The organism is Vibrio sp. 1402 (assembly GCF_033340275.1).
Genome location: NZ_JAWOWE010000002.1, coordinates 57,672 through 115,342 on the forward strand (window position 1 = coordinate 57,672; position 57,671 = coordinate 115,342).

General features: G+C 43.9%; 49 protein-coding genes and 1 riboswitch (2 of these 50 cut by a window edge). Of the genes, 23 read left to right on the forward strand and 26 right to left on the reverse strand.

All coding sequences use genetic code 11. The annotated features are described in order from the left end of the window. On the reverse strand, positions 1-639 hold the beginning of the coding sequence (gene pflB, locus R7044_RS03725; protein ID WP_005378442.1) for a formate C-acetyltransferase. 1,638 nt of this gene lie to the left of the window's left edge; the window shows 639 of its 2,277 coding nt (coding positions 1-639); its start codon is at positions 637-639; its stop codon lies beyond the left edge, outside the window. A gap of 303 nt (positions 640-942) precedes the next feature. After that, positions 943-2,490, reverse strand: a complete 1,548-nt coding sequence (locus R7044_RS03730; RefSeq protein ID WP_005378441.1) for a DUF3360 family protein — start codon at positions 2,488-2,490, stop codon at positions 943-945. Positions 2,491-2,943: 453 nt separating this feature from the next. Between R7044_RS03730 and R7044_RS03735 the strand changes: the two genes are divergently transcribed. The 6 genes from R7044_RS03735 to R7044_RS03760 all read left to right on the forward strand — a co-directional run bounded on the left by R7044_RS03735 (position 2,944) and on the right by R7044_RS03760 (position 10,689). After that, positions 2,944-4,419, forward strand: coding sequence for a 54K polar flagellar sheath protein A (locus R7044_RS03735; RefSeq protein WP_225455361.1), 1,476 nt, complete (start codon positions 2,944-2,946; stop codon positions 4,417-4,419). A gap of 264 nt (positions 4,420-4,683) precedes the next feature. Further along, positions 4,684-5,454 (forward strand): ABC transporter ATP-binding protein, encoded by a 771-nt coding sequence (locus R7044_RS03740; RefSeq protein ID WP_213871535.1) that lies wholly within the window; start codon positions 4,684-4,686, stop codon positions 5,452-5,454. A gap of 83 nt (positions 5,455-5,537) precedes the next feature. Continuing rightward, positions 5,538-6,308 (forward strand): ABC transporter substrate-binding protein, encoded by a 771-nt coding sequence (locus tag R7044_RS03745; RefSeq protein WP_005378437.1) that lies wholly within the window; start codon positions 5,538-5,540, stop codon positions 6,306-6,308. An 81-nt stretch (positions 6,309-6,389) separates the two neighbouring features. Continuing rightward, entirely contained in the window at positions 6,390-7,130 is a 741-nt protein-coding gene (locus tag R7044_RS03750) for an ABC transporter permease (RefSeq protein ID WP_005378436.1), read from the forward strand. 3 nt (positions 7,131-7,133) lie between these two features. After that, on the forward strand, positions 7,134-7,811 hold the full coding sequence (locus R7044_RS03755; RefSeq protein ID WP_005378435.1) for an ABC transporter permease: 678 nt from the start codon (positions 7,134-7,136) through the stop codon (positions 7,809-7,811). A 154-nt stretch (positions 7,812-7,965) separates the two neighbouring features. After that, the gene (locus R7044_RS03760) at positions 7,966-10,689 is read left to right on the forward strand and encodes an ImpA family metalloprotease (RefSeq protein WP_205390778.1); all 2,724 of its coding nucleotides are present in this window, start codon (positions 7,966-7,968) and stop codon (positions 10,687-10,689) included. 92 nt (positions 10,690-10,781) lie between these two features. Here the strand turns inward: R7044_RS03760 and xthA are convergent, their stop codons facing one another. The 5 genes from xthA to dinG form a co-directional block, all read right to left on the reverse strand. Beyond that, the gene (gene xthA / locus R7044_RS03765; RefSeq protein ID WP_005378433.1) at positions 10,782-11,588 is read right to left on the reverse strand and encodes an exodeoxyribonuclease III; all 807 of its coding nucleotides are present in this window, start codon (positions 11,586-11,588) and stop codon (positions 10,782-10,784) included. Between the two features lie 95 nt (positions 11,589-11,683). Next, positions 11,684-11,848 carry a pleiotropic regulatory protein RsmS gene (gene rsmS, locus R7044_RS03770; protein ID WP_005378432.1) on the reverse strand — a complete coding sequence of 55 codons (165 nt, stop codon included), beginning with the start codon at positions 11,846-11,848 and terminating at the stop codon, positions 11,684-11,686. After that, a complete protein-coding gene (locus R7044_RS03775; protein WP_033905048.1) occupies positions 11,848-12,393 on the reverse strand; it encodes a primosomal replication protein in 546 nt (181 codons plus the stop codon). Before R7044_RS03775 ends, rsmS begins: the two co-directional genes overlap by 1 nt. After that, the gene (locus R7044_RS03780; protein ID WP_005387866.1) at positions 12,390-13,175 is read right to left on the reverse strand and encodes a sulfite exporter TauE/SafE family protein; all 786 of its coding nucleotides are present in this window, start codon (positions 13,173-13,175) and stop codon (positions 12,390-12,392) included. Before R7044_RS03780 ends, R7044_RS03775 begins: the two co-directional genes overlap by 4 nt. A 14-nt stretch (positions 13,176-13,189) precedes the next feature. Further along, positions 13,190-15,265 (reverse strand): ATP-dependent DNA helicase DinG, encoded by a 2,076-nt coding sequence (gene dinG, locus R7044_RS03785; protein ID WP_136976023.1) that lies wholly within the window; start codon positions 15,263-15,265, stop codon positions 13,190-13,192. 515 nt (positions 15,266-15,780) lie between these two features. Between dinG and R7044_RS03790 the strand changes: the two genes are divergently transcribed. Both R7044_RS03790 and R7044_RS03795 read left to right on the forward strand, forming a co-directional pair. Next, positions 15,781-16,860: a porin gene (locus tag R7044_RS03790; RefSeq protein ID WP_005378424.1), complete on the forward strand. Its 1,080-nt coding sequence runs from the start codon at positions 15,781-15,783 to the stop codon at positions 16,858-16,860. Positions 16,861-16,936: 76 nt separating this feature from the next. Beyond that, entirely contained in the window at positions 16,937-17,614 is a 678-nt protein-coding gene (locus R7044_RS03795) for a DUF2057 family protein (RefSeq protein ID WP_017634732.1), read from the forward strand. An 85-nt stretch (positions 17,615-17,699) separates the two neighbouring features. Here R7044_RS03795 and R7044_RS03800 read toward each other — a convergent pair whose 3' ends face one another. Further along, positions 17,700-18,401 (reverse strand): pseudouridine synthase, encoded by a 702-nt coding sequence (locus R7044_RS03800; protein WP_005387874.1) that lies wholly within the window; start codon positions 18,399-18,401, stop codon positions 17,700-17,702. 310 nt (positions 18,402-18,711) lie between these two features. Here R7044_RS03800 and R7044_RS03805 point away from each other — a divergent pair, with 310 nt between their 5' ends. Continuing rightward, a complete protein-coding gene (locus R7044_RS03805) occupies positions 18,712-20,937 on the forward strand; it encodes an NADP-dependent isocitrate dehydrogenase (protein WP_005378404.1) in 2,226 nt (741 codons plus the stop codon). Between the two features lie 183 nt (positions 20,938-21,120). Here the strand turns inward: R7044_RS03805 and cspD are convergent, their stop codons facing one another. Further along, the gene (gene cspD, locus R7044_RS03810; protein WP_005378407.1) at positions 21,121-21,339 is read right to left on the reverse strand and encodes a cold shock domain-containing protein CspD; all 219 of its coding nucleotides are present in this window, start codon (positions 21,337-21,339) and stop codon (positions 21,121-21,123) included. Positions 21,340-22,043: 704 nt separating this feature from the next. Between cspD and clpS the strand changes: the two genes are divergently transcribed. Both clpS and clpA read left to right on the forward strand, forming a co-directional pair. Next, entirely contained in the window at positions 22,044-22,364 is a 321-nt protein-coding gene (gene clpS, locus R7044_RS03815) for an ATP-dependent Clp protease adapter ClpS (protein ID WP_005378419.1), read from the forward strand. 50 nt (positions 22,365-22,414) lie between these two features. Continuing rightward, a complete protein-coding gene (gene clpA, locus R7044_RS03820) occupies positions 22,415-24,682 on the forward strand; it encodes an ATP-dependent Clp protease ATP-binding subunit ClpA (RefSeq protein ID WP_005387879.1) in 2,268 nt (755 codons plus the stop codon). 133 nt (positions 24,683-24,815) lie between these two features. Here the strand turns inward: clpA and infA are convergent, their stop codons facing one another. The 3 genes from infA to aat all read right to left on the reverse strand — a co-directional run bounded on the left by infA (position 24,816) and on the right by aat (position 26,521). Then, entirely contained in the window at positions 24,816-25,034 is a 219-nt protein-coding gene (gene infA, locus R7044_RS03825; RefSeq protein WP_001040192.1) for a translation initiation factor IF-1, read from the reverse strand. An 81-nt stretch (positions 25,035-25,115) separates the two neighbouring features. Further along, positions 25,116-25,817, reverse strand: coding sequence for an arginyltransferase (locus tag R7044_RS03830; protein WP_005378346.1), 702 nt, complete (start codon positions 25,815-25,817; stop codon positions 25,116-25,118). Beyond that, on the reverse strand, positions 25,814-26,521 hold the full coding sequence (gene aat, locus R7044_RS03835; protein WP_005387881.1) for a leucyl/phenylalanyl-tRNA--protein transferase: 708 nt from the start codon (positions 26,519-26,521) through the stop codon (positions 25,814-25,816). Before aat ends, R7044_RS03830 begins: the two co-directional genes overlap by 4 nt. Before the next feature lie 39 nt (positions 26,522-26,560). Between aat and R7044_RS03840 the strand changes: the two genes are divergently transcribed. Together R7044_RS03840 and aroA are read left to right on the forward strand one after the other, a co-directional pair. Next, positions 26,561-27,037: a glycine zipper 2TM domain-containing protein gene (locus R7044_RS03840; protein WP_005378348.1), complete on the forward strand. Its 477-nt coding sequence runs from the start codon at positions 26,561-26,563 to the stop codon at positions 27,035-27,037. Positions 27,038-27,326: 289 nt separating this feature from the next. After that, a complete protein-coding gene (aroA, locus tag R7044_RS03845; protein WP_005387883.1) occupies positions 27,327-28,607 on the forward strand; it encodes a 3-phosphoshikimate 1-carboxyvinyltransferase in 1,281 nt (426 codons plus the stop codon). A 63-nt stretch (positions 28,608-28,670) separates the two neighbouring features. Here the strand turns inward: aroA and R7044_RS03850 are convergent, their stop codons facing one another. Continuing rightward, on the reverse strand, positions 28,671-28,919 hold the full coding sequence (locus R7044_RS03850; RefSeq protein ID WP_005387884.1) for a YciN family protein: 249 nt from the start codon (positions 28,917-28,919) through the stop codon (positions 28,671-28,673). A 434-nt stretch (positions 28,920-29,353) separates the two neighbouring features. Here R7044_RS03850 and topA point away from each other — a divergent pair, with 434 nt between their 5' ends. The 4 genes from topA (at position 29,354) to R7044_RS03870 (ending at position 36,170) form a co-directional block, all read left to right on the forward strand. Further along, positions 29,354-31,984 (forward strand): type I DNA topoisomerase, encoded by a 2,631-nt coding sequence (gene topA, locus R7044_RS03855; RefSeq protein ID WP_005378351.1) that lies wholly within the window; start codon positions 29,354-29,356, stop codon positions 31,982-31,984. A 608-nt stretch (positions 31,985-32,592) separates the two neighbouring features. After that, positions 32,593-33,810 carry a glucose-1-phosphate adenylyltransferase gene (glgC, locus tag R7044_RS03860; RefSeq protein WP_017634726.1) on the forward strand — a complete coding sequence of 406 codons (1,218 nt, stop codon included), beginning with the start codon at positions 32,593-32,595 and terminating at the stop codon, positions 33,808-33,810. Continuing rightward, positions 33,800-35,257, forward strand: a complete 1,458-nt coding sequence (glgA, locus tag R7044_RS03865; protein WP_225455362.1) for a glycogen synthase GlgA — start codon at positions 33,800-33,802, stop codon at positions 35,255-35,257. The genes glgC and glgA overlap by 11 nt, the downstream gene beginning before the upstream one ends. A gap of 109 nt (positions 35,258-35,366) precedes the next feature. After that, on the forward strand, positions 35,367-36,170 hold the full coding sequence (locus tag R7044_RS03870; RefSeq protein WP_017820032.1) for an alpha/beta fold hydrolase: 804 nt from the start codon (positions 35,367-35,369) through the stop codon (positions 36,168-36,170). 31 nt (positions 36,171-36,201) lie between these two features. On the opposite strand, the gene R7044_RS03875 is transcribed toward R7044_RS03870, so the two are convergent. The 5 genes from R7044_RS03875 to torD form a co-directional block, all read right to left on the reverse strand. Further along, positions 36,202-36,522, reverse strand: a complete 321-nt coding sequence (locus R7044_RS03875; RefSeq protein WP_017820033.1) for a DUF2007 domain-containing protein — start codon at positions 36,520-36,522, stop codon at positions 36,202-36,204. A 20-nt stretch (positions 36,523-36,542) separates the two neighbouring features. Continuing rightward, positions 36,543-37,229: a TVP38/TMEM64 family protein gene (locus tag R7044_RS03880; protein WP_005378366.1), complete on the reverse strand. Its 687-nt coding sequence runs from the start codon at positions 37,227-37,229 to the stop codon at positions 36,543-36,545. Between the two features lie 114 nt (positions 37,230-37,343). Continuing rightward, positions 37,344-37,934 (reverse strand): TfoX/Sxy family DNA transformation protein, encoded by a 591-nt coding sequence (locus R7044_RS03885; RefSeq protein WP_005378367.1) that lies wholly within the window; start codon positions 37,932-37,934, stop codon positions 37,344-37,346. 116 nt (positions 37,935-38,050) lie between these two features. Next, positions 38,051-38,140: riboswitch (cyclic di-GMP riboswitch) on the reverse strand. Between the two features lie 287 nt (positions 38,141-38,427). After that, positions 38,428-39,432 carry an HTH-type transcriptional repressor PurR gene (gene purR / locus R7044_RS03890; protein ID WP_005378368.1) on the reverse strand — a complete coding sequence of 335 codons (1,005 nt, stop codon included), beginning with the start codon at positions 39,430-39,432 and terminating at the stop codon, positions 38,428-38,430. A 468-nt stretch (positions 39,433-39,900) separates the two neighbouring features. Then, on the reverse strand, positions 39,901-40,548 hold the full coding sequence (torD, locus tag R7044_RS03895) for a molecular chaperone TorD (protein WP_005378369.1): 648 nt from the start codon (positions 40,546-40,548) through the stop codon (positions 39,901-39,903). 266 nt (positions 40,549-40,814) lie between these two features. On the opposite strand from torD, the gene torR reads away from it, so the two are divergent. Continuing rightward, the gene (gene torR, locus R7044_RS03900; RefSeq protein WP_005378370.1) at positions 40,815-41,525 is read left to right on the forward strand and encodes a two-component system response regulator TorR; all 711 of its coding nucleotides are present in this window, start codon (positions 40,815-40,817) and stop codon (positions 41,523-41,525) included. Between the two features lie 72 nt (positions 41,526-41,597). On the opposite strand, the gene elyC is transcribed toward torR, so the two are convergent. Then, positions 41,598-42,383: an envelope biogenesis factor ElyC gene (gene elyC, locus R7044_RS03905; RefSeq protein ID WP_005387893.1), complete on the reverse strand. Its 786-nt coding sequence runs from the start codon at positions 42,381-42,383 to the stop codon at positions 41,598-41,600. Positions 42,384-42,497: 114 nt separating this feature from the next. Here elyC and cmoM point away from each other — a divergent pair, with 114 nt between their 5' ends. From cmoM to mukB, 4 genes are read left to right on the forward strand one after another with little or no spacing between them, the layout of a single operon-like run. After that, entirely contained in the window at positions 42,498-43,289 is a 792-nt protein-coding gene (gene cmoM / locus R7044_RS03910; RefSeq protein ID WP_225455421.1) for a tRNA uridine 5-oxyacetic acid(34) methyltransferase CmoM, read from the forward strand. Between the two features lie 2 nt (positions 43,290-43,291). Next, the gene (gene mukF / locus R7044_RS03915; protein WP_009707095.1) at positions 43,292-44,629 is read left to right on the forward strand and encodes a chromosome partition protein MukF; all 1,338 of its coding nucleotides are present in this window, start codon (positions 43,292-43,294) and stop codon (positions 44,627-44,629) included. Continuing rightward, the gene (mukE, locus tag R7044_RS03920) at positions 44,610-45,335 is read left to right on the forward strand and encodes a chromosome partition protein MukE (protein ID WP_005378379.1); all 726 of its coding nucleotides are present in this window, start codon (positions 44,610-44,612) and stop codon (positions 45,333-45,335) included. The genes mukF and mukE overlap by 20 nt, the downstream gene beginning before the upstream one ends. A 2-nt stretch (positions 45,336-45,337) precedes the next feature. Further along, positions 45,338-49,801, forward strand: coding sequence for a chromosome partition protein MukB (gene mukB / locus R7044_RS03925; protein WP_205391102.1), 4,464 nt, complete (start codon positions 45,338-45,340; stop codon positions 49,799-49,801). A gap of 143 nt (positions 49,802-49,944) precedes the next feature. On the opposite strand, the gene R7044_RS03930 is transcribed toward mukB, so the two are convergent. From R7044_RS03930 to R7044_RS03960, 7 genes are all read right to left on the reverse strand, one after another. Then, positions 49,945-50,097 (reverse strand): hypothetical protein, encoded by a 153-nt coding sequence (locus tag R7044_RS03930; RefSeq protein ID WP_005378381.1) that lies wholly within the window; start codon positions 50,095-50,097, stop codon positions 49,945-49,947. Between the two features lie 225 nt (positions 50,098-50,322). After that, positions 50,323-51,291: an alpha-L-glutamate ligase-like protein gene (locus R7044_RS03935; protein WP_005378387.1), complete on the reverse strand. Its 969-nt coding sequence runs from the start codon at positions 51,289-51,291 to the stop codon at positions 50,323-50,325. Between the two features lie 3 nt (positions 51,292-51,294). After that, on the reverse strand, positions 51,295-52,800 hold the full coding sequence (locus tag R7044_RS03940) for an inactive transglutaminase family protein (protein ID WP_005378389.1): 1,506 nt from the start codon (positions 52,798-52,800) through the stop codon (positions 51,295-51,297). Positions 52,801-52,811: 11 nt separating this feature from the next. Then, positions 52,812-53,558, reverse strand: a complete 747-nt coding sequence (locus tag R7044_RS03945) for an ATP-dependent zinc protease (RefSeq protein WP_005378391.1) — start codon at positions 53,556-53,558, stop codon at positions 52,812-52,814. Between the two features lie 276 nt (positions 53,559-53,834). Beyond that, the gene (gene cmoB, locus R7044_RS03950; protein WP_017820038.1) at positions 53,835-54,806 is read right to left on the reverse strand and encodes a tRNA 5-methoxyuridine(34)/uridine 5-oxyacetic acid(34) synthase CmoB; all 972 of its coding nucleotides are present in this window, start codon (positions 54,804-54,806) and stop codon (positions 53,835-53,837) included. A gap of 81 nt (positions 54,807-54,887) precedes the next feature. Continuing rightward, positions 54,888-55,625 (reverse strand): carboxy-S-adenosyl-L-methionine synthase CmoA, encoded by a 738-nt coding sequence (cmoA, locus tag R7044_RS03955; protein WP_017635063.1) that lies wholly within the window; start codon positions 55,623-55,625, stop codon positions 54,888-54,890. 93 nt (positions 55,626-55,718) lie between these two features. Further along, on the reverse strand, positions 55,719-56,552 hold the full coding sequence (locus tag R7044_RS03960) for a DUF72 domain-containing protein (protein WP_225455363.1): 834 nt from the start codon (positions 56,550-56,552) through the stop codon (positions 55,719-55,721). A 306-nt stretch (positions 56,553-56,858) separates the two neighbouring features. On the opposite strand from R7044_RS03960, the gene aspS reads away from it, so the two are divergent. Next, positions 56,859-57,671: the start of an aspartate--tRNA ligase gene (gene aspS, locus R7044_RS03965; protein ID WP_064353747.1), read on the forward strand. The gene runs 966 nt beyond the window's last position; the window shows 813 of its 1,779 coding nt (coding positions 1-813); the start codon lies at positions 56,859-56,861; its stop codon lies beyond the right edge, outside the window.

The window sequence follows — 57,671 nt, forward strand, 5'->3', positions numbered from 1 at the left end:
TTGTAGGTCTTCGCCGTTCTCAAAACGCTCTTGTAGAGAAGAGAACTGCGCGAATTTATCCTTCATTAGGAAGTCAATACCGTATAGAGCAACACGACGGTAGTCACCGATGATACGACCACGACCGTATGCATCTGGAAGACCAGTCAGTACGCCAGATTTACGACACGCCATGATTTGAGGAGTGTAGATATCGAAAACGCCTTGGTTGTGAGTTTTACGGTATTCTGTGTAGATTTTTTTAACTTGTGGGTCTAGCTCGCGGTCGTAGGCTTTGCATGAACCTTCAACCATGCGGATACCACCGTTAGGGATGATCGCACGTTTTAGAGGAGCGTCAGTTTGAAGACCTACGATAGTTTCTAGGTCTTTTTCGATGTAGCCTGCATCGTGAGCAGTGATGGTAGAGATAACTGAAGTATCAAAATCAACAGGAGCGTGAGTCGCGTTCTCTTGTTTGATGCCTTCCATTACCTTAGCCCAAAGCTTGTTAGTCGCTTCAGTACCTTCAGAAACTAGGAAAGATTCGTCGCCTTCGTACGGAGTGTAGTTCTTCTGAATGAAATCACGAACGTTTACTTCGTTTTGCCAGTCGCCTGCAGCAAAACCTTCCCAAGCTTTAGCAAATTGCTCTGCCATGACATACCTACCTTTTTAGTAGAAAAAAATACGTACTGCTTCGCCGTTGAGCCAGCTATCCCCAGATAAAAGAGGGGAACAGTACACTCTTATGAATAACAATATTTATAGTCTTAAATTTACGTATTCGATTTACAAAACTATAAATATTGTCACTAGTTTTAACGTTTCTCTTTTTAAGCAACAGTTAGAGGTTAAACTAAAATTTTTTTGCAAACCTTAAACTAAATCAATAAATCCTCAAAAATCTCGATAAAAATGGGGTAGCGACGAGCGCTACCCACAAATTTCTGGACTGCTAGCTTATAGCCAAGCTTGGATGCCATACTGGCCTTCAAGCATACCAACTGCAAGCATAGCAACTAAACAGATAACAAGTACGCTTACTGGGATCACAATCTTGTCTACAAATGATAGGCGAGACGCGCGCTCTTTATCTCCAATTAAACCGTTGTTATCTAAAAGCATAGTTAGTGCCCAAGCTAGAACTGGGTTAACAACGGCAGAACCAAAGATACAGATACCTGCTGCTTGTGAGTCTTTCGAGTCCTTCACCATCTGCATGCCAGCTTCAAGCAGTGGTAGAGATACACCAACGAGAAGAGCAACGCGCATAACTGGAGGCCATACTGCAACGTCCATAGGAAAACCAAGGATTGCAACAATAATACATAGAGAGCCTAGTAAGATGGCACCAGCAGGAATAGGGCGTTTCGCGATTGCAGCAGGGATCATGTAAGTCCCCCAAGATGATGTGATGTTACCACCACCCACTGCAGTACCGACCATTTGGCGAACGGAACACATTGTCATTGTGTCATCAACGTCCATCAGTACTTTTTCACTCTTACGTGGGTAGTTCATTTCTTGGAAGATACGGTGACCCAAGAAGTCAGGTGACCACATTGCTACCGCAAGAATGGCGAATGGTAGAGAAGCGATGAAGTGTTCCATATTAGGAAGACCAAGCATCCAACCTTCTTCTGTTGAACCCCACCAGTAGATTGGATTTAGGTTTGGAAGGCCTGTCTCGGTTACGAATTTAATATCGAAGCCTGCGCCAAGAGCAAGTGCGATTGCAAGCCCAGTGAAGGCACAAACAGGGATCGCTAGCCAGCGTTTGTTCACTTTAGCAAGGAACGCGTATAAGCCAATGGTAACCGCAAGAACAATTAGACCGATGTAACCCATGCTACCAGCGGCAACCGTATCGGATTGCAAACCAACAGCCCAAGCTTGAATAGAGTTAATTTGGCTCATGGTTCCGGTTAAACCTAAGAAAATAAGAAGGCCACCAGCCGTACCTTCAGAGGTGAGGTTAACCAGTTTTGACCCACCTTTTAAGAGGCTCAAAATCAAACCAAACACACCAATGAGAATTGCTAATGCAAGAGGGTGAGCACCAGCAAGAGCGATGGTACCAATAAGAGGGATCATTGGGCCGTGGTTGCCTGCTAGGTTGGCTTTAGGGTTAATAAAACCAGAGGCAAGTACACAGAAAAGAAGTGCAGGGATGAGCATTTCTACACGCGCAACTTCGATAGCAAAGTCCTTGCCTAAGTTTACGTGGTCCCATGCTGCAGTAAGACCTTCAGCCCAAGACATCATTACCGCAGAGTACATTGCGATAATACCGATAGTACCAGCAAGTGCTGGAACAAGGTCTTCAAGCTCAAAGCGGAAGTCACGACCTGGCAAGTTCAAGCCAAAACGACGTGGCTTCATAATTTGTAGTTCGTGGTCTAGGTAGTCTGAACGGCTTGCGAACTCAGATGCTGGACGATGAAGCTCACGGTAGCTCTTGGTCTCGATATCTGAATCAGAGTGCGTTTTGTTAACTGCGTCTGACATAGATTCCTCATATATTTAAAAGTTATGAATTCTTCATTCAATTGTGTTAGTCCGCATCCTGCGGCACGCTTATGCTAGCTATTATTAGATTTGTTACACGTCGACACTGTGCCTAAGCATAGCTAATAACTTATTGTGTTGAGGCACAAAAAAAGCCTCATCTTTTGGCAGGAGTCTAGCAAGATAGCCATTTAGGGTGATTGATTTAGATCACTTTAAGAATGGTTGTGAAATAAAACTACAGAAAGTTTCTGGCATGCGAATGAGATGCGGAGAACTTGTGTAATTTCATTACACAAGTTGCATAAAATTAGAACTTTTTGTCCTTTTGCACGAGATGCAGATTAAATGTCAATATTCACGATGATTATATAAAGCTGGCTTTATTCTTGCTTTGGACAGAGCAAAGACAATTTTTTGGCTAATCATTGCCGCTCAGTTTAGGAAAAAGACATGAAACAGCTTAAAGTACTGCCACTAGTGGCAATCATCTCAGGGTTAATGGTCGGTTGTGGCGGCGGTGGTGGCGGTGGCGGTGGTGCAGCGCCGAAAACTGCGTTTACTTTTGATTTTGCTATACCAGCAACAATGGCTGAAAGTGAAGCAACTACGAAAGGTTGTACTGTATATGACCACAAAACTGAGCTGAACGGCGATAAAACGGTTTTAACCTATAGTGCAGCGTCAAAAGAGCAAGTGACCAACTATGTTATCGGTTACTACTCTGATGCCGATGGCAAAAGATCCGGAGACATTATCAAACCTACCACTGATAACTTTAAGTTTTATCTTGAAGATATCCCTGACGGCGGCTTTGTAACGTTTCAAGCAATAGAATTTAACGGCAAAGAAGCTCGCGTAAACACGTTTTCAAAAGAGTTCTTGGAAGATAAGAAACTACGTAATGCTACTTTTGCACTAAACCGAGACTCTTTGAACAAATGCTTTACTGGCGGTAACTTAGCAAGCAATAAGTTTACTAACTTAGATTACCGAAATGCTGAATCAGGTGGCGGAGATTACAACTTTGTCTCGCAAACCGATATTTTCACGTCTCCGAACCCTGATATGTTGCCTACTGATGAACTGATGGGGCTTAAAGGTGAACCAACGGCACTGTTTCAGTATGAATCAGGTTCAAGCGACAAAGCGCTTTACCAGTATGGTATTGGTTCGTGGGGAACTGGTGAGATAGCCTTAGTTAGAGCGGATAATACGTCAAACATTTATTCGTCTTCTGACTATACTTACGACTCGCTCAACATTGGCTTTGTTACTAACGGCTTTGCATATGACGCGTTGAAGCTGGATAAAACGGCCGTTGAATATAATCGCCCTAGTGCAACGAATAAAGAAACTTGGGTATACATGGCGTTCTCAGAGAATCAAGTTAATGGTTGGGAGTCTCTACTTAACGAAACGATCTCTGACGGATGGGATATTGACGTTGATCCGAGTGCTTACTTAAATATTGATAACCTGCCGAACACAAAACCAAGTGTATCAACGCAAGGAAGTGCAGAGTCCGTGATTGATCTGGACATGGGCTTAACATCGTCTACTGAAGGCTTTACTCGTGTCGCTTACTTTGCAACTTCAGGCGACTACAGAGTCACACATCGCATTTTCACAACAAGTGATAGTGATTCTGTTGTTGTTCCAGAATTGCATTACTACAACTTCCCAACATCGGCCGTTAACGGTTTGAAAGTTTCAGCTTCGGACGATTTTAATCGCACTGCTTTGGTAGTGAATGAAGATAGTAATATTGATTCTAAAGTTTTCATGAGCTTCTTCTCCAATGGTGAAGCGTCAGAGCCTGAACTAGATGAAGACCTAGATGGCATCATTACTTCTGAAAAAGAAGGCTTAGAAAATGAAGTGACATTACGTACTTCAAACTCGTTGGTAGTCAGTCGTTTTAATTAATTCATTGCGACCTCGAATAGGTTTCAATTAACACTTTTGTAAATTTATTAAGCCCCTTTGAAAGGGGCTTTTTTATATTTAATATTCAACTTTTGAAGAATATGTTGCTATATATTGCATATTAATTTGTCTATCGTATCTTTCTATTCGAATTATTTAGGTTAATAATTTGTTGCAAGTTTCAAAGGGCGGTGCTAATTTGTTCCGAATTAGAGAGGGCGGAGTCCCTTAATTGCAGTGACAAAAACACAGGGAGTAGGGCGCATGAATGATGTACCAGCGCTAGATATAAAAGACCTGCACAAAACATTTGGACAAAATGAAGTTTTAAAAGGCATTTCACTTGCCGCGCACAAAGGAGATGTTATCTCCATTATTGGCTCTTCCGGCTCAGGTAAGAGTACCTTTCTCAGATGTATCAACTTGCTAGAAACGCCTACCGCGGGCGAAATTTGGGTAAATGGTGAATTAATCCAAATGAAGAACAGCAGAGCAGGTGAATCTGTTCCTGCTAATGAAAAGCAAGTCCAACGTATTCGCTCACGCCTGGCAATGGTTTTCCAAGGTTTCAACCTCTGGTCTCACCTAACCGTACTAGAAAACGTGATTGAGGCGCCTGTTCATGTCTTAGGCGTTCCAAAATCTCAAGCGATTGAAAACGCAGAAGTCTTGCTTAAGAAGGTAGGCTTGTATGAGCGTAAGGATTATTACCCTGGGCACTTATCTGGCGGCCAGCAGCAACGTGCAGCTATTGCCCGTGCGCTAGCAGTTGACCCAGAGGTGATGTTGTTTGACGAGCCAACTTCTGCGCTTGACCCAGAACTTGTAGGAGAAGTTCTGGGGGTAATGAGAGATTTGGCAGATGAAGGGCGAACTATGCTGGTGGTCACGCACGAAATGGCGTTTGCGCGTGACGTATCAAACCATGTGATGTTTTTACATCAAGGCTTAGTGGAAGAACAGGGAAATCCAGCTAAGCTATTTACAAACCCGGATTCAGAACGATTACAGCAGTTTATCTCATCCATTTACTAATATTTGTTAGGCGGCAGACTATTGCCTCCTAAGCCAACACAACAAACAAAACGAAATAAAATAGCAATCACAGGAGTATGGAAATGAAAAAGTGGTTATTAGCAGCAACGATTGCTGCAACGGCAGTATCAGGTGTTGCCCAAGCGAAAGAATGGAAAACAGTTCGCTTTGGTATCGAAGGTGCTTACCCTCCGTTTAGCTGGACAGAAACTGATGGCTCAATAAAAGGCTTTGACGTAGATATGGCAAATGCACTCTGTGAAGAGATGCAAGTGAAGTGCAAAATCGTCGCTCAAGATTGGGATGGTATTATCCCTTCTCTTCTTGCACGTAAGTACGATGCCATCATCGCAGCAATGTCTATCACTGAAGAGCGCAAGAAAAAAGTCGATTTCACTGGCAAGTACGCACAAATCCCAAATAAATTTATCGCTAAGAAAGGTGCGGGTCTAGATTTTGATAATCTTAAAGATGTCAAAATTGGCGTGCAACGTGCGACGACACATGACAAGTACTTAACTGACAACTACGGCGATGATGTTGAAATTGTGCGTTATGGCTCTTTTGATGAAGCGTATCTTGATCTAGAAAATGGTCGAATTGCTGCCGTTTTAGGTGATGCGTCTGCTCTAGAAGAGGGTGTGATCAACAAAGCAGGTGGCGAAGCTTATGAGTTTGTTGGACCATCGTTAACCGATCCAAAATGGTTTGGCGAAGGTATGGGTATCGCTGTTCGTAAACAAGACAAAGATCTGACGAAGAAACTCGACGCAGCAATTATTTCACTACGTGAGAAAGGTGTTTACCAAGAAATTGCTGGTAAATACTTTAACTACGATGTGTACGGTGAATAAACCGTAATTAAGCGACCGTTGGCTTGTTCCTAGAAGTAGTCAACGGTCGATTTTTTGAGTTTAGGGATTAGGAACTCACCTATGCTAGATTTACAAGGATACGAAGCTTCGATTTTGAAAGGAGCTTTAGTAACAATAGAAGTTGCAGTGCTTTCACTCATTCTCGCCATGGTCTTAGGCATGCTTGGCGCATTAGCTAAGTTAGCGCCTTACAAATGGGCAAGGGCGATTGCCACTCTTTACACCACCGTCATTCGCGGCATTCCAGATTTGGTTCTGATGATGCTAATTTTCTTTGGTGGACAAATACTTTTAAATAACAGCCTTTACTCCATCAACGAAACGCTCAACGAGTGGTTTGCCTCGAGTGATCCAAACCATGAATGGACGTCTTACTTACCTGATTATATTGATGTCAGCCCATTTATAGCTGGTGTACTCACGATTGGTTTTATCTTTGGCGCCTACATGGCGGAGACTTTTCGTGGAGCGATCATGGCGGTGGACAAGGGTGAATTAGAAGCGGCGAAAGCTTATGGGATGAGTTCTGCTTTATCGTTTAGAAGAATCTTACTTCCTCAGATGATTCGTCATGCATTACCTGGATTTGGTAATAACTGGTTAGTGTTACTTAAGACCACAGCGTTAGTTTCCATTATTGGTCTGGATGACATGGTGAGAATGAGCTCATTGGCAGCAGGTACAACGAAAATGCCGTTCACCTTTTACATGGCTGTCGCGCTCATCTTTCTATTTTTTACCAGCGTTTCGACCGGGCTACTCAAGCTTGTTGAGCGTAAGTTCAGTATTCATGCGAGGTAAGTTATGGACTTTTCTTTGATTATTGAAAGCTTTCCAACTTATCTTCAGGGACTTTGGACAACAGTTTGGTTAGTGGGATTAGCGTTGGTTATTGGCTTGTGTGTCTCTATCCCATTAGCCGTGGCACGCAATAGTACCAATTACGCTCTAAGCTTACCTTCTTGGGGATTCATTTACTTTTTCCGTGGAACGCCGCTATTGGTTCAGCTGTATTTGATTTACTACGGCATGGATCAGTTTTTCCCTGTGAAAGATACCTTGTGGGAGAACGCTTGGTTCTGTGCTTTGGTCGCTTTTATTCTGAATACATCGGCTTACACCGCAGAAATTATTCGTGGTGCGATTAATGGTTTGCCGAAAGGTGAGGTGGAAGCTGCGAAAGCCTATGGCATGAGTAAGTTTATGACATACAGACGTATTATCTTGCCGAGTGCATTGCGTCGAGCATTACCAGCTTATTCCAACGAGGTCATATTTATGCTGCACGGAAGTGCAGTCGCGGGCATCGTTACCATCATGGATTTAACTGGTGCTGCGCGTCTAGTTAACTCGCGCTACTATGCACCATTTGAGTCTTTCCTGACGGCGGGGCTGTTCTACATGGCACTGACGTTTATGATCTTGTGGTGTTTCAAAGTGGCAGAGAAGCGTTTCTTAGCTTATCTGCGTCCTTTAAGCTAATTATCAATAGAGGCAATAGCATCGGAGTGGGTGCTATTGCTTTTGATAATTTTGTTATCTTCATTCCTATTTTTTCAGTCGATGTAAAAGACTCTTTCTTATTATTCATCAACTTACATTAACATTCGGTAAACTCATTGTTTAGTAAGTAAAAATGAAAAAAACAATTCTATCGTTGGGCATTGCCGCCTTAGCCACAGGATGTGGTGGGGGAGAGGGAGAATCACAACCTAATGCTCAAGTAAAACCAACGCCAGCTCCAGTTCAACAAGCTCTTGAAACTGGTAATGCACTGCTCGTTTCTGACCCGAGCGAATTCATTCGTAAAAGTCGTCAGGTTGTAGAAGCTCACAAGATGCAGTCGAATACGATCAAATCTGCAATTGCGAAAAACCTTTCAGGTCTTTATTGGGATCCAACCCATGATGCCGCGATCTTGGCACCTCAGTATGGCTTCAACGACACCATCTTGATGACCAATAAGGCCATGGCAAGCGGTTACAAAGATCAAGCTCTGTCAATTGGCGTTGCCGGGGAAAAGTCTAATGGTCAACGTTACGCACTATTAGGTAGTAACCCATTTAGAACGGCACAACGTTTTCCCGACTCTTCCAACGCAGCGATGACGAAATGGTTAAGTAATCTGGTCACTTGGTTGTCGGGCGGAGTTACTTCAAACGTCGTCATCGCGCAAATGGACCAGTCTTATTACTTTCCGGATGAGCAAGCGACTCGGAATTGGCTGAAAGACAATGTTTCACAAGAGTTGGCGTTTAACGAGGCCAACCTATGCGATGGTTCGAAGCTACTTAGCTGCTTGCAAACCAATACTCCAAACTTATTGATCTTGTCACAGCATCTGCAATCTGGCGACACCAACCAACAAGTACTCGATGCTCTGGCATACGCTGAGCAAGCCCAAATTCCTGTTCTATACCTGCATTGGGATGGAGGACTAACTGAACTTGGCCGAGACATTTTGGAAAAATTCCATGTTGATTATGTGGGAGATAACTATTGGCGTAAGTTAGGCTTGGTTGATTGGGCGCCTTCATCACTCATGAACTTCGTGCCAGACTCTGTTGCTACGCAACAAGCGCTGTTGTCTCGTTTTGAATCTCAAAACTTCAATGTTGACTTGTCACAGTGTGAGGACAAATCTTGTCCTGACACTGCGAATATGGAAAGTCAATTTTATGCAGGGGCAAACAGTATTCGCCATCGGTTGAAAAAGCTTGATGAACAAAAAGTAGATTTGTTTAATCAAGACGGCTACCAATACGAAAAACTCATGGTATTGCTGGCTGATCATTATCGTCAAACGGTTGTCTTCCCAATGGACAAACAGTCAACCCAAACGACCGAATTCCTAAAGTCGTACTTTGCCGATTACGTGCAATACAACAGCCGAAGCGTAAACCCAAAACAACCAAATATGGGGAACTTCAGCCGTAGTGAGTTTAGCCCTGAAGTAAAGAGAATCAGCGCAACTATTAATATGGAATCAAAGCGTAATTTCCGCTCTGCTGGTGTGTATGCGCTTCCTGGGGAGACCTTTACGGTCACGCGCAATGACAGTAATGAAGTGACGACTAAAATTGTCATCAACAGTTTAAGAAGTGGCGCAACTCATGAGTTCAGCAAAGATGGATACACGCGACCAAAAATGCTGACTTCTTTCGCCTATGAGGTGAAGCCGGGTGAAACCATCACGCTGACTTCACCTTATGGCGGGCCTATCCAGGTTCACTTTAACAATAATGATGTGCCAGTAGCTCTAACATTTAGCCATGTAGCGCAACACCCTGTATGGAGAAGTGAAAAGGATAACGATGCGTTTATTCAGGAGCTTGAAGCGAATTTGTTCGATTGGGCTGAGCTGATCACTCCTGGGTTTGAAGTACACTCAAAGCGCGACAAAATGTTGGAGTCGGTCAACGATGAGATGTGGTCGACACCAGCTGAAATGGCGCTAGCGACAGAAGAGTATGTTCATAACTACCCACATGTCTTGGCTGGTTTCCAAGGGCCGGGGATCGATGAGGTTCCGGAAATTATCCAGTATGCCAAAAATCAAGGTTGGGAAATCGCCAATATTGATATGGTGAAGCATATGAACGCTGACCAAGCGACGTGTGGTTACGGCTGTTCTGGTAACCCATACGATGCTTACTGGTCATTCAGCCCACTCGGTCACGGTGATTTACATGAGCTTGGTCATGGCTTGGAAAAAGGTCGATTCCGATTTGCAGGCTGGGAAGGGCATTCAACGACCAATTACTACTCGTATTACAGTAAGTCTCGTTTCTTCCAGAATACGGGGAAAGTTTCAACTTGCCAAAGCTTGGATTTCAAAGGCCAGTTTGAATTATTGCAAGTTAGCCGAACTCAAGCGGATCCAAACGCATACATGGCTGCGCAAAATCAAACCAGTTGGAGTTGGGGCGCTCGTGTTTACATTCAAATGATGATGGCGGCGCAGCATGAAGGTGTGCTTAAAAATGGTTGGCATTTATTGGCGCGCTTGCACCTGATTGAACGTGAGTTTAACCGCTTAAAATCGGACGATGCGCTTTGGGATGAGAGACGATTGAGCATTGGTTTCGCCAACTACTCTCGGGAAGAAGCAAATAGCATCTCAAACAACGACTGGTTGCTTATTGCTCTGAGCTACATCTCTCAGCGAGACATGACGAGCTATTTAGATATGTGGGGCTTCTCGTTCACAGAAAAAGCGAAACAGCAGGTTGTGGCGCTGAATCTACCGCCGATGCCGCTCACTTACTTTGCAAGTAGTAATACAGGCTACTGTCTGAACGAATTTGCTCAAACACCGATAACTATTGATGGTCAAACGGTTTGGCCGCTGAATCAGTGATTAACTGGTAATTTGTATGAAAAGGGAGACAGAGTCTCCCTTTTTATTGGACTAAGCTTAGCGTTGAGTCTCGCTTATAGCTTTGCAATATATTACTTAAATGTTGACCAGATTGGTGCGTGATCTGAAGGCTTCTCGATACCACGAAGCTCATAGTCGATACCAGATTCAATACACTTTTCCGCTAGAGAAGGGGTTGCCAAAATGACATCAATTCGTAGGCCACGGTTATCATCAAAACCGCGAGAACGGTAGTCAAACCACGAAAATTGATCGTTCACCTCTGGGTATAGCTTACGGAAGGTGTCCACAAAGCCCCAGTCTAGTAAGGTTTTCAACCATTCGCGCTCTTCAGGTTGGAATGAACATTTACCTGTTTTTAGCCAACGTTTACGGTTTGGTTCGCCGATACCGATATCTGCATCAATAGGGCTGATGTTGATGTCACCCATAACAATCAATTGCTCGTCGTTATTGTGATGATCGTTTAGGTAGGTCATCAGATCTTTATAGAATTGGCGCTTGTATGGGAATTTGGTTTCGTGGCTGATGTTATCCCCTTGAGGGAAATAGCCGTTTAGCACAGTGACCTTTTCGCCGTTTTCATTTAAAAACGTTGCCATGATCATGCGCTTTTGATGTTCCTCGTTATCCGTCGGGAACCCTTTTTGTACGTGTAGAGGCTCTTGCTTACAAAGCATTGCTACGCCGTAATGTGCTTTTTGACCATGGAAATACACTTTGTAGCCCATGGCTTCGACAGCTTCAATCGGGAATGCTTCATCGTGAACTTTAATTTCCTGAAGACCAATCACATCAGGTTGGTGTTTGTCGATTAGCGCTTGGAGTTGGTGCAGTCGCGCACGTAGTCCATTGATGTTAAAGCTGATTACTTTCATTATTTATCCTTTTGGGGGCGTACTTTTTTATGAATAGTATCATTGTGTAAGAGCACTGAAAATGAGTCTCGGTGAAAGGATTGAAACGCTCTGAGCTACTTTGCTTTTAATTTGTTTTCTAAGTCGTTTTGCACGATCTTTAAAGCGTTAAGCGCAACTTCTGGATCTATCTCATTGCTCTCAAGCAAATAGATTAAATCGACAGCCAGTTTGATCTCTTCAGGTGCGTCATCTAAAGGCGAGGTTGGTTGATCAGCCATTATTGATGTTTTTCCCTATGTGTAATTTGGTTCTCTAGCTTAAGAAGTGCTGCTTCACAACGCGCTAAACGTTGCTCGGTTGCTAGTAATACTTTTTGAGCGTCGGCACGCATAAAACTCGGAGCGCTTTCGACAGCACGTTCTTTTTCTAACACCATCTCGCGCAAGCGTCTTGCCCACTCTTGGTGTTGAGCGAGTTCCTGATAAAGCACGTTGATAGGCTTGCGGAAATAGCTGCTATGTTTGATTTCATTCTTACGAATTTTAGTGGTAGAAATCTCGCGTTGAATTGCACCGATTTGCGCCACTAACCGTTCAGTGAGGTACTCAGCACGCAAAGCGGTGAGCTTACCTTCATTTTGCTCACGCACAATCGCATCCAGCGTGGCTTTTGCTTCTTTTACGCAAGGAGTAAGTAAGCGAGAGCGGCAACCAAATAAACGCTCATCAAAAAGCGGAACATGATGTTCGCCTCTTTGACGGTCAAGAACAGCGGCTTGCTTCGCCATTTGTTCTAGATTTTCCTGGAGTTGAGAAATGTTCATGACAAACCTACAAACCATGCGTCATAAGCCAATTTAATGGCTAGTATGCTGACGACAGTAACAAATACAGGACGAATGAATTTAGAACCAAATCTAATAGCGGAGTGCGCGCCAACAAAAGCACCAGCCATTAAACATACTCCCATTGTTAAGCCTAGCACCCAGTTGATGTGTCCGAGGAATGCAAAAGTGATCAAAGAGGTAAAGTTACTGGTAAAGTTCATTGCTTTTGCTAAGCCAGAGGCGAGCAAGATATTCAGTCGGTACAGCGCCATTGAACTTACTGTCCAAAAAGCCCCAGTTCCAGGCCCTGCGAGTCCGTCGTAGAATCCTATGGATAAGCCTTGCATGTACTGTTTTTTATGAAGTTTTGGGCAAGGCTCGGGTATTGGACTTTGATGAGCAGAGTGGGGTGTTTTATGAAAAACGGTATACAACGCTGCCGCCAAAATAACAAGCGGCAATCCTTTTTCCAGCCAATCCGTACTAATCGCATCTACAAATAGCGTACCTAATGTCGCTCCGACGAGTGTTGCCACGAATGCACGCCTCCAGCATTGAGGTTTGAATAGACGTTTTTTGTAGTACGTAAATGCTGCAGTAGAAGAAGCAAAGGTAGCGGCAAGTTTATTGGTGCCTAGTGCAATATGAGGCGGCAAGCCTAGCGAAAGTAGAGCAGGTACGGTAAGCATGCCACCACCACCAGCAACTGCATCAATAAATCCTGCGACAAAAGCGACAAGCGCCAACACCAACAGCATGGTTGGCTCAATCATTTCCATAAATGGTGATTCTTCTAATATTCTATTTTACGTTTAAATGGAGGTAGTGAGTCGATTAAGGCTTGTCCGTATCGCTTAGTGACTAGGCGTCGATCAAGAATCGTTACTCTACCAGAATCTCTCTCTTTACGCAGTAAGCGACCTACGCTCTGGATCAGCTTTTTGCTTGCGTCTGGTACAGTTATTTGCATAAACGGGTTTCCTCCTTTTTTCTCAATGTATTCGGAATGAGCCTGCTCAACAGGGGAGGTTGGAACGCCAAATGGAATTTTTGTAATCACCAAGTTTTCAAGTAATTCGCCAGGTAAGTCTAGCCCCTCAGAGAAACTGCCAGTACCAAATAAGACGCTGGTTTTATTTGATTCTATTAACTTTTTATGTTTTTTTAGAATTTCTTGACGTGAGCTTTCACCTTGAACTTGCAACGCCCAGCCTTTTTTTATGAACTCCGAAGAGAGTGCCTTCGCGACTTGGTTCATCTGCCAATAGGATGAGAATAATACTAAGTTGGCTTTCTTGTCTTCCAAGTACTTAGGCAATATCTCGATAAGATATTCAGTAAATTGAGGCGCTGGTGGTTCATATTTCATCGCAGGGATAAGCAATTCTGCCTGGTTTTGGTAATCGAATGGTGACGCAAGCGCTAAAAACTGAGTGCCTGATTCTGGTTTTCCATCAATACCAACCTGATGGCAAAAGTAATGGAAAGAGTTTAATGCACGCATCGTTGCGGAAACCAAAATGGCGCCAATACATCTGCTCCAAATCTGTTGGTCGAGTTGCCATCCAATTTCAAGTGGCGAAACACTCACAATGAAATCACCCTCGCGATCGGGGTGGGTTTCTAACCAGCGAGCTAAAGGCGCACCTTTTTCACGAGTTGGTTCAGCCATTAAATGCCATACTTGCGCTAGGTTTTCTAACCTTTGAATGTAGAAACCGAGCTCTGCAAGCGCTGGTTCAGCCAACCTTGTCGCAAGCTCCCCGTCTTTTACTCTTTCCGCAATAAGGTCGGCAATTTTTGCCACACTCTGATTTGCTTTTTTACTGAACTGTTTTAGTTCTTTGGATTGGCTCTCTAGCCACTCAGGTAGTTCACCGTGTTCGAAGCGGTAGATACCCTCTTCAAATTGAGCTGGGTCGAACTGTTTGGGCAATTGAGTCAGTGCCGGTATCAAGTTCTGAACCGCGTCTTGAAGGTCGTTGCGAAATCGAGCTACGCGTTTCTCGTCTGCGAGTGATGAAAACTTACTAATCGACTGATTCAACTTCTCAAGCCATGCTGCCGCGCCTTTTAAACTCGCAGATGCTGAAGCATGGTCACGAGCGACGTGAGGTAAGTGATGTGCCTCGTCGAAGACGTATATTGTATTTTCTGGCTCAGGTAAAATCACGCCGCCACCTAAATCTGCGTCTGCCATGACGAGAGAGTGGTTAGCAATGATGACATCGTTTTTATCCAACTCTGAGCGCGCTTTTTGGAATGGACAGCCGCGGTGGCCTGGTAAACTGTTATTGCAACTGTGTTTATCACTGACAATCAGTTGCCAAAGCTTATCATCGATGGTTTTAGGCCAAGAATCACGGTCACCGTCCCATTTCCCTTGCGCAAGAGAGCGATGCATTGTTTCCAACAGCTCTATATCTTTTTGCTTAGGTTTGGTTTCAAACATGGCTAACTGGCCACCATCAGCACCGCTAGCAGTGGCGAGCTTTTCAGCGCAACAATAGCGTTGACGGCCTTTTGCCAAAATAAAAGAAAACTCGCGGTCAGTAATCCGACGAAAAAGAGGGAGGTCTTTATTTATGAGCTGCTCTTGCAGAGCGACGGTCGCCGTTGAGATAACCACTTTTCTATTATTATGTACAGCCACGGGAATGGTCGCCATTAGATAGGAGAGCGATTTACCAATTCCAGTCCCTGCTTCTGCAACGAGTATTCGGTTAGATTTGTGATACTGACCGCACAGCGTTTTTGCAATCTCTGCAACAAGGTAGTTTTGTGCTCTTCTAGGCACAAAGTTATCAAGTTGATCTTGAAGGTTTTGATAGCTATTACGAATCGATTTTTGAATGTTACTGGTCAGCATACGGGCCTCAAATGCGTTGGAGGCGAATAGTAGCACACATCACTAGTTGTACAGTAGTTCACAAAACGGAATGCTTTTATAAGGAATATAGATCTCCTTCACAAAAAAATATTGAACCTTATCTTAATGAAATTAATTTCATTATATGAAAAATATAAAACTCCAACTTGGTCTGATTTGTGGGTTTTTATTCTTTTTTTTGTTTTTTTAAATTTACTTATTGGATTAAAAAACCATTTGTTAATAATTTTGTAAATTACAAATAATAATGGAGATTGGTTAGATGTTCGTCGAATAAATAAAGGTAAACTTATCAAGTTATTGTTTTATAATGGTATTTTGTTTTTTTTACATTGGTATTTAGAAAATTTGACAGCCAGAATAATCTTTTGCACTCTTAGCTCCAGATTTTGAGGAGGTGCTGTATAACGTTTTGTTAACGCTCTACCTCAAACATATAAAAAAAGGGAACCGGACAAGGATATCCCGAACTAAGAAAAGGCAGTGGATTAATTATGAAAAAAACTCTATTAGCACTAGCTGTAGTTGCGTCTGCAACTTCAGTGAACGCAGCTGAAGTATTCAAATCTGAAGAAGGTTCTGTAGATTTCTACGGTCAGCTACGTCCAACTCTTCTATTCACAGAAAAAACTGATCACACAGCAGAGCTAAACACTAGCTCTTCTCGTACTGGTGTGAACGCGGTTTACGTTGTTGACGAAAGCCTAAAAGTTCTGGGTGAAGTTGAAATCGGTGTTGCTCTAGGTGACAACTACGACGCAGGTGCTGATTCAAGCGAGCGTACAGATGACTCTGTATACGTACGTCGCCACATCATCGGTTTTGATATGGGTGATATGGGTACTCTTCGCTTCGGTAAAGAAGGTACTTGGGCTGATGACGTATACTTCGCAGATTACTCTTACTTCTTCGGTGGTAACGCAGCGGAAACTGCATACGGTCACGCTTGGAACAACGATTCTCAAATCAAATACGCTTACGAAAATGACGCGTTCTGGCTAAAAGCTGGTTACGCGCTAGGCGAAAAAGATTCTAACGAAGAAGTACTAGAAGTATTCGTTGGTAAATCTTTCAACGACCTATCTCTACACGCTGGTGTACTTACTGCGAACAACGACATCAACGTAACTAAAGAGAAAAAACTAGTTCTTAATGGTGTAGAGCAAACAGTTTCTCACACAGAGCGTACTGATAACGAAAACCTATCTTTTGAAGTAACTGCTGAGTACGCACTAAACGAGCACACTCTAGGTGCTACGTACTACTACAACGAAAACGAAGATAAGCTAGGTAAATCAACAGTTGATTCACACTACATCGTTGTAGCTGGTATGTTCGCTGTTGCTCCTAAAACAACTCTATACTCTGGTTACGAGTACCTAGCTCAGTCTACTGACGAAGCAGGTAAAGTAGACGCAGACTCTTCTTGGTTCTACGCTGGTGTTGAATACAAGTTCTCTAAATGGGCACGTGTATTCGCAGAAGCGGGTTACACTTTCGAAGGTACTGACTTCGACAACAAAGACACAGACGACGCAACTAACTTCGGTGTTGGTGCTCGTTTCTACTGGTAATCAATACCCAGTTTGATATTGTAAGACCCAGCTATATGCTGGGTCTTTTACTATGAAGATAAGGATGAAAAATTCTATGCAGTTATCATTAAAAGTGGCAATGGCACTGTCTATTTTTGCCAGTACAAACCTCTACGCTGCAACGACTTTAGTGGTTCCAGAAGACGTGAAGTTATTGGCCGTCAACATGGAGAAGCCAGATCTAGAAGGTGGTCTTTTTTCTAGTGAGAAGACAATCGAACTACCTGACGGAACGAATCAAATTGTCTTCAAATATCAACCTACATTCGAAATTAACGAAAACCTTAAGACGGTTTACAGTGATGTAATCGTTGCTAAATTTGATGCTGAAAACGAAAAGCTAACGTTTGAACTGCCAGAGTTTAAAACTCTTCGCCAAGCGCAAAACAACATCTCGCCTCTAGATTGGCAATTACTGGATACCAAAGGCCAACCTATTGCTTTGGTCGAAGATGTATTAGAGTCAGATGGTGTTCAAATTGGTCGTAATTACCCTCAAGAATCTCGCAACTACAATATTGCTGGCGGTATCGCGAGTGTTGCCGTTAGTTATGTAACTGTGAATCAGCATCAACAATCAGTAAGTGATATCGAGCCTCGAGTTGAGACTAGTGATACCCGTTCAACAGCCGCATCGAACGACAGCCCAATGGTTGATGTATTAAAGACGATGTACCAGAAAGCGTCTCCGGCGGAAAAAGAGGCCTTTAAAAACTGGCTTGCTGAGCAGTAATCCCTTAGTTCATTAGATAGGGCTTAACTGAAAAAGTATGAATCTAAAAAGCAGGCTTTAAGCCTGCTTTTATCTTTTCTGCTTGTTAGAGAGAGATTTCTCTCCATTCACCAGGCATTAGGTCGTTAAGGACGATATCACCCATCGAATGACGAATGAGGCGCAAAGTAGGGAAGCCAATGTGCGCAGTCATGCGACGCACCTGACGATTTCTTCCTTCAATAATGGTAATGGCTAACCAAGTTGTAGGGATATTTGCTCGAAAACGAACAGGAGGCGTTCTGTCCCAGACTTGTGGTTCTGGAATAACTTCAACTTCGGCTGGTAGAGTCATACCATCTTTTAGCTCTACTCCCTTTCTCAATTTTTCAAGATCTTGCTCCTGAGGAGCGCCATCAACTTGAACCCAATAAGTCTTCGGCGATTTTGACTTTGGCTGCGTTAGCTTCGCCTGCAAGATGCCATCGTTAGTGAGTACCATCAAACCTTCGCTGTCTCGGTCCAATCGGCCAGCCGCATAGACATTTTTGATTGGGATATAGTCCGCTAACGTTTTGCGACCATCGCCATCGGTAAATTGACTGAGCGTATCGTAAGGCTTATTGAAAATAATGACTTTACGATCTTTAGGGGCCACTTTTGGCTTTTGGCTTTTTGTTGGACGATTAGGGCGGCGGTCTTGTTGAGTACGAGTCTTCGAGCCATTGCGAGCTCCTGAGTGTTTAAAATGGCCCGTTTTAGACTGGTTACGACTGCGACCTTTTTCCTGACCTGTACGAGATGACATGTTAACTACCCTGCAAAAATGTAAATGAACTGTGTTTGAAAGTTTTAAGTTTTCTCATGATCGGATATGATTTGCGCGCCTAAAACTAACAAACGCGCACAGAATGATAGACTAATTCGTGTTATTTGTTTAATTATATCAGTGCACTCATGGATTCAGAGCTTAGAGCTTCAAACTACAACAAAGAGTGCGAACCGCATGTGGCGTTAGTGAGGAGACATGTACTCTAACGTGCAGCAATGCGTCAATTAAACCAACTCAGACGCTGAGTTGATCAGCCAACAAGTTGATTAAAAAATAGGGAAATTTCATGCCTACAGAAAAACCTACAATTATCTACACCATCACTGATGAAGCGCCGGCGCTAGCAACTTATTCATTACTACCAATCATTCAATCATTCACAGCATCGTCTGGCATCAATGTAGATACTCGTGATATTTCACTAGCAGGTCGAATTATCGCTAACTTCCCAGAGCATCTAAAAGAAGAACAGCGCATTGGCGATGCGTTGACTGAGCTTGGTGAACTAGCTCAAACTCCAGAAGCAAATATCATCAAGCTACCTAACATTTCAGCTTCAGTTCCTCAGCTTAAAGCGGCGATTAAAGAGCTTCAGGCGAAAGGTTACGATTTACCAAACTACCCAGAAGAGCCGAGCACGTACGAAGAGAAAGCGATTAAAGCGGCTTACGACAAAATCAAAGGTAGTGCGGTTAACCCAGTACTTCGTGAAGGTAACTCAGACCGTCGTGCTCCGACTTCGGTAAAGAACTACGCGAAGAAAAACCCACACTCAATGGGTGCATGGTCAGCAGAATCTAAGTCTCATGTTGCGAGCATGTCAGACAATGACTTCTTTGGTAGCGAAAAGTCTACAACTATCTCTGGTGCAACAGAGGTCAAAATCGAGTTTGTCGGTAATGATGGTACAGTTAAAGAGCTTAAGTCTGCGTTCCCATTACTAGATAAAGAAGTCATTGATACTTCCGTAATGAAGAAGAAGGCGTTGGTTGAATTTTTCGAGAAAGAGATTGCTGAAGCGAAAGCACAAGACGTGCTGCTGTCTCTTCATATGAAAGCGACGATGATGAAAGTTTCTGACCCTGTCATTTTCGGTCATGCAGTAAAAGTTTACTACAAAGACGTTTTCGATAAGTACGGTAAGCTGTTTGAAGAGCTAGGCGTTGATGTAAACAATGGCATCGGTGATGTTTACTCAAAAATTGAGTCTCTACCTGAAGCGCAAAAAGCAGAAATTGAAGCGGCCATTCAAGCGGTTTACCAAACTCAACCAGAACTTGCGATGGTTGATTCTGATCGTGGTATCACAAACTTACATGTACCAAGTGACATTATTGTAGATGCTTCTATGCCAGCAATGCTTCGCTCTTCGGGTCAAATGTGGGGACCAGATGGTAAACAAAAAGACACCAAAGCGATGATTCCAGATCGTAGCTACGCAGGTATTTACCAAGCGGTTATTGATTTCTGTAAAGAGCACGGCGCATTTGATCCAACCACTATGGGTAGCGTACCTAACGTTGGTCTAATGGCTCAGAAAGCTGAAGAGTATGGTTCTCACGACAAGACATTCATTCTAGACGCTGCGGGTACTGTTCGCGTTGTTGATGCTTCAGGTAACGTACTGTTAGAGCAAGCGGTTGAAGAAGGTGATATCTTCCGTATGTGTCAGGTTAAAGACGCACCAATCCAAGATTGGGTTAAACTAGCAGTGACTCGCGCACGTGCAACAGGTGTTCCAGCTGTATTCTGGCTAGATGAAAACCGCGCGCACGATGCTGAGCTCATCAAGAAAGTAAACGCCTACCTACCAGATCACGATACTGACGGTCTAGAGATTAAGATCCTATCTCCTGTTGAAGCTTGTAAGTACTCACTAGAGCGTATGAAAGCGGGCCTAGATACTATCTCTGTTACAGGTAATGTTCTTCGTGACTACCTAACAGACTTGTTCCCAATTCTAGAGTTAGGTACGTCTGCTAAGATGTTATCTATTGTTCCATTGATGAATGGTGGTGGTCTATTTGAAACAGGCGCTGGTGGTTCTGCTCCTAAGCACGTTCAACAAGTAGAAAAAGAGAATCACCTTCGTTGGGATTCTTTGGGCGAGTTCCTAGCGCTTGCAGCTTCGTTAGAGCATTTAAGTGTAGCGACAAACAATCCTAAGGCTCAGGTTCTAGCAGATACACTAGATAAAGCGACCGGTGAGTTTTTAGACACCAACAAATCTCCGTCACGCAAAGTGGGTGAGCTAGATAACCGTGGAAGCCACTTCTATCTTGCACTTTACTGGGCGAAAGCGCTTTCAGAGCAAACGGATGATGCGGATCTTGCTGCTGAATTTGCACCAATTGCAAAAGCGCTGTCAGAGCAGGAAGAAACGATCGTTGCTGAGCTAAATAATGCGCAAGGCGTGAAAGGTGAGCTAGGAGGTTACTACTTACTAGACGATGCATTGGTTTCTAAATTGATGCGTCCAAGCGAAACCTTTAACGCAATCATTAACAAGTAAGTTAGTGTAAAAACACGTCGTTTTCGGCGTGTTTCCTATCCTGTAAGTGCGTTGTAAGTGTTCCTTTTGTAACACGTGCTCTAAATAGTAAGAAACCCGCTATCTTGGCGGGTTTATTTTTCTCTTCAAAACATCAACGTGGCGTTTCGAGAGCAATATTTTTATATTTCGACAGCGCTCTAATTATTTGGCTTGGCCTTCAAGAGGCACGACGCTACTCGCGTGACAGCCTTTGGGACCTTTTTCAATCTCGTAAGAGACTTGTTGGCCTGCTTTCAGTGTACGATAACCGTCCATCTGGATAGTTGAGTAGTGGGCAAAGATATCTCCCTCTTCTTCATCTGAACAAATAAACCCAAATCCTTTGGCATTGTTAAACCACTTTACTGTACCTGTAGCCATGCTTTACATCCCTCATGCATTTTTTACTGATGTTGTTACTGCAACCAAGTTATACCTTTAACTTGGTACTACCATTGTCAGCGAATGCCAACAAACGTCAAATCAATGATAAGTCACATTCATCAAACCACTTAAAGAAGAGAAGTTTCAAAATGATGATTTATGCATCGACACTTTCCACTGTAGTCAATGAATTTCGACAGTCAATAGCAGTGAGCAACAAACAGAAACATAATTGAAAACAAATCACTTTTGAGATTAACAAATTTGCAAACAGTTTTTCGTATATACGCAGAAGTTTAGTCAATTTGCCTATGAAGTGGCTCATACTGAAAAAGCCATACTGTCCGTGTTGCTTATGGGAGAAGAATCCTCTGACTGAATAAAAAATGAAGTTTTCGTGATAATTACCGTATTCTCAATGAGGAAGTGTGATCCAGATAGAAGATGATGGGGTGGTTTGCAATAGTCCGAAAGCAATAAATAGAAAGTTCTTTTATAAGAAAAAATGTGTAACTTATCGACAAGCATCTTTTATTTGCGCCGTATCAAGACGTGCATTAGTCTCTATATTAGGTAGCAACTTTTATCGATCAAAGATCGAATTCGGTGCCATAACTCACTACACCGCGCTGCACGCTTGTGGTAGATTGTTTTTATAGGTCGAAAACATCAACCCTTTGATACGATATCTTTAGATTGCCATGAGTAAAAATTTTGAATGGGTCACTCCGGACTCTGATCTTCTGGAGCGAGAAAGTACGAAAGTCCAGCCACCTAAGCTGTACAATGTCGTACTCAATAATGATGACTATACACCTATGGATTTCGTCATAGAGGTGCTTGAGCGATTTTTCTCACATGATATTGATAAAGCAACTCAAATCATGCTTCAGGTCCACTATGAAGGAAAGGCAATTTGCGGCACATACAGCGCAGAAATTGCCGAAACAAAAGTAGCGCAAGTTACGATGTACGCAAGGGAAAATGAACATCCGCTACTTTGCACTATGGAGCAAGCGTAAACAAAGAAGACTTGCTCGAACAACCCCAGTTGTTTTTTCGGGAGGTACTTATGCTAAATAAAGAACTAGAGTCAAGCCTTAACGGTGCATTTGCTCGGGCGCGAGATAAACGCCACGAGTTTATGACTGTCGAACACCTCCTACTTGCATTGTTGGAAAATGATGCAGCTAAGGAAGCCCTTCTAGCTTGTAAGGCGGATCTTGACGCTTTACGCAACGAACTCGATATTTTCATCGATCAAACTACGCCTCTTATCCCAGATAGTGATGAGACGCGTGAAACGCAGCCGACTTTGAGTTTTCAACGTGTACTACAACGCGCCGTCTTTCATGTACAGTCGTCTGGTCGTAATGAAGTAACAGGCGCCAACGTGCTTGTTGCTATCTTCAGTGAACAAGAGTCGCATGCCGCTTACTTACTGAAGAAAAATGACATCTCCCGATTAGATATTGTTAATTTCATCTCCCACGGTATTACTAAAGCATCAGGTGCAGGTGAGGATTCATCATCAGACTCGTTTAGCTCAGAAAGTGTTGAAGAGCCTAATTCTGAAGAACGCCTAGAAAGCTTTGCGACGAATCTTAATCAAGTCGCTAAAGATGGAAACATCGACCCACTCATTGGACGTGATAAAGAGTTAGAGCGCACTATTCAGGTACTTTGTCGACGCCGCAAGAATAATCCACTACTAGTGGGTGAGGCAGGAGTTGGTAAAACAGCCATTGCGGAAGGTCTTGCATGGCGAATTGTCGAAGGGCAGGTCCCTGAGGTCATTCAAAACAGCGTGATTTATTCACTAGATATTGGCTCTTTGCTCGCTGGTACCAAATATCGCGGTGATTTTGAAAAGCGCTTCAAGGCGATTTTGAAACAACTTGAAAAAGAAGAAGATGCCATTTTGTTCATCGATGAAATACATACCATCATCGGTGCAGGCGCGGCATCTGGTGGTCAAGTCGATGCAGCAAATCTTATTAAGCCTCTTTTAAGTAGCGGTAAGTTGCGTTGTATTGGTTCGACGACATACCAAGAATACAGCAACATTTTCGAGAAAGAGCGTGCGTTGTCTCGCCGTTTCCAAAAGATAGACGTTGTAGAGCCTTCATTGGATGATACAACTAAAATCTTGATGGGTTTGAAGCCGAAGTACGAAGCTCACCATGAAGTACGTTATACCAATAAAGCACTGCGTGCCGCGGTAGAACTGTCGGCTAAATACATTAATGAACGCCATCTACCAGATAAGGCCATTGATGTCATTGATGAAGCTGGTGCGCGTAGTCGTCTTGCTCCTGCAAGCCGTCGTAAAAAAACGGTCGGAGTGGCTGATATCGAATCAATGGTTGCCAAAATGGCGCGAATTCCAGAGAAGTCGGTTTCTTCTTCAGATAAAGACATTTTGAAAAACTTAGATAGCAAAATGAAGATGTTGGTATTCGGTCAAGATAATGCGATTGATGCATTGTCCGAGGCGATCAAGCTGACACGTGCAGGTTTAGGTGTAGACAACAAACCTGTTGGTTCATTCTTGTTTGCAGGCCCAACAGGGGTTGGTAAAACAGAGGTGACGGTGCAGTTATCTAAGCTTCTAGGTATCGAGCTACTTCGTTTTGATATGTCTGAGTATGGTGAGCGTCACTCCGTAAGTCGCTTAATTGGTGCGCCTCCTGGTTATGTCGGTTATGACCAAGGTGGTTTGCTAACCGATGCTGTTATTAAGCACCCACACTCAGTCGTATTACTTGATGAGATTGAAAAAGCGCACCCTGATATCTTTAACCTGTTGTTGCAAGTCATGGATAACGGTACGCTAACGGACAACAATGGTCGCAAAGCAGACTTCCGTAATGTCATTCTTGTTATGACAACTAACGCAGGTGTGGCGGAAACCGAGAAGAAATCAATTGGTTTGATTCAACAAGACAACAGTCACGATGCAATGGCGGAAATTAAGAAGGTGTTTACTCCTGAGTTCCGTAACCGTCTTGATAACATCATCTGGTTTAACAGCCTTGATGAAAGCGTTATCCATCAAGTGGTTGATAAGTTCATTGTTGAACTGCAAGTGCAACTTGATGCGAGAGGCGTTTCAATGGAAGTATCGCAAGACGCTCGCCATTGGTTAGCACATAAAGGTTATGACAAAGCTATGGGGGCTCGCCCAATGGGGCGTGTTATCCAAGAACAGCTTAAGAAGCCTTTGGCTAACGAACTGTTGTTTGGATCTTTAGTTGACGGCGGTACAGTGAAAGTAACGCTGGTCAACGATACGCTTGAGTTTGAATACTTAAGTGAGAAAGAGACAGCGATGCATTAATCGTTAGTCGGTAACAAACGCAAAAGCGCACGAGAAGATCGTGCGCTTTTTTATCTGAACTAAATCGGAAAAAATTATGCAATAAAAAACGGAGCAGCTTGCTCCGTTTTTTATTGCATCCGAAAATCAGAGATTAACGAGCGCGGAAGACGATGCGGCCTTTTGACAGGTCGTATGGAGTCATCTCTACAGTTACTTTGTCACCCGTTAGGATACGGATGTAGTTCTTACGCATCTTGCCAGAGATGTGAGCAGTCACAACGTGACCGTTTTCAAGTTCAACACGGAACATAGTGTTTGGTAGAGTGTCAAGGACTGTGCCTTGCATCTCGATTACGTCTTCTTTAGCCATTTAATCCTCTTTAGAAATTAGGCAATATTAGCGGGCTATATTCTGCCGCTAAATAGTAATTATGTAAAGTTGAGGCGTATTCTACCCTCGCCAACGCTGATTTACTAGCCTTTGGTGGCGTTGAAAGCGTGTTTTGTAGCTCATTGCTGGGCACTCATCAATCTGATATCCCAAATATAGCCACTGTTGTTTGTTTTCTTGGCAGTATTTAATTTGATAAAGCACCGCTAATGTCCCAAGAGATAACTCGTAGTCAGGGTCAAAGAAAGTATAAAAAGCACTCGAGCATTGTGGCATCAAATCTGTCACTGCAATGGCAAGCAATTGATCTGATTCATCGTAAATGTGTAAAAACGACGTTGTCAGCCAGCTGGTTTGAGCAAATCGAGCAAACTCATCACGCTTTGGTGGGTACATAGTGCCGTTTTTATGCCGTTTGCAGATGTACCGACTGTAAAGCTCAAACCATTCCTCATCCATTTCAGGTTTCATTTCCCAGCGTAAAGACTGTGCTTTATTAAGCAGCCTCTTCTGACTTTTTGATAGTCTAACGTCTGGAATCGAGACTCGAATTGGCTGGCAAGCGGTGCAATGCTCGCAATGCGGTTTATATATGGTATCTCCGCTACGACGAAAACCGTTAGCCATGAGCAACTGGTAATTTTCTTCAGTATGCAGCCTTTCATCAAGCGCCACCGCAACCCGCTCTTGCCGTTCAGGCAAATAACTACAAGGGTGATTATTCGTCAACCCTATTCGAATATGTTGTATATCCGTACTCATACTGAATCCTGCAAAACTTGGGGCTGATAGGCATCAAATAGTGTTTGCTTTTCTCTTAAAGATAGTAGTTTTTGCATAAATTCGTCACGCTCAAGTTCAAATGCGCCAAGTGATGCCAAGTGAGAATTCATAACTTGGCAATCGATTAATTGACCTTGCTTTGACGCCAAATGGTTGCATAAGTACCACAATGCAATTTTGGATGCGTTATCTTTTAGACTAAACATCGACTCTCCGCAAAAAAGTTGGCCCACGCAAATGCCATATAGTCCGCCAATCAGGTTGTTGTCATGCCATACTTCTACAGAGTGACAGTGACCAAGTTTGGCTAACTCAATGTAGGAAGCTTGCATTTCCTCGTTGAGCCATGTTTCCTCTGCAGGGCGTGTTGAAGAACATAGTCTAATCACTTCTTCTGTCGCGAAATTGAGTGTTACTTTATAGTTATGTTTACGCTGAAATTTTTTGAGACTTTTAGATGGCTTAAACTGTAATGGGTCAAACACGGCGCGCGGAGAAGGGCTCCACCATAAAATAGGTTCACCAGGACCATACCAAGGGAAAATGCCTTGATAGTAACCATTGAGGATTCTCATGGGGTTTAAGTCACCACCAAAAGCCAGCAAACCATTGGGGTCGCTGAGTGCTTTATAGGGTGAGGGAAAGTTGAACGTTTCATCGAGTTCAGTTAAATAAATAGCCATAAGAAGTCGTTACCAACATTGGAGTCAGAGGAGTTTATGATGACCTGGTTAAGAAATATCGTAAAAGTATGGCTTGGGATCATACTGTTTTTACCACTTGTCGCCAACGCAGCCTATGAAAGAAATGTTGCCAAGCCAGTTAATGAAGTAGTTTACGGGAAGATTGACTCTGTCCGTTATATTACTCAACAAGAGGTTGTTCAATCGAAAAGTAACGGTTGGAAGACACTACTTGGTGCCACTATCGGTGGTTTAGTCGGTAATCAATTTGGTGGCGGTACGGGAAGAGAAGTCGCGACGGCAGTGGGTGCGCTTGCTGGTGCCGCAGTTGCTCAAAACCAAAGTAATTACCAATACACGGTTGAATATAAGTTAGTTGAGCTACTCATCAAAGTGAAGGGTGATAAGCTAATTAATGTCATCCAAGATGTTGATAAAAATATGTTATTTAGTCGAGGGGATGAAGTTCGTATTTTATATTTTGATGATGGAGTCAGGGTTGATATCACTTATTAACCCTAGGTTGTTTTAGTCTAACGAAGCCTAATCAGGCATGTACAGTCGGGCTGGCTTATAGTCAAATAAAGTCGAAATAGTTTGCTGTTTCGCCGTGCTTCTTTCGCTCTGATTTACATCGCTGGCAATGCCTTTAATTCTGTATCTTTAGGCTGCTTGAGGATATTCATAAATTAGCGCCGATTTACTCTGGTTTTGTCGTGTTTTTTTGGGTAGTCTGAATTCACGAAGAATTGTTTAGCCCTCATAAAAATCGTATGTTGAGGGCACAAAGGATTATCAACTTTTAATGGAAAGCCTAACGTTACAACCTATCAATAAAATTCAAGGGGAAGTGAACCTTCCTGGCTCTAAAAGCGTTTCTAATCGAGCTCTTTTACTTGCTGCTCTTGCTAAAGGCAGAACTCGCCTTACTAATCTCCTCGACAGTGATGATATTCGTCATATGCTGAATGCGCTGACTAAACTAGGCGTTCAATACCAACTTTCCGAAGATAAAACAGAATGTCTCGTTGAAGGCCTTGGGCGTCCGTTTTCTGTCTCAGAGCCGGTAGAGTTATTTCTCGGCAATGCTGGCACTGCGATGCGACCATTAGCTGCGGCTCTTTGTCTTGGAGAAGGGGAGTATGTACTGACGGGCGAACCTCGTATGAAAGAGCGTCCAATTGGTCACCTTGTCACGGCACTGAAAGATGCTGGTGCGAACGTTGAGTACATGGAAAACGAGAACTTTCCGCCTCTCAAAATAATTGGTACTGGCCTAAAAGCAGGTACAGTTTCTATCGATGGGTCCATTTCAAGTCAGTTCTTGACCGCTTTCTTAATGTCTGCGCCATTGGCTGAAGGTGAAATTCGCATCAACATCGAAGGCGATTTGGTTTCTAAGCCTTATATCGATATCACCCTGCATATCATGAAGCAGTTTGGAGTCGATGTGATCAACAATGACTATCAAGAGTTTGTGATCCCAGCCGGTCAGCAATACATCGCTCCAGGTGATTTCTTGGTTGAAGGTGACGCGTCTTCTGCTTCTTACTTCTTGGCGGCGGCAGCCATCAAAGGCGGAGAAGTTAAAGTCACGGGTATCGGTAAAAACAGCATTCAAGGTGATATTCAATTTGCTGATGCGCTTGAAAAAATGGGTGCAGAAATTGAATGGGGTGATGACTACGTAATTTCACGTGTTGGTCAATTGAAAGGCATCGATATGGATTACAACCATATCCCTGATGCTGCAATGACCATCGCGACAACAGCGCTATTTGCCGAAGGCACTACCGCTATTCGTAACGTTTATAACTGGCGTGTAAAAGAAACAGACCGTTTGTCAGCTATGGCGACTGAGTTACGTAAAGTCGGTGCGGAAGTGGAAGAAGGGGAAGACTACATCATCGTCAAACCTGTCTCTCAGTTAAAGCATGCTGCGATTGATACTTACGATGATCATCGAATGGCGATGTGTTTTTCGCTGGTGGCACTTAGTGATACGCCTGTGACGATTAACGATCCAAAGTGTACGTCGAAAACGTTCCCTGACTACTTCGACAAACTTAAGGCTTTGAGCTGCTAAATATTCTGACCTGAAACAGGAAAGCCAGAGTGAATAACACTCTGGCTTTTTTGTTTCCCAATACTATTTAACCAGCGTAAATTCCTTAGAAAGGTGATGCGCTAAGTATTTGAACATATTGAATACTGCAGTCGTATTTGAAGTTGGTAAACCTTTGTCATCAAGGAAGTATTCACCTTTAAAAACTAAAACACCTTCTTTTTCTTCTACACTTGTTGCTCGCATTCCCTCGATGTAATCATCGTGCTCTTGGATGATTTGGTTAGCGATCAAAAGAAGGTCGAACTCTTCGATAAACGTTCTATCAGACATATTCTTTCTACCATCCTATTCAGTTAAGAACGCTGAGTATACCTACAACTAAAATGGGTTTGCATGATTAATTCAGTCAATCGTTCAGTAAGACTAAACAGATCAATTTTTAGAGTATAAGCATGATGCGGAGGAAGATGGCAGAGCATTGAACCAAACTATTTTGTGATGGGTAACAAAATTTATTGCATTGGATTAGCGGATGCTAAGTTTGCCTGTTTAGATATGCCGCTCAATACCTTTCAGAACCCTGTCTCTTTGAAGTATAAAGACGATGAATTGTCAACCAATCGGATCTGAATTTCAAAAAAGCAGTTGATCTTCTTTTCATCTCGCACAATAGTAAAAAAAGAAGCAATGAAATAGAACATTATGCGGGTGGCCTTTAAACAAGGCTTCTACCCGCATTATTATGAAGGACGTTAGAGTCAGTTATGGGTAAATCACTCGTTATAGTGGAGTCACCAGCCAAGGCAAAGACGATAAATAAGTACCTTGGTAAAGACTTTATTGTTAAGTCTAGTGTTGGTCATGTGCGTGATCTGCCTACGGCCGGTCAAAGCACTGGTGAGAAAAAAGCCGCAGCCATCTCAACTAAAGGGATGAGTCCGGAAGAGAAAGCGCGCGTTAAAAAAGAGAAAGACCGCAAAGCGTTGATCAAAAAGATGGGGATTAACCCATATCATGACTGGGAAGCGAATTACCAAATCCTTCCAGGCAAAGAAAAAGTTGTCAACGAACTACAAAAACTCGCCAAAGACGCAGATTGCGTTTATCTCGCAACCGATTTGGACCGCGAAGGGGAAGCAATCGCATGGCACCTTCGTGAGATCATCGGTGGCGATGAAGAGCGATACAAACGTGTAGTTTTTAACGAAATTACGAAAAACGCGATCCAACAAGCTTTCCAGACACCTGGCGAGCTGAACATGGATGGTGTAAATGCCCAACAAGCACGTCGCTTCATGGACCGTGTCGTTGGTTTTATGGTTTCACCTTTACTTTGGAAAAAAGTAGCTCGTGGCTTATCTGCTGGTCGAGTGCAGTCTGTTGCGGTGAAATTGTTAGTTGAGCGTGAGCGTGAGATTAACGCGTTTGTACCAGAAGAATTCTGGGACATTCATGCGAATACGAAAACGAAAGACAAAGCGGACTTTAAACTGCTTGTTGCGCAGAAAGACGGTTCTGCGTTTAAGCCAGTTAATGAGGCAGAAACCAAAGCAGCGATGTCTGTACTTGAGAATGCAAGTTACGAAGTATGTAAGCGTGAAGACCGTCCTACAAAGAGCAAGCCTTCAGCACCTTACATCACCTCTACGCTTCAACAGGCAGCGAGTACACGTCTGGGCTACGGCGTGAAAAAGACCATGATGCTAGCTCAGCGCCTCTATGAGGCCGGTTACATCACTTACATGCGTACTGACTCGACTAACCTAAGTGCCGAGGCTGTGGACGCTGTACGTGACTTTATTGGTTCTGAGTTTGGTGATAAGTACCTGCCAGCGAAACCATTGACGTACGGTAGCAAAGAAGGGGCACAGGAAGCGCACGAAGCGATCCGTCCTTCAAATGTGGGTGTTAAGGCGGAAGACCTGCAAGGTGTCGATGCTGATGCGCACAAACTTTACGCTTTGATTTGGAATCAGTTTGTAGCGTGTCAAATGACGCCAGCAGAATACGATTCAACAACCATCAGTGTAAAAGCGGCAGAATACACGCTTAAAGCGAAAGGCCGTATCCTTAAATTTGACGGCTGGACTCGTGTACAGCGTCCAATGGGCAAAAACGAGGATACAATCCTTCCTGCGGTACAACTTGGCGATAAGCTAAGCTTAGAGTCACTTGACCCTAAACAGCACTTTACAAAGCCACCTGCGCGCTACACTGAAGCAGCACTGGTTAAAGAGCTGGAGAAACGAGGTATTGGTCGTCCGTCGACTTACGCATCGATCATTTCTACGATTCAAGATCGTGGCTACGTGAAAGTTGATCAGCGCCGTTTCTACGCTGAAAAAATGGGTGAAATTGTTACTGACCGCCTTGATGACAGCTTTAACGATTTGATGAACTACGACTTTACTGCGCGTATGGAACAGAAATTGGACCAAATCGCTGAAGGTGAAGTGAACTGGAAAGCTGTGTTAGACAACTTCTTTGCTGATTTTACTGGCGATCTTGAAAAAGCGGAGCTGGATGAGTCAGAAGGCGGTATGAAGTTAAACCACATCGTCATGACGGATATCGAGTGTCCGACGTGTAGCCGTCCAATGGGCATCCGTACTGCTTCGACAGGTGTGTTCTTAGGCTGTTCAGGTTACGCGTTACCACCAAAAGAGCGTTGTAAGACAACCATCAACTTGGGTGACGAAGAAGGTATTATTAACGTTCTAGAAGAAGACGTTGAAACCGCAGCTCTTCGTGCTAAAAAGCGTTGTCCGATCTGTGAAACAGCGATGGACGCATACCTGATTGATGACAAGCGTAAGATGCATGTTTGTGGTAATAACCCGAATTGTGAAGGCTACCTTGTTGAATACGGCGAGTTCAAAGTAAAAGGCTACGATGGTCCAGTTGTTGAGTGTGACAAATGTGGCTCTGATATGGTGCTTAAGAACGGTCGCTTTGGTAAATACATGGATTGTACGAGCGAAACGTGTAAGAACACTCGTAAGATTCTTAAGAATGGCGAAGTCGCGCCACCGAAAGAAGATCCTGTTCATTTCCCCGAGTTGCCATGTGAAAACTCAGATGCGTATTTCGTACTTCGTGATGGTGCTTCAGGTCTATTTATGGCGGCAAGCAACTTCCCGAAATCGCGCGAGACACGTGCTCCTTTGGTTGCTGAACTGGCACGTTTTGAAGAGCGTTTACCTGAGAAGTTCAAATACCTAGCGACCGCACCGCAAGAAGATCCTGATGGTCGTCCTGCAGTCGTACGCTTTAGTCGCAAAACAAAAGAGAACTACGTTCGTTCGGAAGAGAATGGCAAACCATCTGGTTGGACAGCGCTCTTTGTTGACGGTAAGTGGGAAGTCACTGATAAGCGTAAAAAAGCGAAAGCATAATAACGTACGATCTAAGTAATGTAAAAAGGCAGCGATATCGCTGCCTTTTTTGCGTTTTGTTTTTGCGTAAAGGCCACTGTGTTGTTCGTATAGATCTTTGCTGCTTTGACTGAGTTTTGCTGACGCGAGAAGATCCCAGCATCAATATTTCGTAGTCGCTGATGTATTTTTTATGTAAAAAATATTCGTTGTAACTTTCATTTTGCATTCACATATTTGTTATACATTGGGCTAAAAAATCGGTGGTGTAGTGAATCCGTTCGTAAATTGTTTTCACAATGTAATCGTTTGCTTTTCCATGTGTGATCTAGATATCGTCTTGAGTACGCAAGAGCTGTATGGTACACAGAATGGCGTATTAAAAATTGTAATTTAGAACCCGCTTAGATAATTTATTACAAAAATTAGTGCAACTGTGTGCATTGTTTGCGTCAAAAAATAAGGAAAGAGTGGACGTTGCATACTGGAAGTGCCGTAGCTTTTTTATCCGTGTTGTAAGAGTTCACAGAAACTCAGAGACGGTTGCTAAATGTATTCGCTTGACTCCCCGAGTATGACTCATTCAAGCGAGTACCAAATCCAAGCTATAACGATATGGAGAACAACAAATGGCTGGTGTTTTGGGAATGATTCTTGCTGGTGGTGAAGGCTCTCGTTTGAGACCTTTAACGGAATCTCGCAGTAAACCTTCGGTACCGTTTGGTGGTAGTTATCGATTGATCGATTTTGCTCTAAACAATTTTGTTAATGCGGATCTGATGCGCATTTACGTCCTAACCCAATTTAAATCTCAATCTTTATTCCATCACTTAAAAAAGGGGTGGAACATCAACGGCATTACAGACCGCTTTATCGATCCTATTCCCGCTCAAATGCGTACTGGTAAACGTTGGTACGAAGGGACGGCGGACGCGATCTATCAAAACCTGCGTTTTATGGAATTAGAGGAACCAGAGCAAGTTTGTATTTTTGGCTCTGACCATATCTATAAGATGGATATCAAACAAATGCTGAACTTCCACTCAGAAAAGCAGGCTTCTCTGACGGTATCTGCATTGCGCATGCCACTAAAAGAGGCGTCGCAATTTGGGGTTATCGAAGTGGATAGTGAAGGTCGTATGATTGGCTTTGAAGAAAAACCAGCAAATCCAAAGTCGATTCCTGGTGACCCTGATTACGCTTTAGTTTCAATGGGTAACTATGTTTTTGAAGCTCAGGTACTGTTCTCAGAGTTGGTCGAAGATGCGGATAATGAAGCTTCATCACATGATTTTGGAAAGGACATCATTCCAAAGATGTTCCCTAGAGGTGATGTGTTCGTGTATGACTTCAGTACCAACAAAATCAGTGGCGAAAAAGAAGAGGTGTACTGGCGTGATGTCGGAACTATTGATGCGTACTGGCAAGCGCATATGGATCTGCTAGAAAAAGATGCTCCATTTTCGCTGTACAACCGTAAATGGCCATTGCACACCTACTACCCACCATTGCCACCTGCGACATTTACCGACTCTGATAATGGTCGTGTGCAGATAATCGATAGTTTAGTGTGTAATGGCAGCTATGTTAGAGGCTCAAGAATCGAAAAGTCGGTGCTTGGTTTTCGCAGTAATATTGCTTCTGCTTGCGATATCAGCGAATGTATACTTCTTGGTGACGTAAAAATTGGCGAAGGCTGTGTTTTACGTCGTGTGATTGTCGACAAGGATGCCGATATTGCTCCTGGTACTCAGATTGGTGTGAATCTTCAAGAAGATAAAAAACACTTCCACGTGTCTGAGGAGGGCATTGTTGTTATTCCGAAAGGAGCTCGAGTTGGCTACTAACAACTTATCTATTCTGTTTGTAGCTTCTGAGGTTGAAGGCCTCATTAAAAGTGGTGGCTTGGCAGATGTTGCCAAGGCACTACCGGAAGCCCTTCAAAACCTACAGCAAGACGTAAGAATTACCATCCCTGCGTACAGCAGTATTGATAAACTCGCAGACGCAGAAGTTGTATTAGAAACAGAATTAACATCATGGCCGCATACGGAGTATCGAGTTTTGCGGCTCATGTTAGGTCAAAATCCTGTTTACCTGATTGATTGTCCGCCGTATTTCAATCGACCATCAATGTATGCGGAGAACAACCAAGCGTATACTGATAACGGCGAGCGCTTTGCGTTTTTTAGTGCAGCATGTCTCGACATGTTACCCAAGCTCGCCTTTCAACCTAATATCATACACGCGAACGATTGGCACACAGGTCTTGTTCCATTTTTGCTCAAGCACAGGTATGGCAATGATCCGTTTTTTGCTCATACTAAAAGCGTCATTTCAATTCACAATGCGGTCTTTAAAGGCGTATTTAGTTATGAAGACGTGCAGTGTTTGCCAGAGTTTCATTGTAGAAACGTTCCCGATGCTGCGGTGAGTGCAACGCATATTACGATGCTCAAAGCTGGTGTAATGAATGCAGATAAGATAAACGCGGTCAGCCCTACGTACGCAGAGGAACTCAAAACAGAGCTTGGCAGTCATGGAATGGCTTGGGAGTTTCAGCAACGCGCGCAGGACTTAGTTGGTATTTTGAACGGTTGTGATTACAGTGCTTGGAACCCGGAAACGGATACTTACTTGCCAGTTAATTACTGCGCCGACCAGCAAAGTATGTCGCAAGGGAAGAAAGCTTGTAAAAAAGCATTACAACAACGACTAAATTTGCCTGAAAAAAATGTAGCTATGTTCGGTATGGTTTGTCGGTTGACCCAGCAGAAAGGCGTTCATTACTTGTTGCCTGCTTTGGCCGATTTTTTGAAGCACGATGTTCAGCTAGTTGTCGTTGGGACCGGAGACCCTGTTCTTGCCGCTCAGCTACGAGAGGTTGCCGCGCAGTTTTCTAGCAAATTTGCCTTTGTAGAAGCGTATGACAATGAACTTGCGCATATCGTTGAAGCTGGTTCTGATTTCTTCTTGATGCCTTCTGAGTTTGAACCATGTGGTTTAAACCAAATCTATAGTATGGCTTACGGTACATTGCCGATAGTACGCGGTGTTGGTGGCTTAAAGGACAGCGTTAGCGATTATGATGTAAACCCATCTGAAGCAACGGGGTTTGTTTTTTTCGAACCGATACCGCAGGCATTGTTGTTAACGATGCTAAGGGCACTGTTGCTCTACGCTCAAAACGAGCCTGAAGTGAATAAAGTACAGTTGCACGCGATGCAACAAGACTTTTGCTGGCAAAAGGCCGCAGAATCTTATTTGCAGCTTTACCACTCAGCGTTAGTTTGACTTAAAATTGTAACGAAAGGCGCCGAATGAGGTGCCTTTATTATCTTGAGTAAGGGGAGTGTGGTAGGATGGCTTTTTACTCAATAGCACGATCTTTTTGATACTGAATATGACCCAGCCGCTACTTTTTCATAAAACTTATTTGCACCCTACTAGTAATGAGTGGGTTGTATTTGTGCACGGTGCTGGTGGTAGCTCTTCTATCTGGTTCAAGCAAATTAAAGCTTACAAGCAACACTTTAACTTATTGCTGATCGATTTAAGAGGTCATGGAAAGTCAAATCAGTTACTTAAAGAGCTCATTGCTAGCCGTTATACCTTTACGGAGGTTACCCAAGATATTTTGAAAGTATTGGACCATTTAAAGATCCAATCCGCTCATTTTGTCGGTATGTCGCTTGGTACTATTATTGTTCGAAACCTTGCTGAATTGTCATCAGAGCGCGTACGTTCGATGGTGCTCGGCGGTGCTGTCACAAGGCTTAACACTCGTTCTCAGATATTGGTGAAATTAGGTAATTTTTGTAAGCATATCCTGCCGTACATGTGGCTCTACAAACTGTTCGCTTATATTGTTATGCCTCAAAGAAGCCAACGAGAATCTCGCCACCTTTTTATTCGCGAAGCCAAGAAGCTTTGCCAAAAAGAATTTAAACGTTGGTTTATTCTTGCCGCTGATGTAAATCCGTTAATGAAATATTTTAAAGATCGAGAGTTACCCATTCCGACTCTTTACTTAATGGGCGACAGGGATTACATGTTTATTAAACCTGTCAAAGAAATGGTTGCAGCACATAAGCTCAGCATTCTACGAGAAATCCCGAATTGTGGTCATGTATGCAATGTAGAGCGTCCAGAAGACTTCAATCAACACTCCATCGAGTTTATTAAACAGCAAGCTGTATGTGCTTAAAACTGAGTGCATCCACTGAATAGGAGAGCCGCTATAGCTCTCCTAGTTGATATCCACATTGCCAACATGCACCAAATTGCCCTTCGTTTATTTCATGACATTTTGGGCATTGCCAATCTTGATACTCATGCCTATCGGATTGTTTTCGATATGCTTTTACTATTTCTTCAGCTTTCATCTTTTGTGCCGTGTCAAAAAGCCACACATAAGGATCGGTATCATCACCAAACGGCAGTTCTCCTTTTAAGCCGAAAATACCTTCTCCGCGAACTTCACAGTAAATTTGTTCCACTTTAAGCAGCTCACATACAATGTGTGCTTCTGCTGGGTTTTTAGCGATAAATATTTTCATCAAAATACCCACTTCACCAATTACGAGTTTTGCTGACTTGGTGTCGGCCTTACTTTATTCATAACCCATTTAGTGATGATTGGAAATAGTCCCAATAGCGCAAAAGACGCTAATACTGCGGGTGAAACAATGCCCGATAGGCTTTCAATTGTTGCTAATTGAGTACCTGCATTCAGATATACGGCTGTGCCTGGCAGCATACCTATTTGGCTAGTGAGATAAAATCGACCTACAGACATCGGTGTTAAGCCCATCAGTAAGTTGATTAGAAAGAAAGGGAATACAGGGATTAGACGCAAGGAAAATAGATAAAAAGCTCCGTCTTTTTCGACACCTTGATTAATTGCGTTGAGTTTATTTCCGAATTTGTTTTGTACCCAGTCACGCAATAAGTATCGGCTGCTCAAGAAGGCCAGTGTTGCCCCCATAGTGCTAGCGAAAGAAACCAGTAGCAAGCTTGTCCAAAAACCAAATAAGGCTGCACCAAGTAAGGTGACTACTGCCGCTCCTGGGATAGAAAAAGCGGTAATTGCAATGTAGGTAAAAAAGTAAATCGCAGCCGAGAATACAAAATTCTGATCGATGTATGTAGTTAGTGCTTCTTGTTGGGCTTTTGCATTCTCTAAGGTTAAATACTGGCCAAAGTTAATACCTAAAAAGACGATAGCCGCTAGTAGGATGAGACCTAATATCAGTTTCTTATTCATAATTTTGATTCCAATTTGGGATATATGTAATAAGACAGTAGGAAAACCGAAAAAATTTCACAAAAAAACCGCAGATTAGACTGCGGTTTTACAAGATAGTTTTTAGGCCGACTTTTATTGGAGGCCGTTCATCAACTCATCTCGGCGAGCTTGAGGTACCACACTCCAATGAGTGCCGTTGATAGCACCTTCTAGTGCCCATAGCAACTCAATGTTGACGGTTGCAGAGTGCGTATCTCTTATCGCTTTATAGGCGTTAAGCGCACCTTCCTCTTCAAGCTTCTCTACGGATTCGATGCCGGCTTTTTTTAGCATGCGCTCGGTAGCCAGTCGTAAGTTAGGCAAATCTTTCAAACGGTTAGGCTTTGTACTTGCTTGCTGTTCTTTCTCAAGCTTTGCCTTTTTCAATGATTGATTCGCTACTTCGATTAAGCGTTCGCTTGATTCCCATAAATCGCTGGAAATAGCGTAGTACTTTGTAACGACTGGAAAGCCACGTTTTTTATAAACGTAAGGCTTTAGCCCTTGTTTCTCGAAGTCAGATGAAGTTTTTTGGTCTGCTCTGATATGAAGCTGATTGTTTACCACTAGTGCAAACATTGTTTCATCAGCGAATAGTCCGAAGCCACCAAACATTGAGCGCGACTTGATATTACCAAGTGCCTCAAATAGCTTCATAGAGTCTTTGAGTATCGGTTTATCCATGTTTTGTTATCTCGGTGTAATTAATATTACGCCACCAAAAGTCAGGTCCGAGAGAGTAGCAAACATGCGTAAAAACAATGTCATTACAGAGTAAAGTCATTGCTTACACACTTGCCATCGGTAACCCCGCTACCTTCCATATCGTAATATGGTTCAGGCCGGAGGCTTTGCGTCCCACTCTTTCGAATGGTTTGCCCTGTGCGTGACACAATGAGCATACTTCTTATATTGAATTAACATCACGGTTTAGCGTTAAAAGTGTGATTTCGGTTCAATAAAAATGATAGATTGAATGCTCTATTTTGCATATGGAAAGGTGCAAATTGGCCTTTGAAAAGGAGTTCTTAATATATATTACATTTATATAAAACAGGGAGTTAACGTTAGTCAATTGTTATTAGAGTGGTGTGAAGTATTAGAGAATGCTTAATTTTTCCAAAAAAATAAGCGCCCCTGTAGAGCGCTTATTTAACACGGTTAAATACAGTGAAATTTAGTTCATTTTCTTCACAGTATTTCGAATTACAAGCTCAGGTTGCATCTCGAAAATTCGTTTTTCGTGTTCTTTATCTTTGATACGCTCAAGTAGAATTTCGAATGCATTTTTACCAACACGACGTTTAGGTTGGTGGATAGTCGTTAGCGGTGGAGAGAAGTATTCCGCAAGCTCGATGTTGTCGTAGCCGATCACTGAAATATCTTCAGGAATTTTGATCCCGTTTTGTTGCAAGCGGCTCATTAGGCCTAGAGCCATTGTGTCGTTAAAACAGAATACCGCCGTCGGGCGCTTGTCCATTGCGGTAATTTTATCTGCAACTAATACGGCCGTATCACATTCAAAGTTACCTTCAAGGATCCAGTCTTCATTTACAGCTAGGTTCGCTTCGCTCATTGCGCGACGGAAACCTGCAATGCGCTCTTGGCAAGCAAGCTTTTCAAAATGACCGCTTAGACAAGCGATATCCGTATGACCATTGTCAATCAGATGTTTGGTTGCAATGTAGCCACCTTCTTCTGAGTTATCCATGATCTTGTCTGCTTGTGAGCTCTCTGGGCCCCAATCCATGACCACTTTAGGAATGTCCGCATGACGGTCAAGCATCTCTTTTAGTTCTTCGGTTAAGTCAGAACACATCACTAGGATGCCATCAACGCGCTTTTCAGCCAGCATACGAATGTAATCGCGTTGTTTTTCGTAAATCCCGCCTGTGTTACATAAAATCAGAGTATAGCCTTGGCGGTAACAGTAGCTCTCAACGCCATCAATCACTTCTGAGAAAAATAGGTTAGTTGATTGAGTTACTAACATGCCAATCGTACGAGTTGAGTTGCATTTTAGGCTGCGTGCAACGGCACTTGGCGCGTAATTCAGCTCGTCAACGGCTTTCATTACTTTTTCTTGCGTTGCTTCTGCAACGAAACGCGTTTTATTGATAACGTGCGAAACTGTCGTAGTGGAAACGCCGGCTAAGCGAGCAACGTCTTTTATCGTGGCCATAAATGGTGTCCTGTATCGAGCTACTGAAATATGTCGTATTGGATGTACCTGATGCTCTAATGGTTTCACACCTAGCAATCTAAAATTGGCGCTAAGTGTCTCGGCAGCGGTTGATCCAAGTGCGACAAAAGGGTGCGTAGCAGCATCGGTCGATGAATTTTATCTTTTTTCTATCTGATGAGAAATTGCCATCAACCTGTTAAGAAAACACAAAAACCGCTATATTTCAGCGGTTTACATATAAATCATATTTAATCGTTTGCGCTCACATTTTAGCCCTATGTGGACTGACTAGCAATGTTTTCAGCAAGAGATTTGTGTATTTGAAGTCACATTTTGACTGCTAAATAACCAAGCGTCTTTGCGCTAAGTTAAGGCAAACGAATATTATACCCAAGTTACTTACAATTGGTCACTTTCAGGCATACAGGAAGCCCGATAGGCAGGCTCCCTAAAAATAGGCGGCAATTATTCCCCAAGAAGGTAGGCGCTGTCTAGTTTACAAAATGCAACTAATAGTTTCGCGACACTCGAGTAAAATCCAAATTCGTCGAATTTTTTACATTTGTCTGAAAACTGAGGTAACCAAGACATCAATTGTTGCTGGATAAAGTCGTTTTGTTTAACGAAGGCTTCTTCCATGTGTTTTTCTTGTTCAAGCTCGTTTGAGCGGATAATCATGTTCCCGAGAAAGTCGAGCTCAACGGCTAAGTGATCCGCAGGTTCCTTTAGGTTTTCGTCTACTTGAACGCCAAATTCAGCCATCAACTTTTCCATTTCCTCAGCTGGCTTGTCATTCAGTAAACCTGATTCACCAATGTACATGGATGCGTAAGGAAGAGCGCCGTATTTTTCTGTCTTCAAAAACAGTTCACAAAAGTCAGCTGCAAGCTCTAGTTGTGCATCTTCACGATCTTGTAACCGATTCAATGCATCAACTAGGCTATCAACAGCTGGTTTCAGCGACTCATTTTCACCTAAACCTGCGAGAAAACTGCGAATTTCAACACTGTGATAGGCTTCCAATTCTTTCTCTGTTAGTTCTTTTGCGAACAAGCTCGAAAACCACCAGTAAATTTCAGCGCGTTTTTCATTAAAAGCTTTCACTTCTTGCATTTTGGGCTCCTGAATGATGCTTCAAGTCATGCATCACAAAGTCAATTAGGGATATCCCCTAAGTGTAATCAATTAAAATGAATAGCAGTAACTATAATTGTTATGTTTTATGGTCAAAAATGACCGTTTATTAATAGCAATGGGCAAGCTTGTTTTGAATCAATAAAAACGCTAAATCTTGCGTTTTAATGTATCTATGACTAGAAATGTTACTAGTTATGAATAGAATACGTCTTGGATAATAAGAAGACAGAAAAGTGGTGTAAATGAGCTATCACGTATTAGTCGTAGAAGATGATGTTGTAACTCGTAGTAAGCTTGCGGGATATTTCCAAAATGAGGGCTACCAAGTCAGCGAAGCAGAGAGTGGCGCAGAAATGCGTGAAGTTTTGCAAGCGGGCGATGTAGACCTGATCATGCTGGATATTAACCTGCCTGGTGAAGACGGCCTGATGCTTACTCGTGAGTTACGTAGCCAATCGGATATTGGTATCATATTAGTAACAGGACGCACGGATAGCATTGATAAAATCGTAGGCCTAGAAATGGGTGCTGACGATTATGTGACAAAACCTTTTGAACTGAGAGAGCTGTTAGTTCGCGTTAAAAACTTGCTGTGGCGTATTTCAGCAGCGCGCAGTGGCAGCTCGAAAGCGAATGAAACCAGTGAAGAGCACATTGTGCGCTTTGGGGAGTGGACATTCGACATTCAACGTCGCGCACTTAGCCGCAACGGTGAGCCAGTAAAACTAACTAAAGCAGAGTATGAACTTTTGGTGGCATTATCGTCTTACCCTAACCAGGTGTTAAGTCGTGAGCGTATTTTGAACATGATCAGCCATCGAGTGGATGCGCCGAATGACCGCACCATTGATGTTCTTATTCGACGTATGCGCGCAAAAATGGAGTTCGATCCTAAGAACCCACAGATTTTTGTAACGGTACACGGCGAAGGCTATATGTTTGCTGGTGACTAGTTGGAACATAACTCAATCGTAAAAAGAAAAAGGAGAGCTTCGGCTCTCCTTTTTTGTGGCTTCAAGATAATACTAGTTTGCTTCAACCATTGGTGTTTGGCCGACAGTATCACGCAACCTTTGCCAAATACTGCCCAAGTACTCATGCCAATAAAGCTCTGTTTGTTCTAAGTAACGCGCTTTAGGTGAGTATTTATCCCAAGGTTGACTGATTTCGCTAATAGCTAAGAAGTTGGTCGGGGCTGGGATTGGTTTAATGCCTGCTGCGTTGAACTCATACAATGCACGGCTCATGTGACTCGCAGAAGTGACTAACACAATCTCCTTTTGTTGAACGAATGCAGCCGCTTGACGCGCCTCTTCCCACGTATCTTTCGCATCTTCTAATAAAATGATATCGGATTTCGCGACTCCCAACGCAAGGGCAACGTTCGCCATCATTCGCGCGTGGCTAATTTCAGATCCGCCAGCATAGCCGGATAAGATTAATTTCGCGCCTGGATACATTCTTAAAATACGAATGCCCTCAGTTAAGCGCATTAATGCTGCACGGCTTAACTGCGAGGTGGGTGGAATTTCGTCATCGATAACATGACCATTCCCTAAAACCATCACGTAGTCGATGGTGCCAGAAACTGGCAAAAAGGCTTTATGCTCTCGCTCTAACGGCATAAGAAGCTTGGTTGAAACAGGTTGGAAGGCAACAAGAAAAATGCCAACAAAAGAGAATAGAACAACGAAGCAGCCAGTTTTACGTTTTGTAGTAAAACTAATGAGAGCAAGACCCAACAAGCCTATCAGCAGCAATGCCGGAAGGGGCATAAGCATGGCTGACACTACTTTTTTCAGCTCAAACATACATAAATAGTCCGAAAAAACATCAATTGATAATAAAAATGAGGGTATCCCTCTTTATTCCTGCTTTCCTTGTGCCAGAATAGCGGCACAATCCGTTATGATAACTCAGCAGAAGTGACAGAAGACCGCAATTTCGACGATATCGCCCACAAATTTGCAAAAAATATTTACGGCTCCGATAAAGGGGAGATCCGCCAAATCATTGTGTGGGAAGATTTTCTACAGATTCTAAGTGAATTAGATGCTGACCAGCAACCCCTAGAAGTGTTGGACGCTGGTGGTGGTTTGGCACAAATGTCGCAAAAGCTTGCTAAGCTCGGACATCGAATCGCTTTATGTGATCTATCTTCGGAAATGCTGCAGTTGGCTAAGCAGGATATTGAAAAAAACGGTTTGCTTGAGCAGTATCGCCTGATTCATTCGCCTGTCCAATCCATCGGTGAACATATGGATGTACAGGTCGATCTGGTTATGTTCCACGCTGTGATGGAGTGGCTGGTTGATCCTAAGGCCGCACTTGAAACAGTTCTAGAGCAAGTAAAACCGGGAGGCATCGCATCAGTCATGTTCTACAACCACCACGGTTTAGTCTATAAAAATGTGGTTTGTGGCAACATTCCTCATATTTTAGACGGCATGCCTCACCGGAAAAGATTTAAACTACAGCCACAGAAAGGCCTAAAACCCGAAGAGGTCTATCAATGGATAGAAGATTCTGGTTTTAGTATTTGTGGCAAATCTGGTATTCGTTCCTTCAGTGATTTCATAGGCAATATGCAATACATGGGCGATTACGAGTTTGAAGATGTGTTGGCGCTAGAAAAACAACTTTGTCGACAAGAGCCATACCTCTCATTAGGCCGCTACATACACGTGTGGGCTAAGAAGAACGATAAACAGGAATAACGATGAGTGAGATGACTCTCAATGCTGCAGAGCAACCAATCGATGAGTTGGTTGGCTGGGTTAAGCAGCACGATTTCTCGTTGAACCTGACCACTGAGCGATTGGCATTTTTGATTGCCATCGCTGTACTAAGTAATGAAAGGTTCGATGAAGAATTGGGTGAAGGTGAATTGCACGACGCATTTGCCATCGTCACTCGACTTTTTGATGAGACCGGCGAAGCTTCGGCTTTCCGTGCGAACAATGCCATCAACGAGATGGTTAAGCAGCGTCTTATGAGCCGTTTTGTCAGTGAGATTACTGACGGAGCGAGCATTTACCGCTTGTCGCCATTAGCGATAGGAATTACCGACTACTACGTGCGTCATCGCGAGTTCTCGAAACTGCGTCTTTCTATCCAGCTATCGATGGTAGCGGATGAAATGGCAAAAGCGATTGAAGCTGCACAAAAGGGTGGCACTCCGGGCCACTGGAAGAAAAACGTTTACGGAATTTTGAAATATTCTGTAGGCGAGATCTTCGATCAAATCGACCTTAACCAACGTGTGATGGATGAGCAGCAACAGTCTGTTAAACAACAGATTGCTGATCTGCTTAACAAAGACTGGCGTGAAGCGATCAACAACTGTGAAGCGCTACTGTCAGAAACGTCGAGCACGTTGCGTGAACTTCAAGATACGCTGCAAGCTGCCAGTGATGAACTGCAAACTCAGATCCTAGATATTCAAGAAATTGTTTACGGTGACCCTGAGCTGGAGTTCATCGAAGAAGCCTTGTTTGGTCTGCAAATGAAGCTGGACCGAATCACAAGCTGGGGCCAGCAAGCGATCGATCTCTGGATTGGTTATGACAGACACGTACACAAGTTTATCCGTACTGCTATTGATATGGATAAGAACCGTGCGTTTAGCTCGCGTCTGCGTCAATCCGTCAAAGATTACTTCGATGCGCCTTGGTATCTGACTTATGCAGATGCGGAAAGGCTTTCTGACCTTCGTGATGAAGCCCTAGTACTGCGTGATGACGAGGTAACGGGTCAAGTTCCGATGGAAGTAGAATACGAAGAGTTTCAACAAGTCAATGATGAGTTGGCAGAGCGAATTGGTGACATGCTAAAAGCGCATAAAGATCAAGGCACACCAATCGACTTGAGCGTGGTACTGCGAGATTACCTTGCACAACACCCATACACTCATCACTTTGATTTAGCTCGCATTGTCGTTGATCAGGCGGTACGTCTGGGTTACTCAGAATCCGACTACCAAGCTGTTCAGCCAGACTGGAAAGCAATCAACGAATTTGGTGCAAAGGTACAAGCGAATGTCATCGACCGATACTAATGAATACATGTCAGAGAATCTGGCAAAAGCAATTTCTAACCCTCTGTTCCCAGCGCTAGACAGCATGCTTCGAGCAGGGCGTCATATCTCAAGTGAAGATCTAGACAACCACGCGTTGTTGTCGGATTTCGAACTTGAGCTTTCTTCTTTCTACCAACGCTACAACACCGAATTGGTGAAAGCGCCAGAAGGTTTCTTCTACCTTCGTCCACGTTCAACGTCTCTGATTGGCCGTAGTGTTCTTTCTGAACTGGATATGCTGGTGGGTAAGGTATTGTGTTTCCTTTACCTAAGCCCGGAGCGTCTTGCGCACGAAGGCATCTTCACTAACCAAGAGCTGTACGACGAACTGCTTGCTCTAGCAGATGAAAACAAGCTGATGAAGCTAGTGACGAACCGTGCGACTGGTTCCGACCTTGATAAAGAAAAGCTGTTTGAAAAAGTACGTACGTCACTTCGTCGTCTACGCCGTCTAGGCATGATCATCAACATCGGTGAAACCGGTAAATTCAGCATCAGTGAAGCGGTATTCCGCTTTGGTGCCGATGTACGTATTGGCGATGACATGCGTGAAGCGCAGCTGCGTCTGATCCGTGATGGTGAAGCAGTAGTGCACACCAAAGAGCCAAGCCAAGGCAGCTTATTGTCTGAAGAAGATCAAGACGACCAAGCCCAAGAAGAAACAACAGAAGAGGGTGAAGCATGAGCATGATTGAACGCGGTAAATACCAATCGCTGACCATGGTCAACTGGAACGGCTTCTTTGCCCGTACGTTTGACATCGATGGTCTGGTCACCACGCTATCAGGTGGTAACGGTGCAGGTAAATCAACCACAATGGCGGCGTTCATCACCGCATTGATTCCTGACCAAACGCTGCTGCACTTCCGTAACACGACAGAAGCAGGCAGCAGCCAATCGTCTCGCGACAAAGGTCTGTACGGTAAGCTACAGCCGGGCGCGTGTTATGCGGCGCTTGACGTGGTTAACTCACGTAACCAACGCCTATTGTTCGCAGTAAAACTGCAGCAAGTTGCAGGTCGTGATAAGAAAGTAGATATCAAACCGTTTGTTATCCAAGGTCTTCCAAGCCATGTGAAACCAACAGATATCTTGGTTGAAAGCGTATCTGCGACTCAAGCTCGTGTACGTCAAATCAATGAAGTAAAAGAATCAATCGCAGAATTTGAAGGCGTTCAATTTAAAGCCTTCTCTTCTATCGTGGATTACCACGCACAAATGTTTGAATTCGGTGTGATTCCGAAGAAACTGCGTAACTCTGGTGACCGTTCTAAATTCTACCGCCTGATCGAAGCATCGCTTTACGGTGGTATCTCAAGTGCGATTACCCGTTCGCTACGTGACTACCTTCTGCCACAAAACGGCGGCGTGAAGAAAGCGTTCCAAGATATGGAATCGGCGCTGCGTGAAAACCGCATGACGCTAGAAGCGATCAAAACTACGCAAGCAGACCGTGACTTGTTCAAACACTTGATCACAGAGTCGACTAACTACGTGGCAGCGGACTATATGCGCCATGCTAACGAGCGTCGTAAAAAACTAGAACAGACATTGTCTTTGCGTTCAGAGTTATTTGGTTCTCGCGAGACCTTGATTGAGCAAAACAATCTGCTTAATCGCGTTCAAGAAGAGCTGGAACTGCTGATCGAATCAGAATCTTCTTTAGAGCAAGACTACCAAGCGGCTTCTGATCACTTGCAACTGGTGCAAAACGCGCTGCGTCAGCAAGAGAAGATCGAACGCTACCAAGAAGATCTTGAAGAGCTGAGCGAGCGTCTTGAAGAACAAATGATGGTAGTGGAAGAAGCGCAAGAACGCGTGATGATGGCTGAAGAGCAAGCTACCGTTGCAGAAGAAGAGGTGGATAGCCTTAAGACGCAACTTGCTGATTACCAGCAAGCTCTTGACGTTCAGCAAACTCGCGCCCTTCAATATCAACAAGCAGTTCAAGCGCTGGAGAAAGCGAAGCAGCTACTTGGCGATGACAGCCTAACGGCGGAATCGGCTCAAGCGCTTGTCTCTGAGCTTAAGAGCAAAGAATCAGAACACACCAATGCGTTGCTATCGGTTAAGCACAAACTGGACATGTCTTCTGCAGCGGCAGAGCAGTTTGAAACCGCGCTTAAACTGGTACAAAGCATCGTTGGTCAAGTTGAGCGCAAAGACGCGTCTGAACATGCGAAAACTGCAATTGCGAAAGCGCGTGAGTCACAACAAATTGCACAAAACGAACAACAATGGCGAGCACAACACCGTGATCTCGAACGCAGCCTTAACCAGCAGCGTCAAGCACGTGAACTGGTTGCTGAATACAAAAAGCAATATCACGTTGAACTAACCGATGAGGTTACGTTTGAACAAGAACGTGAACGTCATGCGACGCAAATCGAATCACTAGAGATAGCTCAAGAAGAAGTTCGTGATCAGCGTGGTGAACAGCGCCGTCTAGAGCAAAACGCGGTGGCAGAAATCAGTAAGCTTGAAGCAATAGCACCAGCTTGGATTGCGGCGAACGATGCGCTAGAGAAACTGAGAGAGCAGAGCGGTGAACAGCTTGAGGATCGCCATGCGGTAATGAACCACATGCAAGTTGTCCTTGAACAAGAAAGGGAGCTGTCTTTAGCTAAAGATAAGCTTGCTGAGCGCCGTAGCCAGCTAGACTCTGAGATTGAGCGTCTTGCTTCTCCTGGTGGTTCAAATGACCCTCGCCTGAAAGGTTTGGCAGATACGCTGGGCGGTGTATTGCTGTCTGAGATCTACGATGACATCACGATTGATGACGCGCCTTACTTCAGTGCGATGTACGGTCCGGCTCGTCACGCTATCGTCGTTTCTGACTTGTCAGGCATCGAAGAGAAACTGGTAGAGCTAGACGACTGTCCAGAAGACTTGTACATCATTGAAGGTGACATCGATGCCTTTGATGACAGCTCGTTCGATGCAGAAGAGTTAGAGGGCGCGGTTTGCGTTCGTATGAACGATCGCCAAATGCGTTACTCTCGCTTGCCTGAGATCCCATTGTTTGGCCGCGCGGCACGTGAGCAGCGTCTAGAGTTGCTGCGTAACGAACGAGAAGAAGTGGTAGAGAAACACGCAAAAGCGGCGTTTGATTCTCAGAAAATGCAGCGCTTGTACCAAGCGTTTAACCTATTTGTGTCTAACCACATTCAGGTTGCTTTTGACGCCGATCCAGAACAAGCACTGGCAACTATTCGTGATAAGCGTAACCAAATTGCTCGCGTGTTGGCGGATCTGGATGCGAAAGAGCAACAACAACGTTCTCAGCTTCAAACCAGCAAGCAAGCGTTGTCTTCTCTGGACAAGCTAGCGTCACACATGGTGCTTGTTGAAGATGAGTCATTGCAAGCGCGTTTTGATGAGCTAGAAGAGAAAATCGCTCAGCTTGCAGAGGCAAAAAACTTCTTAAACAACCATGCAAAAGCCGTCACGCAATTAGAGAATATTGCGTCTGCGCTTGATGCTGACCCAGAGCAATTCGATGCACTAGAAGCAGAATACAAAGCGGCAGACGAGCGGCTACAAGATCTTAAGAAGCAAATCTTTGCACTCTCGGATCTCGTTGAACGTCGTCACTACTTCGCTTACTCAGATTCAGTAGACCTACTGAACAAGAGTAGCGAACTGAGTGAGCAGCTAAAAGCTAAACTGGTTCAAGCTGAACAAATGCGTACTCGCTCTCGTGAAGAGTTGAAGCAATCGCAGGGTCAAATGAACCAATACAACCAAGTATTGGCATCATTGAAGAGTTCACACCAAGCGAAACTGGAAACGGTTCAAGAGTTCAAACAAGAACTTCAAGAGTTTGGTGTTAATGCGGACGAAGGTGCGGAAGAACGTGCAATGCGTCGTCGTGACGAACTGCACGAGCGTCTACACACGTCTCGCAGTCGTAAGAGCGAATACGAGCGCACGATCACCTCTACTGAACTAGAGATGAAAGGCTTGGCGAAACGTCTGAAGAAAGTTCAGAAAGAATACGTTGAGCTACGTACGTTCGTGGTTGCAGCGAAAGCTGGCTGGTGTTCAGTACTTCGTCTGGCGCGTGAGAACGATGTTGAGCGTCGTCTACACAAGCGTGAACTGGCTTATATGTCAGCGGATGAACTGCGTTCAATGTCGGATAAATCATTGGGTGCGCTGCGTCTCGCGGTTGCGAACAATGACGACCTGCGTGATGCGCTGCGTCTATCAGAAGACAATGCACGTCCAGAGCGTAAAGTTCTGTTCTACATCGCGGTTTACCAACATCTTCGCGAGCGCATTCGTCAGGATATCATCCGTACTGATGATCCAGTTGAAGCGATCGAAGAGATGGAAGTTGAGCTAGCGCGTCTAACGGAAGAGCTAACCCAACGTGAAAACCGCTTAGCGATCAGCTCTGAGTCAGTAGCGAGCATCATTAAGAAGACGATTCAGCGTGAGCAAAACCGTATTCGTATGCTGAACCAAGGCCTGTCGAACATCTCGTTTGGTCAGGTGAAGGGCGTACGTCTAAACGTGAAGATCCGCGAAAGTCACGAAGTGCTACTGAACGGTCTAGCGACACAGCAAGAGCAGCACAAAGACCTGTTTGAATCGACTCGCTTTACTTTCTCCGAAGCAATGGCGAAGCTGTTCCAACGTGTGAACCCACATATCGATATGGGTCAACGTTCTCCTCAGGTTCTGGGTGAAGAGCTACTGGATTACCGTAACTACCTAGAGCTAAGTGTAGAAGTGAACCGTGGTACAGATGGTTGGCTACAGGCTGAGTCTGGCGCACTATCAACAGGCGAAGCGATCGGTACCGGTCAGTCAATCCTTCTGATGGTCGTGCAAAGCTGGGAAGAAGAGTCTCGTCGTCTACGCAGCAAAGACATTGTGCCTTGTCGTTTGCTTTTCTTGGATGAAGCAGCGCGTCTGGATGCGAAATCGATCGCGACATTGTTCGAATTATGTGACCGTCTGGATATGCAGCTTCTTATCGCGGCGCCTGAAAACATCAGCCCAGAGAAAGGTACGACCTACAAACTGGTGCGTAAGGTGTTTAAAGATCACGAACACGTACACGTGGTTGGTCTGCGTGGTTTTGGTCAAACGGATAAGCCTAAGACTGAAGCACAAGAGATGATTGAAGAGTTTGAATCGTAAACTTCGAATCTAACAAAACGCCCGCAATGAACGCGGGCGTTTTTGTATCTGTTTGCGAGGCAGGCTTCGAACTACATAAGATAAGCCGAGACTGTAGGACGGCAGTCTCGGCTTATTAGCGGAACTTAATGAGGAAGCGACGTTTATTCCTCTGGAATATCGTCCCTGACTTCGATCATTTCAGCAAGCTCTTCAAGTGCTTGGACAGAAAGCTCAGACAAGCGTTGTAGGTGTTGGTCTAAGCTCTCTTGTTCTTCAAGCTCTGGTTCATCATTATTTGTTTCTTTTATTAGCATTTCCCAACCTCTCAAGTTGAGTAAGGGGAGCTCTCATCATACTCAAAAGGCAAAGTAGAAAAGAAACGATCTATGTTGATTTTGTTAGCTCGATCATTGATTCAACTTATATGAGAAGGATGTGTTTAATAAGGAGAGCAAGTGCAAGGTTTTTGGATGCGGGAACAAAAACGCCAGTAATCATGACAATTACTGGCGAGTAATAACGAACATTAGGTCGGAGGGTTAGAACAACGGCTTCACACCGAACTGCTCTGCTGCGTAAGCGACGCGTTCAATCGGTTTTGGATACTCAGCAGGTGTGCCAAGGCTCTCTATGTGTTTCAAACGAGGAAGCAAGCCTGCACCATTAGCGATTTGGATTGCCAGACCAGGGCGAGCGTTAAGCTCTAAAACCATAGGTCCTTCATCTTTATCCAGCACCATATCCGTACCCATGTATCCCAAACCTGTCATTTCCCAGGCACTTGACGCAAGCTCCAGCAAGCGCTCCCAATGCGGTACTTGAAGGGTCGAAAGGTCTTTACCTGTATCAGGGTGATGAGTCACTGGATGATCGAACTGCACCGCTCTGACGGCTTTACCTGTCGCGATGTCAATGCCTACTCCTACGGCACCTTGGTGAAGGTTTGCTTTGCCGTCGGAAGCCGCTGTAGAACAGCGCATCATCGCCATAACTGGATAACCTTTAAATACGATGATCCGAACATCTGGTACGCCTTCATAACTGAAGCCATCAAAACAGTCATCAAACTTGATTAAGTTTTCAACCACAGCAACGTCATTTTTACCACCAAGAGAGAAAAGGCCAGCAAGCGCATTACTAATGTGACGCTCGACCTCATCCCTACCAATTGTAGAGCCGGAGGGTTTGGTATATACCCCGTTTTTGTGAGACGTAACAACCAGAATGCCTTTACCGCCACTACCTTGTGCAGGTTTGATTACAAAACCAGGCCAGTTCTCAACCATTTTGTGGATAGTCTTAACTTCAGCTTGGTTATGAATGACACCGATCAGGGCAGGAACTGTTGCTCCTGCTGCCTGTGCAATAATTTTGGTCTTTAGCTTGTCATCGACAAGTGGGTATTTAGAACGATCATTGTAACGGCCAATATAGCTGTGGTTACGCTTGTTCATCCCCATAATGCCTTTATGGCGAAGCTTAGACGGCGAAGTAAAACTTTCGAACATCGTTTAGTCCTCCGCTAGTGGTTTGAAGCGTCGTAGCTCAGTGAGGCGGTAACCTGTGTAAGTACCTAGTAATAGAATACCGGCCAGAACAATCAACTGTAGACCAATGAAGTTAAAGGTTAAGTGTTGAATGTATGAGTTCGTCATTGCAAGGTAAACTAATACCGCTGTCAGCAATGAACCACCACCTTGCAGAGCAACTTCCTTCGCACCTTCTTCTTCCCATAGGATTGACATACGTTCAATCGTCCAAGACAAGATGATCATAGGGAAGAAGGTAATTGTTAGGCCTTCCGTTAAGCCCATCTTAAACGCAACAACGGTGAACACCGAGATGATCATGATAACGGTAATAATGACCGCAGATATCCTTGCTACCAGCAATAAGTTCAACCTAGACAAATAGCTTCGAATAATCAGGCCTGTACCTACAATTAGCAAGAAACCGACAATACCCGTTAATAGTTGAGTTTGAACAAAAGCAACGGCAATCAACACAGGCATGAAGGTACCGGATGTTTTCAGGCCGATAATCACACGCAAGAACACAACGATCAGAGCACCAATAGGGATGAGCATGATGGTTTTGAACATCGCTTGCTCTTCCAAAGGTAAGCTATGAATTGAAATATTCAGTAATCCATCTGCTTCTATTTTGTTGTTTGTAGCTTGTTGTGGTGTCATTTCTTGCTTAATCATCGAGAAATGCACTTGGCTATTTTTACCACCAACAAGGTCAAGTAAGGATACGTTTGATTCATCCCACACTAACAAGTTGGGTTTCACTGCTTTTTGTTCGGATTTTGGCGAAAACAGTACCCAATCTTTACCTGACCAAACCTGAACCATTGGTTGAATTGTTTGGCGTCGACGACCATCTTCTAGTTCGATAACACCGACGGTTTTGCTTTGTATACCTGCGGTAAGCAAAATATTATGCAGTGCATCAGTACGGCTGAAATCGTTCAGTAGTAGCGACGAGTTTTGGCTATCTGGGTCATTAAGCGCTTTGATAAGCTCACGAGTAAACGTCACATTATCGGCTGAGCGACTCATCGCACGTTCGATAAGGGCATTTGCCGCTGCTGCTTGTGGTGCTGATAGCGTTGGTGGCGTAATGTCTTCCGTTGGCGGTAAAGGAGTGACTTTAGCCTGAGGGTCTACTAAGAACTGGGCTTTGTAGTATATGGTTTGTGGCCCTTGAGCTTGGCGAATTGACCATTCTGCACGACGGCCTGAATCGTCATTGATGTAGGAAACGCCATAACCTGATGAGGAAGCAGATTCACCGATAAGTGTGTAACCACTTTGTGTATGAGGTGCTGCAAGTGACGCTTTTACTTCGTTGCCGTTAGCATTGAACTCAATACGAGCTTCTACATCCCATACCTGGCGAGTTTCGCCTGGCGTCCAAGGCACGCCGTAGTTTTCATGTCTGAAAACACTCAGAGCAATGCCCGCAATCACCAATAAGATGATAGAAAGGTAAAACGGTATTTTTGACGTCATAATCTACCTTATTATTTTTTATCTTCGTCCGTTTGGATATAGGTACGACTTACATCGACAAGTGCTATGTCGCGCATAAATTCTCTACCCAGTAAAATAGGATGGTTCATATGTGAGCGATCTGCCAACGTAAATTGCGCTTTTTCATGAATTTTTCCAACGCGCACCCAAAGTTCTACCACAGCGCGGCGTTCTAACTCTTCACTGGTAACCTGGCGGATTTTGACGTAGCGAATGACAGGAGCTTCGATCCAAGTACTTTTCTCTTCTTCGGATTTACTGGTGTCTGCTAAGTGGAATCGGACCCATTTTTTGCCATTTCTTTCGAACTCTTCAATATCAACGGCATTTAAAGACGACGTCGCGGCACCAGTGTCGATACGTGCATCAAAAGTTTGCTTAATCGACTCTACAGTGACCTTTTCGATAGAGCCAAGGACAATATCGTGAGTTGGGGTTGGTTCCACAGGAGCGGGAGATTGGACAATAATCGGCTCTTTCGGTTTTTTTACTTCTGCCATTGCTTCATCGCGAAATGTAAGAAGTTCAACCTGTAGTTTATCGACTTGTTCTTCAAGGCTGTCGATATAGTCCGATTGGTTGCTGAGCTGTAGCTCTAGGTTGGTAATGCGATTATTGACATTCGCTTCTGAATTTTGAATCGCCGCTAACGTTTCTTGGTGGTACTGTTCGCCTTTGGTTAGTGAGCATCCAGATAGTAAGGCGATGGCAACAATCGGGGTCAATCGTAATAACATTGAAAACCTTGGGATTGGATTAAGTTGTTTATTTTTTAGGAGTTTAGCTTATATCGATAAAGCCTCACAAGTAAGAATGTTTCTCTATTACTTATTGTTTGAGGAATAGTGATGAAAAGCCAAAAATCAAGGACATAAAAGCGCATCCTTATTTAGAGCGTGCTTATATTTTGACGTGAAAAATGGATTCAAAAATCAAACTCGCTCATTACGAGGAAAGAGGGTAATGTCTTAACTCGTAAAATGAGTTAAGACAATGTCAGGAATCTCAGCGAATTATGATTTGCGAGCGACAAGAACCGCGCGGCGAGGGGCAGGGTAGCCTTCTACAGTCTTGCTTGGGTCGTTCGGATCTAAGTAGTCAGGTAGAGAGTTATGCGTCATCCAATCTGTGGTACGTTGTTCATCTACGGATGTGATGTTTTCATCAACGATACGAACATCTTCAAAACCGACCAATTCTAACCACACTTTTAGGGCTTTTGCTGAAGGGAAGAAATAGACATTACGCATTTGCGCGTAACGAGAAGTCGGGACCAGTACTGCATTCTCATCACCTTCAATCACGAGTGTTTCCAATACGAGTTCACCACCAGATACCAATTGATCTTTTAGTTGCACTAAATGATCGAGAGGCGAGCGGCGATGGTAAAGCACGCCCATGCTGAATACCGTATCGAACGCTTCTAACTTAGGTAGTTGTTCAATACCCAATGGCAATAGGTGTGCACGTTGGTCATCGCCCATTAGTTTACGAATTGCTTCGAACTGAATTAGAAACAGGTGAGATGGATCGATACCGACAGTTAAGCGTGCACCTTCGCCTAGCATGCGCCACATGTGGTATCCGTTACCACAACCTACATCGAGTACGCTGCGATTCTTTAATGGTGAAATATGCGGAAGCACGCGGTCCCATTTCCAATCACTGCGCCACTCAGTATCAATATGGATGCCGTGTACGTTGTATGGGCCTTTGCGCCAAGGATGGAATGTACGAAGTAAGCTTTCTAGCTTTTTAAGTTCCCCTTGAGGCATGGGCTCATTGTTTGAAATCGTGACAGAATCAACAATGTCGATGTTGTCCGGTCTACCCGCTGGGATTTTGTTCAGGGCTTTCAACCAGCGACCAAAGTCACCGTGCTCTGCATTTTGCCAATCCGTTAGCTGTTGTGGAAGCACATTAAGCCAAGGTTGAAGACGGGTGTCTTGGGCAATCAATTGGTAGAAATTTGCAAAGTTAAACATAGTTAGTTAATCGCTGAGTTGATGGGTATAAATTATTAACAAAAGCCGAAATCGGTATGGTTCAGGCTTTGTATGCATGGTCTATTTAATCGCGAACATGGAGCCGAAGTTAAAGCATTGGAACCAAACGTCATAGCTAGAAAAGCCAATTTTAGCGAAACGCTCTTTATGTTCTTTCTTTGAATCTGGGCGCATTACGTTTTCTATCGCGCTGCGCTTTTGGCTGATTTCTAGTTCGCTATAACCATTCGCACGTTTAAAGTCGTGGTGAAGGTCAATTAACAGCTCGTTCGACACTTCATCTTCGAAGACGAATTTCTCAGATAGAATCAAAATGCCGCCCGGACGAAGGCCAGCGTAAATTTTTTCGAGCAAGGAGTAACGATCTTCTGGAGAGAGGAATTGCAAAGTGAAGTTCAACACCACCACTGACGCGTTTTCAATTTCGATATTGCGAATGTCTGCTTCTACTACATCCACAGGAGTGTCACTGCGGTAAGCGTTGACGTGAAGTTTACAACGCTCAACCATTGCAGGAGAGTTGTCCACTGCGATGATTTGGCAACCTTCTTGTTTGATATGGCGACGCATAGACAATGTTGCAGCACCCAAAGAACAGCCAAGGTCATAGATGTTTGAGTGAGGTTTTACAAAACGCTCTGCCAGCATACCGATTGCAGAAATGATATTGCTGTAACCCGGTACCGATCGTTGAATCATGTCAGGAAATACTTCCGCTACGCGTTCATCGAACGTGAAATCCCCAATTTTATCGATTGGAGCCGAAAAAATAGTATCTGGATTGCTCTTAGGGTTCATAACTAAGTCTCTGCATACAAGCCGCCTGAAAATGTCAGGCACCAAAAAAGGCGCGTATTTTATGGGAATTTCGCGCCTCTGTCATGTGTTGCGTTAGAACATCTGTAACTGCGAGTTGCCATCGTCAGCTGGGAAAGGTGATAACTCAGGGAGTGTGATACGCTTTTGTATGTCTTTATATAGGTTTGCGGCCAACTCTGGCGCAATTATATTGTCTGCGGTATGGATCATGACATATGGCTGTTTACCTTCGGCAATCCATTGTGGCAACTTGTTGAGCCATGGTTTAAAAAACTCGTAATTTTGTTGTTCTTCTGGATGACCAATAAAGCGAATCAAAGGATGTGAAGCGGTAGCAATGGCGTGAACAGGGACTCGTGGTTTTTTCATTTGTGCATCAATAATCGCCTCATTGTCGGGCTTAGCGGCAAAGACTGGGCGGCTATCCATAATAATGCGGTCAATATTATTCTCTACTAACCATTGGTTAAGTGCTCGCTCTTCTTCGCCTTTGGAGAAAAATGCCATATGGCGAACCTCAACACCGAGAGGGAAGTTAGGTGGAAAGCTCGCGCAGAACTTTTTCAGTCGATCAAGGTGCTCAGGACCAAATGCGGCTGGTAATTGAATTGTCCATTGGCCTACACGGTCATGCAAAGGCTCCATGACTTTCATGAAGTCTCTCAGTTGTTCGCTGCAACCTCTTAGCATTTGCTCATGAGTAATGGCTTTAGGAAGTTTGAAAGTAAAGCGAAAATCATCGTGGGTTGCGGCTCTCCAGTTTTGCACTGTATTGAGCGTCGGTGTGGCATAAAATGTCGTGTTGCCTTCCACGGTATGAAACACTTGCGCATACCTTTCTAAACGTTCAGCGGGCTTTGTCCCGCTGCCGTAAAAACTTTGTTGCCATTGATTGTGCGACCACATTGTCAATCCAAGTCGAAGAGGTAAGTTATCCATTATTCTTTACTGCTTGCTACTCGTGTGAATACTTTACGAGAGTTTTGCTGAAATAGGTAATTTCACGCTATAATCCTCCCCAATTTTTTCGCTTTGGTGAGCTTTTGAACATTTGTTGTACTAAAAAGCACCAGTGAATGATAAAACACACGTAATTGTATGTTGAGTAGTCGATTTTCGTGGACATTCAGCGTATAACTGAATCTTTACTCTGCTTAGCAATGAGGCTGACAGAGCGTAGTTAACAACATTTGAGAGATTGGGAATTTCATTATGCGTACCCATTACTGTGGTCACCTGAACAAGTCCCTTGCAGGACAAACTGTAGAACTTTGCGGCTGGGTTAACCGTCGTCGTGATTTAGGCGGTCTTATTTTTATCGATATGCGAGATCGCGAAGGTATCGTTCAGGTAGTTGTTGATCCAGATATGGCAGATGCGTATGAAGTGGCTAACACACTTCGTAATGAATTCTGTATCAAGCTAACTGGTGAAGTTCGCGTTCGTCCAGAAAGCCAAGTAAACAAAGACATGGCAACAGGTGAAGTTGAGATCCTTGCGAAAGGTCTTGAAATCATCAACCGTTCTGATGTTCTGCCTCTAGACTTCAACCAAAAGAACTCTGAAGAGCAACGTCTGAAGTACCGTTACCTAGATCTACGTCGTCCAGAAATGAGCGACCGTATCAAGCTACGTGCTAAAGCGTCTAGCTTTGTTCGTCGTTTCCTAGATGACAACGGCTTCCTAGACATTGAAACACCAGTACTAACAAAAGCGACACCAGAAGGCGCTCGTGACTACCTAGTACCTAGCCGTGTTCACAAAGGCAGCTTCTACGCGCTTCCTCAGTCTCCACAGCTATTCAAACAGCTTCTAATGATGTCTGGTTTTGACCGTTACTACCAAATCGTTAAGTGTTTCCGTGATGAAGACTTGCGTGCTGACCGTCAACCAGAATTCACTCAGATCGATATCGAAACGTCATTCATGACGGCTGACCAAGTTCGTGCAACGACTGAGAAAATGGTTCGTGAAATGTGGCAAGAGCTACTAAATGTTGACCTAGGTGAATTCCCAGTAATGCCG

Excerpts from the sequence above, each read along its gene's own strand:
- R7044_RS03730 (WP_005378441.1), bottom strand. The coding sequence starts at position 2,490 with ATGTCAGACGCAGTTAACAAAACGCACTCTGATTCAGATATCGAGACC.
- R7044_RS03735 (WP_225455361.1), top strand. The coding sequence starts at position 2,944 with ATGAAACAGCTTAAAGTACTGCCACTAGTGGCAATCATCTCAGGGTTA.
- R7044_RS03740 (WP_213871535.1), top strand. The coding sequence starts at position 4,684 with ATGAATGATGTACCAGCGCTAGATATAAAAGACCTGCACAAAACATTT.
- R7044_RS03745 (WP_005378437.1), top strand. The coding sequence starts at position 5,538 with ATGAAAAAGTGGTTATTAGCAGCAACGATTGCTGCAACGGCAGTATCA.
- R7044_RS03750 (WP_005378436.1), top strand. The coding sequence starts at position 6,390 with ATGCTAGATTTACAAGGATACGAAGCTTCGATTTTGAAAGGAGCTTTA.
- R7044_RS03755 (WP_005378435.1), top strand. The coding sequence starts at position 7,134 with ATGGACTTTTCTTTGATTATTGAAAGCTTTCCAACTTATCTTCAGGGA.
- R7044_RS03760 (WP_205390778.1), top strand. The coding sequence starts at position 7,966 with ATGAAAAAAACAATTCTATCGTTGGGCATTGCCGCCTTAGCCACAGGA.
- xthA (WP_005378433.1), bottom strand. The coding sequence starts at position 11,588 with ATGAAAGTAATCAGCTTTAACATCAATGGACTACGTGCGCGACTGCAC.
- rsmS (WP_005378432.1), bottom strand. The coding sequence starts at position 11,848 with ATGGCTGATCAACCAACCTCGCCTTTAGATGACGCACCTGAAGAGATC.
- R7044_RS03775 (WP_033905048.1), bottom strand. The coding sequence starts at position 12,393 with ATGAACATTTCTCAACTCCAGGAAAATCTAGAACAAATGGCGAAGCAA.
- R7044_RS03780 (WP_005387866.1), bottom strand. The coding sequence starts at position 13,175 with ATGGAAATGATTGAGCCAACCATGCTGTTGGTGTTGGCGCTTGTCGCT.
- dinG (WP_136976023.1), bottom strand. The coding sequence starts at position 15,265 with ATGCTGACCAGTAACATTCAAAAATCGATTCGTAATAGCTATCAAAAC.
- R7044_RS03790 (WP_005378424.1), top strand. The coding sequence starts at position 15,781 with ATGAAAAAAACTCTATTAGCACTAGCTGTAGTTGCGTCTGCAACTTCA.
- R7044_RS03795 (WP_017634732.1), top strand. The coding sequence starts at position 16,937 with ATGCAGTTATCATTAAAAGTGGCAATGGCACTGTCTATTTTTGCCAGT.
- R7044_RS03800 (WP_005387874.1), bottom strand. The coding sequence starts at position 18,401 with ATGTCATCTCGTACAGGTCAGGAAAAAGGTCGCAGTCGTAACCAGTCT.
- R7044_RS03805 (WP_005378404.1), top strand. The coding sequence starts at position 18,712 with ATGCCTACAGAAAAACCTACAATTATCTACACCATCACTGATGAAGCG.
- cspD (WP_005378407.1), bottom strand. The coding sequence starts at position 21,339 with ATGGCTACAGGTACAGTAAAGTGGTTTAACAATGCCAAAGGATTTGGG.
- clpS (WP_005378419.1), top strand. The coding sequence starts at position 22,044 with ATGAGTAAAAATTTTGAATGGGTCACTCCGGACTCTGATCTTCTGGAG.
- clpA (WP_005387879.1), top strand. The coding sequence starts at position 22,415 with ATGCTAAATAAAGAACTAGAGTCAAGCCTTAACGGTGCATTTGCTCGG.
- infA (WP_001040192.1), bottom strand. The coding sequence starts at position 25,034 with ATGGCTAAAGAAGACGTAATCGAGATGCAAGGCACAGTCCTTGACACT.
- R7044_RS03830 (WP_005378346.1), bottom strand. The coding sequence starts at position 25,817 with ATGAGTACGGATATACAACATATTCGAATAGGGTTGACGAATAATCAC.
- aat (WP_005387881.1), bottom strand. The coding sequence starts at position 26,521 with ATGGCTATTTATTTAACTGAACTCGATGAAACGTTCAACTTTCCCTCA.
- R7044_RS03840 (WP_005378348.1), top strand. The coding sequence starts at position 26,561 with ATGACCTGGTTAAGAAATATCGTAAAAGTATGGCTTGGGATCATACTG.
- aroA (WP_005387883.1), top strand. The coding sequence starts at position 27,327 with ATGGAAAGCCTAACGTTACAACCTATCAATAAAATTCAAGGGGAAGTG.
- R7044_RS03850 (WP_005387884.1), bottom strand. The coding sequence starts at position 28,919 with ATGTCTGATAGAACGTTTATCGAAGAGTTCGACCTTCTTTTGATCGCT.
- topA (WP_005378351.1), top strand. The coding sequence starts at position 29,354 with ATGGGTAAATCACTCGTTATAGTGGAGTCACCAGCCAAGGCAAAGACG.
- glgC (WP_017634726.1), top strand. The coding sequence starts at position 32,593 with ATGGCTGGTGTTTTGGGAATGATTCTTGCTGGTGGTGAAGGCTCTCGT.
- R7044_RS03870 (WP_017820032.1), top strand. The coding sequence starts at position 35,367 with ATGACCCAGCCGCTACTTTTTCATAAAACTTATTTGCACCCTACTAGT.
- R7044_RS03875 (WP_017820033.1), bottom strand. The coding sequence starts at position 36,522 with ATGAAAATATTTATCGCTAAAAACCCAGCAGAAGCACACATTGTATGT.
- R7044_RS03880 (WP_005378366.1), bottom strand. The coding sequence starts at position 37,229 with ATGAATAAGAAACTGATATTAGGTCTCATCCTACTAGCGGCTATCGTC.
- R7044_RS03885 (WP_005378367.1), bottom strand. The coding sequence starts at position 37,934 with ATGGATAAACCGATACTCAAAGACTCTATGAAGCTATTTGAGGCACTT.
- purR (WP_005378368.1), bottom strand. The coding sequence starts at position 39,432 with ATGGCCACGATAAAAGACGTTGCTCGCTTAGCCGGCGTTTCCACTACG.
- torD (WP_005378369.1), bottom strand. The coding sequence starts at position 40,548 with ATGCAAGAAGTGAAAGCTTTTAATGAAAAACGCGCTGAAATTTACTGG.
- torR (WP_005378370.1), top strand. The coding sequence starts at position 40,815 with ATGAGCTATCACGTATTAGTCGTAGAAGATGATGTTGTAACTCGTAGT.
- elyC (WP_005387893.1), bottom strand. The coding sequence starts at position 42,383 with ATGTTTGAGCTGAAAAAAGTAGTGTCAGCCATGCTTATGCCCCTTCCG.
- mukF (WP_009707095.1), top strand. The coding sequence starts at position 43,292 with ATGAGTGAGATGACTCTCAATGCTGCAGAGCAACCAATCGATGAGTTG.
- mukE (WP_005378379.1), top strand. The coding sequence starts at position 44,610 with ATGTCATCGACCGATACTAATGAATACATGTCAGAGAATCTGGCAAAA.
- mukB (WP_205391102.1), top strand. The coding sequence starts at position 45,338 with ATGATTGAACGCGGTAAATACCAATCGCTGACCATGGTCAACTGGAAC.
- R7044_RS03930 (WP_005378381.1), bottom strand. The coding sequence starts at position 50,097 with ATGCTAATAAAAGAAACAAATAATGATGAACCAGAGCTTGAAGAACAA.
- R7044_RS03935 (WP_005378387.1), bottom strand. The coding sequence starts at position 51,291 with ATGTTCGAAAGTTTTACTTCGCCGTCTAAGCTTCGCCATAAAGGCATT.
- R7044_RS03940 (WP_005378389.1), bottom strand. The coding sequence starts at position 52,800 with ATGACGTCAAAAATACCGTTTTACCTTTCTATCATCTTATTGGTGATT.
- R7044_RS03945 (WP_005378391.1), bottom strand. The coding sequence starts at position 53,558 with ATGTTATTACGATTGACCCCGATTGTTGCCATCGCCTTACTATCTGGA.
- cmoB (WP_017820038.1), bottom strand. The coding sequence starts at position 54,806 with ATGTTTAACTTTGCAAATTTCTACCAATTGATTGCCCAAGACACCCGT.
- cmoA (WP_017635063.1), bottom strand. The coding sequence starts at position 55,625 with ATGAACCCTAAGAGCAATCCAGATACTATTTTTTCGGCTCCAATCGAT.
- R7044_RS03960 (WP_225455363.1), bottom strand. The coding sequence starts at position 56,552 with ATGTGGTCGCACAATCAATGGCAACAAAGTTTTTACGGCAGCGGGACA.